The organism is Actinacidiphila bryophytorum, from assembly GCF_016916835.1.
Taxonomy (GTDB): Bacteria; Actinomycetota; Actinomycetes; order Streptomycetales; family Streptomycetaceae; genus Actinacidiphila; species Actinacidiphila bryophytorum.
Genome location: NZ_JAFFIX010000021.1, coordinates 1 through 56,236 on the forward strand (window position 1 = coordinate 1; position 56,236 = coordinate 56,236).

Sequence of the window (56,236 nt, forward strand, 5' to 3'; positions counted from 1 at the left end):
CGTGCCAACCTACTGGATTCCCATGCGGGGAGCAAATCGGGGGTAGGGATCCGGACGGCTGTGCGACGAGTACGCCTCGGGCGGAATCCCCACTTGGCATGACTTAGGCTGCTCTCGCGGCTCGCCGTCCCGTGACAGGCAGTGACGGCGTTGTGATCTCCGCATCGAGGAGGCTTCCCCTATGACGACCGTTTCGTCTCCCCTGACCGGCCGGGTCATCGGGCTCGCGGCTGTGCCCGACCCGGTGTTCTCCGGGGCGATGGTGGGTCCAGGTACCGCGATCGACCCGGTGCGCGAGCCCGGTGAGGCGGTGTCTCCGGTCGACGGGGTGATCGTCTCCCTGCACCCTCACGCGTTCGTGGTCGTGGACGACGCCGGCCACGGTGTGCTGACCCATCTTGGCATCGACACCGTCCAGCTCAACGGCGAGGGTTTCGAGCTGCTGGTCGCCAAGGGCGACACGGTGGCCCGCGGGCAGGCGGTGGTGCGGTGGGATCCGGCGGGTGTGGAGGCTGCGGGCAAGTCCCCGATCTGCCCGGTGGTCGCGCTTGAGGCCACGGCCGAGGCGCTGGGCGGTCTTGTCGAGTCCGCCGACGTGGCGGCGGGCGACACCCTTTTCAGCTGGAAGTAGGGCGGGGACCGATGGAGACAACGCTGCAGGGTGTCGGTGTCAGCCACGGTGTGGCGATCGGCGAGGTCCGGCACATGGGTACGGCCGTCCTCGAACCGCCGGCCAAGCAGATCGCGTCCGGTGACACCGCTCGTGAGCAGGGTCGTGCCCGGCAGGCGGTGGAAGCGGTGGCCGCGGACCTCCAGGCGCGGGGCCACCTGGCCGGCGGTGAGGCGCAGGCGGTGCTCGAAGCGCAGGCGCTGATGGCGCTCGACCCGGAGCTGATGGGCGACGTCGAGCGCAGGGTCGCCGTGGGGAGCACGGCGGAGCGGGCGGTGTACGACGCCTTCGCCTCCTACCGCGCCCTGCTCGCGGGTGCCGGTGAGTATCTGGCGGGCCGGGTCGCGGACCTGGACGACGTACGGAACCGCATCGTGGCGCGGCTGCTGGGTGTGCCGATGCCCGGTGTGCCGGACAGCGACGAGCCGTATGTACTGATCGCCCGGGACCTGGCTCCCGCGGACACCGCGCTGCTCGACCCCGCGCTGGTACTCGGGTTCGTCACCGAGGAGGGCGGGCCGACCAGTCACAGCGCGATCCTCGCGCGTGCGCTGGGGGTGCCCGCGGTGGTGGCGTTGCCGGGGGCGGGCGAACTGGCCGAGGGCATCGTGATCGCGGTGGACGGCAGCACGGGCGAGGTCTTCGTGCATCCGAGCGCGGACAAGCAGGCCGCGCTGACCGAGGCTGCCGCCGAGCGCAAGGCGGCGCTCGACGCGGCCTCGGGTCCGGGTGCGACGTCCGACGGTCACAAGGTGCCGCTGCTGGCGAACGTCGGCGGTCCCGCTGACGTGCCGGCCGCGGTGGCGGCGGGTGCGGAGGGCGTGGGCCTCTTCCGTACCGAGTTCCTCTTCCTCGACGACTCCGCCAAGGCCCCGTCGGAGGAGAAGCAGGTCGAGGCCTACCGCCAGGTGCTGGAGGCCTTCCCCGGCGGCCGGGTCGTGGTGCGGGTGCTGGACGCGGGGGCGGACAAGCCGCTGGACTTCCTGACGCCCGCGGACGAGCCGAACCCGGCGCTCGGGGTGCGGGGCCTGCGCTCGCTGCTGGACCACCCGGAGGTGCTGGCGTCCCAGCTGCGCGCGCTGGCTGCGGCGTCGGCCGGGCTGCCGGTGTACCTGGAGGTCATGGCGCCGATGGTGGCGGACCGGCAGGACGCGAAGGCGTTCGCCGACGCCTGCCGTGCGGCGGGGCTCGCCGCGAAGTTCGGCGCGATGGTGGAGATCCCGTCGGCGGCCCTGCGGGCCAGGTCGATCCTGCAGGAGGTCGAGTTCCTGTCGCTGGGCACGAACGACCTGGCGCAGTACACCTTCGCTGCCGACCGGCAGGTGGGTGCGGTGGCTCGGCTGCAGGACCCGTGGCAGCCGGCACTGCTCGACCTGGTGGCGCTGGCCGCCGAGGCGGCGAAGGCCGAGGGGAAGAGCTGCGGCGTGTGCGGGGAGGCGGCGGCCGATCCGCTGCTGGCGTGTGTGCTGACGGGTCTCGGTGTCACCAGCCTTTCGATGGGTGCGGCGTCGATTCCGTATGTGCGGGCGACGCTGGCGAAGTACACGCTGGCGCAGTGCGAGCGTGCGGCGGCTGCCGCACGGGCGACCGACAGTGCCGACGAGGCGCGGCGTGCCGTGCAGGGAGTGCTGTCCGGCGAGTAGCCGGCCGGCCGCCGCAGGCGGTTCCTGGAGGGGCGTCCCACCGCAGGGTGGGACGCCCTTCCTCGCTCCCCCGGGTCATCTGCTGCCCGGTCCGTCGCCCGGCAGGGAGGGTGGCAGGGGAAGGCCGGCCCGGTAGCGGACACCGGCTTCCGGTGGCACGGGGTCGCCGGTGTCGGGGTCGGTGCAGTAGGCGTTGAAGACCTCGGCCTCGGTGAGCGGGCGCGGGCCTTCCGGGTGCAGGGACCAGCCGTAGACGGTGTCCTTGCCCTGGTCGTCGGTGGTGCGCAGGACCAGGCCGCCGGGGCGGACGCTGACGCGGGCGGCGGCCATGACGGTGCACAGCACGAGCGCTTCGCCGTCGGACAGGTGGAGTTCGCCGTCGGGGTCCGCGGTGATGTGGGCGGTGGCGAGCAGCGAGTCGCCGGCGTCGGTGGGGAGGCTGCAGACGAGATGGTGGCTGCCGGTCCCGGCGGCTTCGACGATGCGCAGCAGGGTGTGCGAGGCGAGGTCGAAGGCGCAGTGGGCGACGGCTTCCTCGCAGTCGGGGCACTGGCCCGCCGCGGTGAGGATGTCGCTCGCGCGGTCCCAGGTGGCGCGGCGGTCGGCCTCGTGGGCGAGTTGGGTGCGCAGCAGCGCGAGCGGCTGGCGGGTGTAGCGGACGGCGGGCCCTGCGGTGGTGACCGCGGCCGTGTAGTGGATGCGGGAGTCGGGGGTGTCGGGCGCCCTGAGGGTGTCGGCGCAGTGGTCGGCGTAGTGCTCGGGGTCGAAGAGGGTGACGGTGATGCTGGTGCCCTGGGCGTGCAGGGAGCGCAGCAGTCCGTCCAGGTGTTGCAGATACAGTCCGTAGTCGCGGAAGGGGAAGCTCGGATAGCGGGTCATGGTCGCGAAGTCGTGGTCGTCGAGCAGCAGTCCGACCACGGTGGGTGCCTCGCGGCGCAGGGCGCGGCGGTAGGCGGTGCGGCCGGGCGGGCGGTGCCGACGGCTCCAAGGTGCCGTTTTCCGCGCGCGGTTGCGGTTCCGGTCGCGCTTCCTCGTGTGCTTCCCGGCGCTTTGCGGCCTGCGGTCGCCGGTCTGGTCGGTCCTGCCGTTACGACGGGTGCTGCTGGTGCGTGACATCTTTCCCCCTGTGAGCCGGATGCGGTGATCCCTACTGCTCACTGACTGTAACCGGCACCACTGACAACGGGGTATCCGCGGGCTCCGGCCGGGCTTCGGCGAGGCGGCGCAGGACCAGGCGCCGCTGGAGAAGACCGGCTGCGGCCAGGACCGCCCCGAAGGCGAGCCAGCCGGCCGGCCCGGCGGCCATGACGCCGGCGGTGAGCAGCAGCGGGCCGACGCAGCGGGCGGTGGACTGCGCGAGGCCGTGGACGCCGACGTAGCTGCCCTGGGCCTGTGCGGGGGCGAGGCTGACGGACAGCTCCCAGGAGATCGCGGACTGGATCATCTCCACCACGGTGAAGGCGACCGCTGCGGTCACGACGGCGAGGGTCGCCGCCCACCGGGCGTCGAGGACCGCGAAGGCGGTGGTGGCGCAGGCCAGGACGAACCAGGCGGCGACCTGCCGCAGGGAGTCGGCGGCGACCCGCGAGGAGCTGCCGTATCGGGCGAGGCGGACCTGCAGCAGGACGACCAGGACGGTGTTGACGACGAAGACCGCGGCGGCCAGGCCGTGCGGTGCGGTGGTTCGGGTGACGATCCACAGCGGGAGGCCCACGGTGAGGGCGCAGCCGTAGAGGAACATCACCGAGTCCAATGCGGCGTAGGCCAGGTAGCCGGTGTCGCGCCAGGGGTTGGCCGCGCGGACAGGCGCGCAGGGTCCTGCCTTGCCCGCGCCTCTGTCTCCGTCTCCGTCTCCGGATCCGTCTCCGGATCCGGCCCCCGGGGCAGCCGCCGCGGGCGTGCGGGCCATGACCGTCCTGGTCGCGGAGGGCGGTTCCGCGCAGCGGGCGACCATCAGGGCGACGAGGACGAACGACAGGCCGTCGCCGAGGAGCAGCAGCCGGTAGACGGCGGTGGTGCCCAGGGCCAGGGCGGCGGAGGCGGCGAGGCCGCCGATGGTGTAGCCGAGGTTGACGACGGTGCGCTGGACGGCCTGGTAGCGGGGGCGGTCCTGGCCGGCGACGCGGGCGGCGAAGAGCTTGGTGAGGACCGCGGCGGCGCGTTCGCCGAGGCTGCCGAGGGCGACGAGCGGCAGGAGCTGCCAGAAGCCGTGGGCGACCAGCAGGAGCAGCCCCGATGCGGCGCGCAGGACCTGGACGGCGTGCAGGACGCGGGTGAGGGGTATGCGGTCGGCGAGGCGGCCGGCGAGCGGTGCGCCGGCGATGCCCGCGACGCCGCCGAGGCCGAGCAGGATTCCCGTACTGCCGGTGTCCAGGCCCGCGACGACCACGAAGTAGAGGGCGGTGACCGACAGCCACAGGCCCGAGCCGATCTTGTCGACGAGGTTGATCCACAGCATCCGGCGCCCGTCGGCGCCGCCGGGTATGTCGGGGATCCGCAGCGCCCGTTGTGCCCGCTCGACCATCGGTGCCCCCTGCACGGCATCACGTCCTCGGCTCGGCGGCGGCGCCCGGCCTGGTGAAATGACTTGCCACCGCTTTTGTATTGATACATAATCTGCTCTGTGCCGACACAATATGCGATCCAGGGTGCGACGGCCAGGGAGATTTCCGCCTCGGCTGAACAGGCCGTCACCGACGGCAGGTTGCGGCCGGGTGAGGCGCTGCCCCCGGTGCGCGCCCTCGCCGACCGGCTCGGGGTGAGCCCGGGGACGGTGGCGACGGCGTACAAGGAGCTGCGGCGGCGCGGCATCGTGGTGACCAAGGGCCGGGGCGGGACGGTGGTGGCGCCGGCGCCGGTGGTGACGTCGCGGCGCCCGCCGCGGGTGCCGGAGGGGCTGCGCGACCTGGCGGGCGGGCACCCCGACCCGGCCTTCCTGCCCGACCTGGTGCCGCCCGGCCGGCTCTCGCCCGGCGCCCGCTCGCACCGGGCGTCGCCGCGGCTGCCGGAGCTGGAGGAGGCCTCCCGTGCGTGGTTCGCGCGGGACGGGGTGCCGCACAGCCATGTGACCTTCGCGCACGGGGCGCTGGACTGCATCGCGCGGCTGCTGTCGGTGGAGCTGCGGCCGGGTGACACGGTCGCGACCGAGGACCCGGGCTTCCACCATCTGCTGGACCTCGTACCGGCGTTGGGGCTGCGGACGGCGGCGGTGCCGGTGGACGACGAGGGGCTGCGTCCCGAGGGGCTGCGGTCGGCGCTGCGGGCCGGGGCGCGGGCGGTGGTGCTGTGTCCGCGGGCGCAGAACCCGTACGGGTCGCGGATGTCGGCGGCCCGCAGGGACGAGCTGCTCGCGGTGCTGGCCGAAGCGCCCGACGTGCTGGTCGTCGAGGACGACCACAGCGCGGACACCGCGGGCGGCCCGCTGCACTCGCTGGTGACCGCGGGCGACGAGGGGCCGGCCCGCTGGGCGCACATCCGCACCGTCTCCAAGCACCTGGGCACCGACCTGCGGTGGACGGCGCTGGCCTGCGACGCCACGACTCTGGCCCGGCACGACGGGCGGCTGCTGCTGACCTCCGGCTGGATCAGCCATGTGCTGCAGGAGACGGTGGTGCGGCTGATGGCCGACCCGGCCACCGGCGCGCTGGTGGCGAGCGCGGCGGTGGCGTACCGGGAGCGGCGGGAGGCGCTGGTCGGTGCGCTCGCCGGGTACGGGATCGGGGCGCACGCGGTGAGCGGGCTGAACGTCTGGGTGCCGGTGCGGGACGAGTCCGCGGTGGTCAACGGGCTGCGGTCGCACGGCTGGTGGGTGGCGGGCGGCGCCCGCTTCCGCACCTCCACCCCGCCGGGGGTGCGGATCACCACGGCGGATCTGGAGGTGCCGGACGCGGCGCGGCTGGCCGGGGACTTCGCGGGTGTGCTGGCCGAGACCCTGCACACCTACGGGGGGTGAGCGGACGTCAGGGGCGCCCCGCGGCCCGGTCGGCGCCCAGCCGCTCGTAGAAGCGCAGCACGTCCAGGTCGTCCACCGATCCGGGGTTGACGGCCTTGTCCAGGTCGGCGCCCTGCAGCAGCCGTTTGACGGGGACCTCGATGCGCTTGCCGGTCAGGGTGTGCGGGACGCCGGGGACCGCGATGATCTCGTCGGGCACGTGGCGCGGCGACAGCTGGGCGCGGATCGCGCCGTTGACCCGGGCGCGCAGGTCGTCGGTCAGCTCCGCGCCCTCCGCGAGCTGCACGAACAGCGGCATCCAGTAGCCGCCGTCCGGTTCCTCGATGCCGATGACCAGGGACTCGCGGATCTCCGGGAGGCGTTCGACGACCTCGTAGATGTCGGCGGAACCCATGCGGACGCCCTGCCGGTTGAGGGTGGAGTCCGACCTGCCGTGGATGACGACGGTGCCGCGTGAGGTGAGGGTGATCCAGTCGCCGTGCCGCCACACGCCGGGGAACATCTCGAAGTAGCTCTCGCGGTAGCGGGCGCCGTCCGGGTCGTTCCAGAAGCGCACCGGCATCGACGGCATGGGGTTGGTGACGACGAGTTCGCCGACCTCGTCCACGACCGGGCGGCCCTGGGCGTCCCAGGCCTGCAGGTCGGTGCCCAGGCACGCGGCCTGCAGCTCGCCGATGTGGACCGGCAGCGTCGGTACGCCGCCGGCGAAGCAGCTGCACACGTCGGTGCCGCCGCTGACCGAGGCGATCCACAGGTCCTCGGCGACCTCGTCGTGCAGCCAGCGGAAGCCGTCGGGCGGCAGCGGCGAGCCGGTCGTGGCCACGCAGCCGACCCGGGACAGGTCGAAGTCGCGGCCGGGGTGCACACCGGCCTTGCGGCAGGCGATGACGTACGCGGCCGAGGTGCCGAAGACGGTGGTGCCGGTCTGCTCCGCGACCCGCCACTGGGCCTCGATCGAGGGGTGGCCGGGGCTTCCGTCGTAGAGGACCACGGTGGCGCCGACCAGGAGGCCCGACACCAGGAAGTTCCACATCATCCAGCCGGTGGAGGTGTACCAGAAGAAGCGGTCGTCGGGGCCGAGGTCGAGGTGCAGCCCGGTCTGCTTGAGGTGTTCGAGCAGGATGCCGCCCTGGGACTGGACGATCGCCTTGGGCAGCCCGGTGGTTCCCGAGGAGTACAGCACCCACAGCGGGTGGTCGAACGGCACCTGCTCGTAGACCGGTTGCGGGTCGTCGGCGACCAGGTCCCGCCATTCAAGGGCGCCTTCGGGGGCCGCCGTGCCCAGCAGCGGGATGTGCACGGTCGCGCGCAGCGAGGGCAGCCCGGCGCGGGTCTCGGCGACGACGGCTGTCCTGTCGTGCTCCTTGCCGCCGTAGCGGTAGCCGTCGACGGTGAACAGCACGACCGGCTCGACCTGCTGGAAGCGGTCGAGGACGCTGCGGGCGCCGAAGTCGGGGGCGCAGGAGGTCCACACGCCGCCGACGGCCGCGGTGGCCAGCAGCGCGACGGCGGCCTGCGGGATGTTGGGCAGGTAGCCGCTGACCCGGTCGCCGGGGGTGACGCCGAGCCGGCGCAGCGCGGCGGCGAGCGAGGCGACCTGCCGGGACAGCTCGGCCCAGCTCAGGACGCCGGTCTCCATGCGCTCGTCGACGTACAGGACGGCGGGCAGTTCCGCGCGTGCGGCGTCCAGGGCGGGCCGCAGCGCGTGCTCGGCGTAGTTGACGGTCGCGCCGGGGAACCAGCGGGCGCCGGGCATCGAGGCGTCGGCCAGCACCGTGTCGGAGGGGGTGCCGAAGCGCACGTCGTACCACTGCGTGAGCGCCCGCCAGAAGGTGCCGGTCTCGCGCACCGACCAGGCGTGCAGTGCCGCATAGCCGGCCTGCGGATCGTCGTCGGTGACGGCGGGGGCGCCGTGGTGCTCGTGCGCCCAGCTCTGGAAGCGGGTCACCGCCGCCCGGGCGACACGCTCGGGCCCCGGGGTCCACAGGGCTTCCGGCGCACGGTCGGCTTCGGTCTTACTGGTCATGGGGCGGCTCCAGGACGGTCCACGGCACGGCTGGTCAGGACGATGCCATGTGATCGTCCGGCGCGCCAGGGCGGTCGGCCACAGGTGCGCGGACCCCGGTGTGTGGGTACGAACCGCACCCAAGGTGAACACCGGCTGAACGATCGGCGTGGCGGGCGCACGGAGTGGAAAGGTGGGGGTCATGGATGCTCGGGACCTGCTGCGGTCGGTACGGATGGCGAGTTCCGCCCAGGGGTGGCGTTCGGCCAGGTCGGCCTGGCGCAGGCAGCGCATCGACGCGCGGGACCTGCCGGACGCGGCACGCGGCGGGGAGCGGGCGCGGGTGCCGGGGGCGGCGCTGGAGGCCGAGCCGATGCCGGGCGGCGGCACGGTCCGCTTCGCCCGTTCCGTGCTGCGGGTGCGGGTCGGGGTGGGCGGCGCGGTCTTCTGCGGCTGGGACGGTGCGGAGCCGGAGCCGTCGTACGCGGTGGCGGGCACCCCGAAGTGGGGTTCGCCGCGGGAGCGCACGACCGGGGGGTGCCCGGAGGCCGATCCGCGGGCGGTGCTCGAACCCGACCCTGACGGCTGGCGGGTGGTCTCCGAGCGGGTGACGGTGCGTGTCTCGCGGCACGGCGCGGTGGAGATCCGCACACCCGGCGGCAAGCTGCTGCGCCGCGAGCTGCCGCCGCGCTGGTGGGACCCGGTCGGCGCGGAGGAGGGCGGGGCGGGGGCGCGCTGGGTGCAGCGCTCGGAGACGCCGGCCGACGCCCGCGTGTACGGCCTGGGCGGCCGGGCGGCGGGGCCGCGGCTCGCGGCGGGCAGCTACCGGCTGTGGAACACCGACCCCGGCGGCTCGTTCGAGCCGGGCGACGACCCCCTCTACATCACGATGCCGGTGCAGCTGGTGGTCGCCGACGCCGGCTGCCACCTGGTCTTCCACGACAACACCTGGGACGGCCGGGTCACCCTGCGGGACGGCGAGGAGGGCGCGGGCTCCGGCCACGACCGGCAGGGCGGCTGCGAGGTCCGGATGGACGGCGGCCCGCTGCGCTACTGGGTGATCACCGGGACGCCGTCGCGCGTGATGGCCGGCTGGACCGCGCTGACCGGGCGCCCCGCGGTGCCGCCGCGCTGGGCTCTCGGGCCGCACCACTCGCGGTGGGGGTTCGGCAGCACGCAGGAGGTGCGCAGGGTGGTCGCCGGCTACCGCGAGCGGGACCTGCCGCTGTCGGCGGTGCACCTGGACATCGACCACTTCGACGGCCACCGGATCTTCACCGCCGACCCGCGGCGCTTCCCCGACCTGCCGGGCCTGGCACGGGAGTTGGCCGACCAGGGGGTGCGCCTGGTGTCGATCGTGGACCCCGCGGTGAAGGCCGAGCCGGGCCTTGCCGCCTACGACGGCGGGCGGGCGGTGGACGCCTTCGTACGGGACGCCCGCGGCCAGGAGGTGCGGGGCGTGGTGTGGCCGGGCGAGGCGGTCTTCCCCGACTTCACCGACCCCCGGGTGCGCAGCTGGTGGGGCACCCTGTACGCGGAGCGGCTCGCGCAGGGCTTCGCCGGGGTGTGGCACGACATGAACGAGCCGGTGTCCTTCGCGGCCTTCGGCGACGCCACCTTGCCGCGCTCGGCCCGGCACGCGCTGGAGGGCCGCGGCGGCGACCACCGCGAGGCGCACAACGTCTACGCCCTGGCCATGGCCCGCGCCGGCTACGAGGGCCTGTGCGACCTGCGGCCCGCGCAGCGGCCCTTCCTCTTCTCCCGGTCGGGCTGGGCGGGGATGCAGCGCTACGGCGGCAGCTGGTCGGGCGACGTGACGACCGGCTGGGCGGGGCTGCGGGCGTCGCTGTCGCTGGTGCTGGGGCTCGGCCTGTGCGGGGTGCCGTACTCGGGTCCCGACGTGGGCGGTTTCACCGGGTCGCCGTCGCCCGAGCTGTATCTGCGCTGGTTCCAGCTGGGCGCGTATCTGCCCTTCTTCCGCACGCACTCGGCGATCGACGCGGGGCGCCGCGAGCCGTGGGAGTTCGGCGAGCAGGTGCTGGAGCACGCCAGGGCTGCGCTCACCGAGCGGGCCAGGCTGCTGCCGTACCTGGTCACCCTGGCGCATGTCGCGCACCGCACGGGGGCGCCCTATGTGCGGCCGCTGTGGTGGAACTCGCCCGGCGACCGAACGCTGCGGGAGTGCGGCGACGCCTTCCTGCTGGGCGATTCGCTGCTGGTCGCGCCGGTGCTCGAACCGGGTGCGACCAGCCGGGCGGTACGGCTGCCGCGCGGGCTCTGGTACGACACCGCGACGGGTGAGCCGCACCGCGGGCGCGCCCAGGTGCTGCTGGACGCGCCGCTCGGGCGGATACCGGTGCTGGCCAGGGCCGGGGCGGTGCTGCCGGTGGCGGGCGCGGACGGCACGACGGAGCTGGAGGTGTGGGCACCGCGCAAGGGGCGTACCGGCGGCGGCGTGGTCATCACCGGCGACCCCGAGGGGTGGGCCAAGCCGCGGCTGGAGCGCTTCGTGACGCGCTGGGAGGACGGCGAGGTGGTCGTGGAGCGGGACGGCGGTGCGGCGCCCGCCTACACCGTACGGGCGCGCGGCACGTCGTAGCGGCCCGCGAACCAGCGGCCGGCCGCCAGGGTGTGCAGCGGGAAGCCGAGCTCCTGCGGCCCCTGCAGCAACTGGTGGCCCTCTGTCTCGTCGGTCGCGGCCGAGGGCGGGAGCTCTGCTGCGTCGCGCTGCGGCAGCAGCCCGAACAGCAGCAGGTAGCCGCCTGCTTCGTCGGTGAGGGCGTCGGCGAGGACGACGTCGGAGGCGGCGGCTGCGATGCCGGTCTCCTCGGCAAGTTCGCGGACCACCGCCTGCTCCCAGCTCTCGCCGTGGTCGATGAAGCCGCCGGGCAGGGCCAGTTCGCCGCGGCTCGGCTCGATGGTGCGGCGGATGACGACCAGTCCGGTGCCCTGCGGTCCGCGGACCGGCAGCAGGGCGACGGCGACGGGCAGCGGATTGCGGTAGGCGACGGTTCCGCAGGCCGGGCAGCGGCGCGGCCATCCGGCGCCGTCCGGGTAGCGGTTGCCGCACGCGGAGCAGTGCGAGTTCCTGGCGGGATGCGCCGTCTGAGGGGTCGCGGGGGGCGTCGTCGGGGGTTCGGGAGCGGCAGCGGACACGCCGGGACTGTATCCGATCATCTGTCGCGGCAGGCCCGGGAACTGATAGGTCAGGGGGATGCCGAAACTCACCTCTCTACTGCGAGCACTCGTCCTGCCTCTCGCCACACTGGTCGCGGTCGCGGCGGGCGGCCCGGCGCAGGCGGGCACGGCACGCCCCGCGCACCCCGAGCCCAAGGCGCCCGCGCAGTTCGTCGCGCTGCGGGACGTCGACCCGACGATCATCCAGGAGATCCGGTACTTCACCCCGCACAACTTCACCGGGGCGCCGGTCGACGGCTACGTCAAGCCGATGTGCATCCTGACCCGGGCCGCCGCCGAGGGCCTGCACCAGGTGCAGCTGCGGCTGCTGCGCACCGGCTACTCGCTGAAGGTCTACGACTGCTACCGGCCGCAGCGTGCCGTCGACAACTTCGTCAGATGGGCGGAGGACCTGGACGACACCACGATGAAGGCGGAGTTCTACCCGCAGGTCGACAAGACCCGCTTGTTCGCGGACGGTTACATCGCCGCGAAGTCCGGGCACAGTCGCGGCAGCACCATGGACCTGACGGTCGTCCCGCTGCCGGCCAGGCCCACCCGCCCCTACCGGCCGGGTGAGCCGCTGACGCCCTGCTACGGGCCGCAGGACCAGCGCTTCCCCGACAACTCGCTGGACATGGGCACCGGTTACGACTGCTTCGACACCCTCGCCCACACCCTCGACCCGCGGATCCAGGGCGTGCAGCACGACAACCGGATGCTGCTGCTGAACGCCATGCAGGCGCAGGGCTTCACCAACCTGCCGGAGGAGTGGTGGCACTACACGCTCAACGCCGAGCCCTTCCCCGACAGGTACTTCGACTTCCCCATCGACCGCAGGTCGTTGACCCGCTGACGGGCGGGGCCTGAGGACTCCAGCAGGACCGGCGCCCCGAGCAGTGACCCGATCGCCTCGCTCCAGCGGCGCGGGTCGCGGCCCGGGGTGTCCCACAGCGCGGGCGCCGCGCGCAGCAGCCGCCCGGTCAGTTCGGCCTGCCGCACCAGGTCGCCGGGCGGGCCGGCCGGCAGCCTCTCCACCAGGGCGCCGTCGATGCCGTAGGCGCGGCAGATCCGCAGGCCCCGGCAGCGGCGGGGCGCGTCCAGGTGCGTGACGGCCAGTGCGTCCACTCCCCCGCAGACCTCCGCCGCGTAGGAGTGCGCGACCGCGTCGAAGTGGCCGATGCGGAAGGCGCCCTGCCAGCGGCCGTGCCCGTTGTGCGGTTCCGGCAGGGCCGCGGACAGCTCGGGGTCCTCGGTGACGAGCGGGCCAGGGCCGTGCCGGGTGGTGTACGTGCGCACCACGCCGAGACGCAGTCCCTCGCCGGCCGCGCCCGCCTCGGCGAGCAGCGTCTCGGCGTTGCCGAAGGTGGTGGTCGACCAGGTCGTGTACGGGTGGAAGCCGTGCCATTCGTCGAGCAGGACGCCCTGGGCGCCCTCGAAGACCAGCCCTCCCCGGGTGGCCAGTTCGCGCAGCCGCGTACCGTCGGTGAGCCGTACGGCCCGGGCGAAGGCCGTGTAGGCCTCCGCGCACGCCTCGACCGGCGGGGCGCCCAGCGGCCCCAGCTCGTCCGTGAGCCGGTCCCGCAGCAGCCGCAGCCGGCGCAGCAGCCGGGGGCGGGCGGAGCAGTCGCCCGCGGTCGGCTGGTCGCCGGGGTGGGCCAGGGCGTACCGCGTGGTCTCCCCCACGCCCATCCCGCACGACCCGTGCCGGGCCGCGCCCCTGGCCAGCTCCCGCAGCCGCCCGGCGGCGGCGTGGTAAGGCGTGGTCAGCGGCGCGTCCCGGTCGACGCCGAGCAGCGCGTACGGGTCGGGCACCCCCACGGAGCGCAGGTGGTCGGCCTCGGCGGCCAGCGCGAGCGGGTCGACGGCGGTGAAGCGCGACAGGTGGGTGGGCACCCCGTGCAGGGTGCCGGAGCCGAACTGGGCGAAGGTGTGGTGGCGGCCGTCGGGGGTGACGACGTTGTGGGCGGCCTGCGCGCCCCCGTTGAAGCGGACGACGGCGGCGACACCGCCGGACCGGCAGAGCCGGTCGACGGTGGCGCCCTTGCCCGCGTCACCGAACCCGAGGTCGGCGACGAGGATGTGCCGCTGCCCCTGCGGGCCGTGGACGGCGCCCATCACCGGCCCGACAGCGCCCGCGCGACGGTGTCCACCGCGGTGGATCCGACGTCGGCCAGGTCGGCGAGCCCGGTGGCCAGGTCGATGGCCTCCTCGCCGAGGCCGACGGTCAGCGCGATGGTCTCGCACACGGCGTCCAGGTCGTCCAGCTCGATCACGTTCTGGCCGAGCAGCCGGCGCCACAGGGTGAGGACCTCGGGGTTGCCGGCGTAGGAGGCGCCGGCCGGGAGGATGTAGTGGACGTGGTATTTGCGCTTGAGCTCGGCGAGGATGTCCTGGACGGGGATGTCGTGGCGGATCGTCTCGCCGAGTACGGCCTTCACCTCGCGTGCCTTGACCTTGCCGTAGGGCATCTCGTCCCCGATGAGGAAGAGGTAGCCGCGCCGGCCGCGCTTGGTGTGGCAGTCGATGTCGGTGTGCCGGGCCATGGCGTAGAGGGCGAGTTCGTACGACTCGGTCATCTGGCCGCCGCCTCCGCCCTCCAGCAGGATGTTGCCGAGGTCGTCGTCCATGCGGTTGTCGGACTCGAACTGGCCGAGCTGGAGCGGAACCCGGTCGCAGGTGGCGTCGCCGACCGCGCCGAAGAGGATCTGCGGGTCGCGGACGTAGCCCTTGCGCAGCAGCAGGCCGAACAGATCGGGCAGTTTGGTCTGCAGGGTGCGCGGGACGCCGCCCATGGAGCCGGTGACGTCGAAGAGGACCGCGATGGCCAGCGAGTCGGGGTGCTCGGCGGAGTCCCTGCTCTCCCGCACCGTCAGGCCGTGCGGGTCGAGGGACTGGTGGGCGCGCCAGGTGTGCCGGGGCGCGCTGTGCCTGACGTGGTCGCTGTACGCGAACGCGTCGGCGCCGGAGGCCGCGCGGTAGCGCGCGGCGGCGTCGTAGACGTTGGTGGACCAGCTTCCGCTGCCCATGGTTCCCCCTTGTGACGGTGTGCTGTGCGGTGGTGTGCCGTGCTGTGCGGTGGTGCAGATGGTCGGGTGTGATGGTCGGGTGCGGCAGGTCAGGCCGGAGGCGCGGTGGGCATGGTGAACGGCCGGAAGGTGCGCGGCCCGTAGAGCCGCTCCAGCAGGTCGTCCAGCTCCGCGAGCAGCAGCCAGGCGTCCTGCGGGCGGCGGCGCTGCTCGGGCAGGGTGCAGCCGCGCAGGAAGGCACGCATCTGCGGCGGTGTCCGGTCGCCGATCAGCTGTGCCATGCACAGCGAGGCGAGGTGGATGTCGGTGGCCGGGGTCGCCGGCAGGTGCGCCGTCACCTCGGGCGGGTAGCTGCCGGCGTACCGGGGCAGCAGGACCGGGATGTCGGTGCCGGCCGCGGTGGCGTAGCACCAGTCGACGAGCACCAGGCCGTGCAGCTGCGGGTGGATCAGCACGTGCTCGGGGAAGACGGCGCCGTGCACGAGCCGGGCGCGGTGCGCCCAGCCCAGCGCGGTCAGCAGCCGGCGCCACATCCAGGCCGCGTCCCTGGGGTCGAGCCCGCCGGGGTGGGCCGCGGCGACCTCGGCGAGGGTGTGGAAGCCGGTGAGCGGGGCGAAGGCGTTGACCACGTGCTCGGTGCCGTCGTCGTGCCGCTGCCGGAAGCTCTCGATCAAGGTGGGTGCGTAGGCGCGGTGCCGCACCTCGCCGACCGTGCGCAGCCGGGCCAGCACGTCGGCCTCGTGCTCCATCAGGTCGTTGTCCCGCGGCATGCGGGGGATCTTCAGTACGGCCTCGGGGCTCTCGCCGCGGGCGTCGTAGCGGGCGCTGCGTACGGTCGCGAGGTCGCATTGCGCGAGCACCGGGCCGAGGACGTAGGTGTGCAGGCCGCCGGTGACCGTCTCGCGCCCGGGCTGTCGCGCCTGCCAGGCCTCCCAGGCGGCGGTGAGCCGGGCGAAGGCCGCGGGCGCCGCCTCCGTACGGCCGGCCGGTGCCGTGTCGGGGTGCAGCAGCCGGGCGAGCCTGCGGTAGTATCCGGCGGCTTCCCGCGGGTCTGCGGGAAAGCCGCCGGTCAGTGCGGCGAGGGCGTCGTCGAAGTCGGCTGCGCCGGCGCGGCCGGCATCGGAACCGGGTATCGCGGCGCCCGCCGCTGCGGCGGTCACCGTACTCCCGCTTCACGGTCGGGTCGGAGCAGCGCCGGGTGCAGCAGCCGGGCGTCACCGGCCCGGTAGAGGCGGGCGCGGGGGCCGCCGCGGCTGCCGGGCCGGGTGTCGGTCTCGCCGGTGGACTCCACGAAGCCGGGCACGGACAGCACCTTGCGGTGGAAGTTCCCGGCGTGCAGCGCCGCGCCCCACACCGTCTCGTAGACCTCGCGCAACTCGGTGATGGTGAAGGTCTCGCCGAGGAAGGCGGTCGCCAGCGGGGTGTACTCGATTTTGGCCCTGGCCCGCTCCAGGCCGTCGGCGAGGATGCGGCCGTGGTCGAAGGCGAGCCCGCCGGCTCCGCCCTGACCGGGCCGGCGGCCGGCACCACCCCCGTAGGTCCCGGTCCGCCGACCCTGTTCGAAGGGACGCGGACGCACCTGGTCCGGTTGCCCCTCGGGCGATATTGCCTCCACCGGCAGCCAGCCGGCGCCGGCGGCGTCACCGCCGGGGTGCGCGTCGGGCAGTCCCGGGGCGAAGGCGAGGTAGGCGACCGACACGACGTGCATACGCGGGTCGCGGTCGGGGCCGCCGTACGAGCCGAGCTGTTCGAGGTGGACCCGGCCGAGAGCGGCGGCGTCAAGACCGGTCTCCTCGGCCAGCTCCCGGGCGGCCGCCTCGGCCAGCGACTCGCGGCCGGCCCTGACGAAACCGCCGGGCAGCGCCCAGCAGCCGGCGAAGGGCGGCCCGCCGCGCTCGACGGCCAGTACGTGCAGCCGTCCCGCGCGCAGCGTCAGCGCCACCACGTCCACGGTGACCGCGATCGGGTCGAAGGCGCGCGGGTCGTACTGCGCCAGGAAGTCCCGCTCCGTCTGCGCGCCGTCCGGCTGCGTCATGGCCGCGCCCCCTCCCTTCATCTTCTCAAACTGAGTCTTTCTCCTTACGAGAAGAACATAGCACGGCACTCGGACACCGGCCACGCCGTTGCCGGGACGATCCGCGCCCGGACATTCCGCGGCGCACGACCGCTTGACGCTCCGTCACCGCGGGGCAACACTTCCGGCAGCGCGACGCCGGTGGGCGGGAGGGGGGTTGCGCACACCGGGCATCCGCGCGCCCATTCCCGACACGGTCCTCACCGACCGGGCAAGGGAGCGTGACATGAGCCAGACCGTCCCGGTCCATGTGGCCGCGATCGACCAGGGCACCACCTCCACCCGCTGCCTGATCTTCGACGCGGCGGGCCGGATCGTCGCGTCGGACCGGCGCGAGCACCGGCAGATCCTCCCCAGGCCCGGCTGGGTCGAGCACGACGCCACCGAGATCTGGGCGAAGGTCCAGGCCGTGGCATCGGGCGCGCTGGCCAGGGCGGGGCTGCGCCCCGACCAGCTCACCGCGCTGGGCATCGCCAACCAGCGCGAGACGGTGGTGCTGTGGGACCGCGGCACCGGCCGCCCGGTCCACAACGCCGTGGTCTGGCAGGACACCAGAACCGCCGCCCTGTGCACGGAGATCGGCGGCGTCTACGGCCAGGACCGCTTCCGCGACACCACGGGGCTGCCGCTGGCCCCCTACTTCTCCGGGCCGAAGATCGCCTGGCTGCTCGACCACGTACCGGGGCTGCGGCACCGGGCCGAGCACGGCGAGATCGCCTTCGGCACCGTCGACTCCTGGCTGATCTGGAACCTCACCGGCGGCACCGCGGGCGGCGTCCACGTCACCGACGTCAGCAATGCCTCACGCACGCTGCTGATGGACCTGCACACCCTGGACTGGGATCCGGCGATCCTGGCTGCGATGGACATCCCCGAGGCGGTGCTGCCGAGCATCCGCCCCTCGGCCGAGGTCTACGGCCTGGCCACCGGCCGGCTCGCCGGCGTCCCCGTCGCCGCCGCGCTCGGCGACCAGCAGGCCGCGCTCTTCGGGCAGACCTGCTTCGACCTCGGCGAGGCCAAGAACACCTACGGGCCCGGGAGCTTCCTGCTGCTCAACACCGGCGGGCGGCCGGTCCCCTCGAAGAGCGGCCTGCTCACCACGGTCGCCCACCAGCTGGGCGGCGAGCGGCCGGTGTACTGCCTCGAGGGCTCCATCGCGATCACCGGGGCGCTGGTGGAGTGGCTGCGCGACCGGCTCGGGGTGATCCGCACCGTCGAGGAGATCGAACCGCTGGCGGCCAGCGTCCCCGACAACGGCGGCGCGTACGTCGTCCCCGCCTTCTCCGGCCTCTTCGCGCCCTACTGGCGGTCCGACGCGCGGGGCGTGGTCACCGGCCTGACCGCGTACGTCACCAGGGCGCACCTGGCCAGGGCCGTCCTGGAGGCGACCAGCTGGCAGACCCGCGAGGTCGTGGACGCGATGCAGCAGGACTCCGGGGTGCGGATCGGCGCGCTGCGGGTGGACGGCGGCATGACCGTCAACGGGCTGCTGATGCAGCACCAGGCGGACGTGCTGGGCGTCCCGGTGATCCGGCCCGTGGTCGCCGAGACCACCAGCCTGGGCGCCGCCTACGCGGCGGGGCTGGCCACCGGCGTGTGGGACGGACCCGACGCGCTCAGGGCGCAGTGGCGCGAGGACACCCGGTGGAAGCCGGCGATGGCCGATGAGGTGCGCGGCGTCGAATACCGGCGCTGGAAGAAGGCGGTGCAGCGCAGCCTCGGCTGGCTGGACGAGGAGTCCCCGGTGCCCGCGGGCCGGAGCAGGTGACGCGTGCGGCGGTGCCGCAGGGCTCAGGTCGCCGCGGGCGCCCTGCGGCCCGCCGCCATCGCGGCCGCGTGCTCGACCACGGTGATCAGCACCTGCTTGGCCGACTCGCGCTCGCGTGCGTCGCACAGCACCACCGGCACCCCCGGGTCGAGGTCCAGCGCCTCGGTGACCATCTCGGGGGCGTGCAGCTGCACACCGTCGAAGCAGTTGACCGCGACGGTGAAGGGGATGCCGCGCCGCTCGAAGTAGTCGACCGCGGCGAAGCAGTCCTGCAGCCGCCGGGTGTCGGCCAGCACCACGGCGCCCAGCGCGCCCTGCGCCAGCTCGTCCCACAGGAACCAGAAGCGGTCCTGGCCCGGGGTGCCGAAGAGGTACAGCACCAGGTCCTCGCGCAGCGTGATCCGGCCGAAGTCCATCGCCACGGTGGTGGTGCGCTTGCCCTCGACGCCCGCGAGGTCGTCGACCGGGCGGCCCACCTCGCTCAGCGCCTCCTCGGTCCGCAGCGGCCTGATCTCGCTGACCGTGCCGACCAGGGTCGTCTTGCCGACCCCGAAGCCGCCGGCGACCAGCAGCTTGAGCGCGACCGGCTCCGCGGCGGACGGCTGACGGCGGCGGTCGGCGTGGGCGATGGCCATGGTGTCTTCTACTTCCCTGCTCTGATGCGGACTTGGGGATGGCGCGGCGGTTACGGGCAGCCTAGCGGGCACTACAGCGCGCGCAGGCCGTTGATGACCTCGCGCAGGATGCTCTCGTCGGGCAGTTCGGCCGGCGGCACCGGCTGGTGGATCATGACGTGCCCGGCTTCCAGCAGGTCGCCGATGAGCACCCGGACCACGCCGACCGGGAGGTCGAGGTCGGCGGCGAGTTCCGCCACCGACACCGACTGCAGCCGGCAGTGCTCCACGATGTCGAGATGCTCGGGCGACAGGGTGCTGTCCTCGTCGACGCCCGCGTCCTCGTCCTCGCGCTGCGCCATCACCAGGGCGATCAGGTCGAGCTTCGCCTCGGCCGCATGGCTGGTCCGCCCGCGGGTCATCGCGTAAGGCCGCACCACCGGCCCTGCCGCGTCGTCGTACCAGCGGTCCGATTCAGACGTCATGTCGCCCCGTCACCCCGTCATCCCAAGTCCGCCCCGGCGGTCAGCCGCTGAGCGCCGTACCGCCGCCGTGCCGCGGCTCGGCGCCCAGGTGGACGCCGACCCGCTTGACCAGCAGCGCCATCTCGTACGCCACCTGGCCGACGTCGGAGTCCGCGTCGGCCAGCACCGCCAGGCAGCTGCCGTCGCCGGCGGCGGTGACGAACAGGAACGCGTCGTCCAGCTCCACGATGGTCTGCCGGACCCGGCCGGCGTCGAAGTGCCGGCCGACGCCCTTGGCGAGGCTGTGGAATCCGGAGGCGACCGCCGCCAGATGCTCCGAGTCCTCTCGCGTCAGTCCGTCGGATGCGCCGGTGGCCAGGCCGTCCCCGGAGAGCACCAAGGCCTTGCGGATGCTGGCGACCCGCGTGACCAGGTCGTCCAGGAGCCAGCTCAGCTCACGTGTCGGGCTCGATGCTGCAGTCATCGACCGTTCCCCTCAGGTGTCGTTCTCGGTGCTGTCGTCGATGCGTCCTCGCCGGCCGCTGTCGCGCCGTCCGGCTCGGCCTCCGCTGCCCTGCGGCCGCGCTGCCAGCCGGCCTGGATCGCGGACATCCGGTCGCGTACCTCGTCGGCCGACCGCTCCCGGCCGCCGTCGTGCTCTGCTTCCGCGGAGGCGGCCCGTGCCGCGTCGGCCCGCAACTGCGGTGCCAGACTGGCCTGCCTGACCCGCTTGGGCAGTACGATGCCGCCGCCCTCGGCCGGCTCCGCTGCCGCCGCCGCGGGCGCCGCAGGCGCCGCCTCCTGCCGCGGGCGCGGCAGCGACGGTACGGCCGCCACCGCCCGCGGAACCTGCTGGGCCGCCGCACGCGGCCTGCGGCGGGGCAGCGGCACAGGGGCCGCGGGCCCCGGCTCGCCGCCGCCCGCGGTCTGCTCCGGGTCGTCGTCCAGCGCGTCGAGCCCCCGGCTGAAGGCCGCGGTCAGCGGCTCCTCCTGGTGCGGGGCGTGCTCCTTGTGCCGCTCGCCGCCGATGTCGTCCACGCCTTCGAGACCCCACTGCCGGAACGTGTGCTCGGTCTCCCCGGACGCGTCCAGGCCCAGCGGCCGCGCGGCACCGGGCAGTTGCGTGCCGCCGGTGTCCTCGCCGCTGTCGTTCAGCAGCGACTCGGGGATCATCACGACCGCAGTGGTGCCGCCGTAGGGCGACTGCCGCAGCGAGACCCGCACGTTCTGCCGCCGGGCGAGCCGGCTGACCACGAACAGGCCGAGCCTGTCGGTGTCGGACAGCTCGAACTCGGGCGTCTCCGCCAGCCGCAGGTTCGCCTCCAGCAGCGCGTCGGGGGTCAGCCCGAGACCGCGGTCGTCGATCTCCAGGACGAAGCCGTTGGCCACCGGCTCGCCGTGCAGCTTCACCGTGGTGTGCGGCGGCGAGAACACCGCCGCGTTCTCGATGAGTTCGGCGAGCAGGTGGGTGAGGTCGGCGACCGCGGCGCCGGCGACGGCAAGACGCGGCAGCCGGCGTACCTCGATCCGCTCGTAGTCCTCGACCTCGGCGATGGCGGCGCGGACCACGTCCATCAGCTGCACGGGCTTGCGCCACTGCCGGGAGGGGGCCGCGCCGGAGAGGATGACCAGGCCTTCCGCGTGCCGCCGCATACGGGTCGTCATGTGGTCGAGCCGGAAGAGGTCGGCCAGCTCCTCGCTGTCCTCGGCGCGGCGCTCCATCGCGTCCAGCAGGGTCAGCTGGCGGTGCAGCAGCACCTGGCTGCGGCGGGCCAGGTTGACGAAGACCTCGGAGACGCCCTTGCGCAGGTCGTTCTGCCGGACGGTGGCCTCGACCACGGCCCGCTGGAGGGTGTTGAGCGCCTTGCCGACGTGGCCGATCTCGTCGTCGGCGTACTCCAGGCGCGGCACCTCGGTCCCGACGTCGATCTGCTCGCCGGCCGCCAGCCGCCGCATGACGCGCGGCAGCCGGGTGCCGGAGACCTCCTGCGCCTCGCGGCGCAGTCCGGTCAGGTCCCTGATCAGGCCGCGGCCGATGCGCACCGAGACGAACAGCGAGGCGACCACCGCGATCAGGCCGACGCCGCCGACGAAGGCCGCCTCCACGATCGCGGTCGTCGCGATCGGCTGGTTGCGGTCGGTGACCTGGCTGTCGGACGCGGCGCCGAGCCGGCCGAGGTCGTCCAGGGTGGTCGAGGCGAGGCCGGGCCAGGACAGGTGCGCGGCGACGATCGGGGCGTCGTCGACACCGCCGGCGATCACCGCGTCCTCGGCGGCGCGCAGCGCCTTGCCGTTGCTGTCCTTCCAGTACGCGTCGTAGGGCGCGCGCTCCTCGTCGGTCAGCTGCCACAGGCTGCTGTCGTAGTAGTTGCGCTGCTCGGCCACGGCGAAGGTGAAGGAGCGCAGTTCCGCCTGGCTCATGTGCCCGGTGCTGATGGCGGCCGCCATCAGGGCGTCCTCGCGGCTCACCTCGTCGCGGGCGCGGCCGAGTTGGACGACCGAGCGGTGCTCGTCGTCCAGCTTCACGTCGTTGTGCGGGTTGAGGGCGTCGAAGAGCTGGAAGGCCGGCTCGGTCATCGCGTTGTACGCCTGGAAGACGTCGTTGCGGCTGATCCGGCCGTCGTCGGCGCGCTTGCGCAGCGAGGTGAGGCCCTCGACCGTGCTGAGGAACGTGTCGAGCCGGGTGCGGGCGGTGCTGCCGATCGAGCCGCGCACACCCGACGCGGCGATCCTGGTCCGCATCTTGGCGATCGACGCGTCGGTGACCTGCTGCTGCTTGTTGTAGCCGATCCTGGCCTGCGAGTCCCGCGTGTTGGCCACGTAGATCATGGCTGCCCTGCGCTCCTGCTGGAGGCTCTGTACGGCGTCCTGGCCGGGATAGCCGACGTTGTCCACGACCCGCTGGACATCCGGCCGGTCCAGCAGCGCGCGACCGGTCACCATGGCGGCGAAGGCCCAGATGACCGTCAGTGACACCAGAGGGATCAGCAGCAGCGCCACGATCTTCCGGCGGATCGTCGTACCGCGAAAGCTCATGGCCTCCCCAACGTCTCCCCCGCGAAGGGGGCGTCTGTCTCGTTTAAACGGCGTGAGCCTACTACCGCCTCAGCGGTAACTCGAAAGTATGTCTGTGGGTTGGGCAGGTCTGCGACGAAACGTACCCCGGAATGCACCTGACGGATTCGGGGCAGCCACTCTTCATGGAGTTCCAACGGCGGACCGTGTGGGTGGAAGAGAGCGTCGGCAGACCGCGGATGGCCGATCCGGTGCGCGCCGCGGCGGTGCGTGCGGTGCTGATAACGGCCGTCGCCCTGGTACAGGCTGTAACCGACGCGGTGCTCGCGATGGGGCACTCCTGGCTGTCCGCGCCGCTGCTGCTGACCACGGTGCTGACGTCGGTCATCGCCACCTGGGCGGTGCTCGACGTGTGGGTGACCCGGCAGGTGTGGAACCAGCGCAACGGCGTCGTGTCCAGCCCGAGCAGCGCCGCCAGGACCCTGCGCCGGGAGCGGCGCAGGGCGCGGCGGGCGGCCCGCAGGGCCGGGCCGCGGACAGCCGCCCCCAGACGGCGGCACGAGCCACGGCACCTGGGGGTCTGAGGGTCAGCGGGCCGCGGGACCGGACGCTTGCGACGGTACGGCTGCCGGCCCGGCCTCCGCGGTCTCCCGCGCCGGGTCGGCGGCCTGGTCGGGCTCCTCGGTCCGGTCGGTCATCTCCGGCTGGTCGGGCTCTTCGGGCGGGCGGCGGAACATCCTGGTGGCGGTGATCTCGCCGTGCACCTGCTCGCCCTGCGGGTCCTGCACCGGCAGCCCGGGCCGCAGGTGTTCCTCGACGCTGATGTATTTCAGGCCGGCCCGCAGATCCGCGTCATTGCGCAGCCTGACCACGAGCGGGAATTCGGCCAGCGCGGTCGTGTCGAATAGGCCGGTGGTGTAGATGAGCTGCACCCCGAGGGCGTCGGCGACGGCCCGCTGCAGCTCCAGCAGATAGGTCGCATTCGCACGCCCGATCGGATTGTCGAGGAAGAGCGTTCCCGCGTGCCGCTGGCGGTCCCGGCCGCGGTCGTTGCTGCGCAATGCGGCCATCGTGCAGTACAGCGCAATGGCGGCGGTCAGGAGCTGCCCGCCGGAGAAGACGTCGCCCATCTGGCCGACGGGCACCCTTTCCGCCCGCAGCACCGCATCCGGCTTGAGGATCTCCACGGCGATGCCGCGCGGCTGCAGCGCCGCGCCGACCCCGCGCAGCAGCAGCGACATGCCGTCGCGCCGCAGGTCGGAGTTCTTGCGCACCGCCGACCTCGTGGCCTCGTCGATGACCTCGCCCAGGCGTTCGGTCAGCACCGCCTGGTCGGGGTCCTCGAAGCGGATGCGGAGGAACTCCTGCCCCGACCACTCGCCGAGGCCCTCCGGCAGCCGGGACAGCCGCTGGGCCGAGCGCAGGGTGGCGAGCGCGGACTCCGCCAGGCCGCGCAGCCGGTCCACGATGATGTCGCGGTTGCGCTCCAACTGGTCCAGCTCGTCGGTCAGCACCCGCAGCCGCGGAGCGAAGGCCGCCGCCCAGGCCGCTGCGTGCTCGGGCAGCGCGACCGCGGGCAGCTCCCTGATCTGCTGCCTGGCCGGTGTCCTGACCTGCTCGAAGCGGACCGCGTTGGCATGCCGGACCAGGACGTCCGCGGATTCGCGCAGCTGGGTCTCGGCGGCCGACAGGTCGGCGGCGCAGCCGCGCAGGCTGCGCCGGGCCTCCGCCGCGGCCTGCCGGGCCGCCTCCTGGCTGCCCGCGTACGGCTGCGGCTCCTCCTCGTCCTGCGGCTGCGGCCCGCCGTCCCGCAGCAGGTCGCGCAGCAGCGCGGCGGTCTCGTCGAAGCCGCCTGCCGCGTCCTCCGCGGCCCGGTGCGCGGCGACCAGGCCGGCGTGGGCCGCGTTGGCCTGCTCCAGCGCCTCGGTGCGGGCGGCGACCTCCGTGGTGGCAACCCGCAGCAGCTCCTGCGCGTGCTCGGCGTCGCGCGGCTGGAGTGCCTCGGGCAGCTCGGTGTGGTGCGGGGCGCCGCCGGGCGGCGCGAGGCGCTCGGCCTCGCCGCGGAGCCGTCCCAGCTGCTCGCTCGCCGCCGACGCGCGGGACTCCAGGGTCTGGACGAGCGCTTCCGCGCGGCCCGCCGCTGCCTGCCGCGAGGGGCCGTCGGAGCCGTCGGGGCCTTCCAGCAGCCCGGCCGCGCGGCTGCGGACCTTGTTGGTGAGCCGGTCCAGTTCGACCAGCGCGGCATTCTCCGTGCTCTCCGCGCGGGCCTGCTCGGCGCGCAGGTCTGCCCCGACGCCCACCTTCTCGTAGACCTCGGAGGCCGCACGGTAGGCCTCGCGCAGCGCGGGCAGGTTCGTGGCGGTGCCGGACTCCGCGGGCTCCGCCGTGCCGTCGTCGGGGGCGCCGGCGATCTCGGCCCGCTCGGCGCGCAGGACGCGGGCGGTGCGGCGGGCGTCGTCCGAGGCGCGCTGGGCCGCCCTGCGGTCCTCGTCGGCGGCGCGGGCCAGCGCCAGGCAGGCCTCGGCGCGGGCCTCGGCCTCCGCCGCGTCGGCGGTCAACTCCCGTGCCCGGCGCTGCCAGTTGGCCCGCTCCCGCAGCCGGTGGGCGAGTCCCGCCAGGGCGTCGGCGCTGCGCCGGGCCTGCTCGGCGGCGGCCCTGCGGGTGTCGCTGTCCTGCGCGGCCTCTGCGGCGACGGTGTCAGCCTCGCTGCGGGCCGCGCGCGCGGCGGCCAGTTCGGCCCGGGTGCGCTCGACGGTGTCGCGGGCGGCGGCGGTCTCGGCGGCCAGCTCCGCGAGCCGCCCCTGCGGGCACGCGGCACGCCAGGAGGCGAGCCGTGCCGCGAGGTTGCGGTCGTGCGCGAGGCGGGCGGCCAGCGCCCTGATCTCCTCCTCGCGGGCGGTCGCCCTGGCCCGCAGCGACCGGCGCTCGCCGTCGGCGGCGAACTCGTCGTGCATCGCCGGGTTCGGCGGTACGAGGAAGACGTCCGGCTCGGTGCCGGACGCCGGCGGCGGGGCCAGCAGCGCGGCGGCGGTGCCGACGGCCACGGTGGAGCGCGGCAGCAGGGCCGCCTGCGCCAGCACCTCCCTGGCCCGCTGGTAGGTGCCAGGGTCGGTGACGACGACGCCGTCGACCAGCTCGGGGCGGGCCGCGAGCACCACGGCGTGGTCGGCCGGGTCCACGGCCTGGGCGAGGTAGCGCCACCCGGGCAGCGCGGGAATGCCGTGCTCGCCCAGATACTCGACCGTGGCCAGCACATCGGGTCCCGGCGGCAGCAGCCCCCCGTCGCCGAGCGCCCCGAGGATCCGCGCGTCGTCCGCTGCGGCGGTCCGCAGCTCGAACATCTGCCGCTCGGCGGCGCTCACCGCGCCGTCCAGCAACTCCCGCAGCGGCTCGGCGAATTCGTCGAGCATGGCGGGGGTGAGCCCGTCGCCGACGGCGCTGTCCCGGCCGTCGGCAGCAGCACCCCCGACGGCTCGCGAACCCGACAGCCCCGAACTCGACCCGCGGACAGCCGACTCCTGCCCCTCGGCAACGCCACCACCCGCGGCCCGCACACCGGCACCGCGCGAACCCGACAGCCCCGAACTCGACCCGCGGACAGCCGACTCCTGGCCGTCGGCAGCGGCACCGTCGGCGGGTCGGGCGGCCGGGTCAGGGGCGTCGGCGGCGGCGCCCGCGGGATGCGCGCCGCGGGTGCCCAGGGCTGCGGCGGGGCCGTCCTGGGCCGGCCCGGCGCCCGCCGAGGTGCGGGGGGCGGGGAGGCTGAGGAGGGCGGTCAGGCGGGCGTCGGTGGTCAGGGAGGCGGCCGCCAGCGTGGCCGCGGACAGGGCGGACTCGGCCGTGGACAGGGCGTCGGCGGCGCGGGCCGCGGCCAGTTCCGCGCGGGATTCGGCCGCGGCGGCGTCCCGCGCGCGGGCGCTCTCGGTGCGGGCGGTCTCCGCGGCGGCGCGGGACAGCGCGGCGGCGGACTCCTCCGCGTCGGCGGCGGCGAGCGCCGCCCGTGCGGGGTCCGAGTTCGGCGCGGAGTCGTCGAGCCAGCCGGACCGTACGGCCTCTGCCGTCTCCTGCTCGACCTCGGCCAGGCGCTGGGCGAGGTGCCCGGTCTCGCTGCGGGCGCGCTGCGCCTCGGTGGCGGCTGCGGTCGCGTCGCGGTGCGCGGTCTCCGACCTGGCCTGGAGTTCCGCCGAGCGCTCCTCCTCCTCGTCGGCCTGCTCTTCCGCCCGGGCGGCAGCGCCGTGCAGGGCGCGTACCAGTGCGGCGGCCGCCGAGGTGCGGGCGGCCAGGGCGGGGGCGGCGTCCCGCTCGGCCTCGCGGATCGCGGCGCTGACCCGCTGCAGCCTGTCCCCCGCAGCCCGGTGGCGCAGGACGGTCTCGGCCGCCTGCCAGGCGGCGTGCAGGGTGCGGGCGTCGCCCAGTTCGCGGCGCAGGGCCGCCGCACCCTTGTCGGCCGCGGCCAGCGCGAGCGACGCGTGCCGGTAGGCGATCTCCGCGGCGGTGAGGGCGCTGCCGGCGCGGGCCTGCTCGGCGTCGGTGACCGCGTGCGCGGCCTGCGCCATGTCCTGGGCGATCTCGCCGGTCCTGGCCCGCTCCTGCTGGGCGCGGGCCGACAGCCGCCGGGCCAGCGCCCGGGTGCGGCGCTCGGACTGGGCGTGGACGGCCCTGGCCCGGTCGCGGGCCTCGGCGCCCTCGGCGATGCGCTCCAGCAGGTCGAGCGAACCGGCGGTGAAGTCGCGCTCTGCGGTCAGTTCGGCGCGGCGGCCGAGCTTTCCTGCGAACCCGTGGACGAGGTCGGCCAGGCCGTCGGTGTCACGGGTGTCGGTGACCGCGCGCAGCAGCAGGTCGGTGAAGTCGGAGTCCTTCTTGACCGCGAAGAGGCCCGCCGCCTCGCCCTCGTCGGCATTCATCTCCCGCTGGTAGCGGAAGAGTTCGGGGTCCAGGCCGAGGTCGCCGAGGTGTTCGTTCCACCGGTCGTGGATCTCCTCCCACACCACGTCGAGGTTCGGGTAGGCCTTGCCCGCCTCGGTGAGCGCGTCCCTGAACCCCTTCATGGTGCGGCGCCTGCCGCGTGCCCCCGAGGCGCCCTCGGCCAGGGGGCGCACCGCCGTGGACTCGGCGACCGGCAGCGAGTCCAGGTTCATGCCGGGTCCCGGCCGGAAGGAGTACCAGGCCTCGGCGAACTTGCGCGGGTCCGCGGACACCTGGCGGCCGCGCCACTCGCTGACCTTGCCGACCACGACCAGCTCGCCGGTCACCGTGTGCTGCCACTCCAGCGCCACGTGCCCGCAGTCCTCGGCGAGCAGGAACTTGCGCAGCACACCGGAGCTGGCGCCGCCGAGGGTGTTGCGGTGGCCCGGCAGCATCACCGAGAAGATCAGCTTGAGCAGGACGGACTTCCCGCCGCCGTTCTCCAGGAAGAGCACTCCCGCGGGTGCCGGGCGGCGCGGCGGCCCGGCCGGCTCGTCCGCGAAGAAGTCGCCCTGCGCCGGTGCGGGCTGCGGCACGGGCTCGCCGACGCCGCGCAGGTCGAGCACGGTGTCGGCGTAGCGCGCACCGGCGGGCCCGATGGAGTAGAGGCGGAGTCGGGAAAGCTCGTACATGCGGCGGACTCTCGTGGCTGGGGCAGGTGGCGGGCGGGCTGGGGCGGCGGCGGGCGGTCAGGCGGGGGCCGCGGAGGTGTGGAAGGGCAGGCCCGCGTCTGCGACCAGGTCGCTGCCGTCGTCGGCGGCTGCGGGCAGCAGGCTGGCGCTGCCGTCGGTGACGGGCACTATGCCAAGGTCGAGCAGTTCGGCCATCGCCGCGCTTCCTGCCATGTCGCGCACCTGGAGCTGGTAGCGGGCGGTGGTGCGGTATGTGCCGCCCGACTCGTCGCCGGTGCGCTGCAGGAAGCCGGAGTCGACCAGGAAGGCGACGGCCTTGCCGATGATGCCGGTGGTGGAGCCGGCCAGCCGCCTGGCGTCCTTGGTCGCGCCGGTGGCGGTGCGCCGGGCGTAGACCCGCCAGGCCGCTTCGAGTCCTGGCGCCTCGCTTGCGGGGTCGGTGTTCTCGCCGGTCTCGTCGGCGCGCTCCTCCAGCCGGCGGCAGGCCTGGCGGACGAAGGCGTCCACCCCGTTGACGGTGATCCGGCCGATGTAGCCGTCGTCGGCGAGGTCCTCGGGGCGCGGGAAGGCCAGTGCGGCGGCGGCCAGGTGTGCCAGGCCGTGCAGGAAGCGGTCGCCGGCGTCGGAGGCGGCCCTGCGGGCGTAGTCGCCCATGCGGACGGCGAAGACCGAGTCCTCGCCGGCCGCGACGGCCATGCCCGCCCGCGGGGACACCTCCAGGACGACCAGGCCGAGCCCTGCGGCGACCGCGTCGGCGATCCTGGCGAAGCCCGGGTCCTCGCGGTGCCGCCTGACCAGCTCGGCATACTCCGCGTCCCGCGCGGGCAGCAGCTTGGGCTGCAGGCCGAAGCCGACGAGCCGCGCGGCGTCCGCGACGTCGCCGGGGGTCAGGGCGGCGGCCGGCCCATGGGTGTCGCGGGCACCCTCCCGGGCTTCCGCGTCGTCGTCGCGGTGGTCGCTCACGGCGTCCTCTCCTTCGGGTCTTCCGGGTCTTTCCGGTCCGCGGGCCGGGCGGTGAGGCGGGCGGTGCCCAGCACCAGGTCGGCGCCGCCGAAGTCGGGGTCGTCCAGTTCGGTGCCGTCGTCCACCGCGAAGAGCACCTGCGGCTCGCCCTGGCGCACCGCGGTGCCGACCGGCGGCGAGGCCGCGTGCAGCGCCAGCAGGGCGACCAGGTAGGGCAGGTCGGGATCACGGCGGCGGGCCTCGGCGAGCAGCCCGGACAACCGGCGAGGCGCGTCGTGCGGCAGGTCGAGCAGGTCCAGGGCGGACTCCAGCTGCTCGTCGGAGAAGCGGCTGTCGTCGGGGGTGGCCACCAGGTCGGGCTCGGGCATCTCGGCGCCCAGGTGGTCGCGTTCGACCGGCGGGGTCAGCAGCAGGTCGACCAGGTCGGTGACACGGACCGCGGCGGGGGTGCGCAGCCCGGCGCCGCGGGCGAAGAAGGCGTCGGTCACCCGCGAGGCCTGCTCGACCGGGAGCGGCAGCAGCGGGGCGACCAGCTGCCCGTACAGGTCGAGTCCCGCGCGGGCGGGCGGCGTGGCGAAGGCCTGCCGGTCCTGCTCGGCGCGGAAGAGCGGCCCGGCCTCCAGCAGCCGGGACTGCAGCTGGGTGTGCCGCCTGATGCAGTCCTTGACGATGTCGACCAGTTCGGCGGCCCGCCGCTTGTGCTCGGAGTCCTCGGCCTCGTCGCGCGCCTTGCGGATGTTGGTGAGGATCGCGTTCTCGTGCCGGTAGCGGTCGGCGACGTGGTCGAGGGCCTCGGCGATCATGTCGGGGACCTGGCGCAGCCAGTCGACGGCCCGGACGTTGCGCCGGGTCGCCTCCAGGGTGCGGCGCAGCGTCTCCGCATACTGCACGGTGCGGTAGCGGGCCTGCTCGGCGGCGAGTTGGGCGTCGGCGAGCCTGCCGCGGCTGATCAGCACCTCGAGCTTGACCTCGGCGGCGATCTGGGCGCTGGTGACGTCGGTGTCGAGGGCGCCCACCAGGACGTTGACCGCCTCGTCCGTGGTGCGCAGGTAGACGCTGCCGCCCGGCCCCGGCACCTCCTCGATCAGCTTGAAGTCGTAGTCGCGCCGCACATAGGCGCCGTCCGCGCCGAACGTGCCGTAGACGGCGCGGAATCCGCGGTCGGCGCTGCCGACGTTGATCAGGTTCTCCAGCACCCAGCGGGCGACCCGCTCGTGCTCGGCATGGCTGCGCGCCGGGGCCTGGGCGGCGACCCGGGGCAGCAGTCTGGTCACTATCTGGTCGTGGTCGGCACCGGTGTCGAAGTCCATGTTCAGCGTGACCAGGTCGATCGCGGCGAGCGCGACCTCCGCCATCGCGTACACCGAGTACTCACCGGCCAGGTTGGCCTTGCGGGCGTCGAGGTCGTGCAGCGGCGCGGTGCAGGCGAGCGCCTTGAGCCGGCGGGCCAGGCCCTCGTCCGCGGCGGGGCCCGGGGCCGGCCGGGCGGCGCCCGGCAGGGGGTACGGGACTGTGGTGGTCACGCCCCACACATTAGGCGGTGGCACCGACATCAGCCCAAACGGCACGGATCGCCACGGGGCGGGCACCTGTTGCCGGCACGGATGCCATGATCGGACCCGGGCATCTTACGGCGGCGGGACACGACGGGCGGACCACGATGGCGGACACGGACATAGGCGCGGGCATACGCCCGGGCGTTGGCGCGGGCATCGGCGCGCAGATCCGTGCGGACGGCGCCGGGGGCGGCGGCACCGGCGGCGGCCGGACCGTGGACCTCAACGCCGATCTCGGCGAGGGCTTCGGGCGCTGGCAGCTGACCGACGACGACGCACTGCTGTCGGTGGTCACCAGCGCCAACGTCGCCTGCGGCTTCCACGCGGGCGACCCCGCGACGATGCGGCGGGTGTGCGATCAGGCCGCAGCCCGAGGGGTGCGCATCGGGGCGCAGGTCTCTTACCGCGACCTGGCGGGCTTCGGGCGCCGCGCGATGGACGTGCCGCCCGCGGAGTTGGCTGCGGAGGTCGCCTACCAGATCGGCGCGCTCGACGTCTTCGCGCGCGCGGCAGGCACGGCGGTGGCGTACGTCAAGCCGCACGGCGCGCTGTACAACCGGGCGGTGCACGACGCCGAGCAGGCCGCCGCCGTCGTGGAGGGCGTCCTGCTCGCCGGCCGGCTGCCCGTACTGGGCCTGCCCGGCTCGCAGTTGCTGGCCGCCGCCACCGGCGCGGGGCTCGACGCGGTGGCCGAGGCCTTCGCCGACCGCGCGTACACCTCGCAGGGCACGCTGGTGCCGCGCCGCGAGCCGGGTGCGGTCGTCGGCGAACCCGACGAGGTCGTCAGAAGAGCGGTGGGCATCGCCTCGGGCGGCGGGGTGACCTCGGCGGACGGCACGCAGGTGCCGGTCGCGGCGCGCTCGCTGTGCGTGCACGGCGACACCCCGGGCGCCGCACAACTCGCCGTCCGGGTACGGCAGGCGCTGGCGGCCGCGGGGCTGCGCGTGGCGGCCTTCGCATGAGGGCGGGGTGACGGGCCGTGAAGTGCAGGGTGCTGGCGATGGGCCGCGCGGCCGTGCTCGTCGAGACGGAGGACGGCGAGCAGGCGCAGGCGCTGCACGCGGAACTGCTGCGGCGGCGCGCGTCAGGCGAATTCCCCGAGGTGCGGGAGATCGTGCCGGCCGCGCGGACCGTCCTGGTCGGCGGCCTCACCGACCCGCGCGCCTTCGCCGCTGCCGTGGCCCGCTGGGACGTGCCCCCGGTCGCGGCCGGCGGCGGTGGCCTGCGGGAGGTGCCGGTGCGCTTCGACGGCCCGGACGTCGCCGAGGTCGCCGCGCTGTGGACGGTGACCCGCGAGGAGTTGATACGCATCGTCACGGCGACGCCCTTCCGCGTCGCCTTCTGCGGTTTCGCCCCGGGCTTCGCCTACCTGACGGGCCTGCCGCCCGGCCTGCACGTCCCGCGCCGCCCGACCCCGCGCACCGCGGTCGCCGCGGGCTCCCTGGGCCTGGCCGGCCCCTACGCGGGCCTGTACCCGCGCTCGTCGCCCGGCGGCTGGCAGCTCGTCGGTACGACGCGGGCGCCGCTGTGGGACCCGGCCCGGGACGCGGCGGCGCTGCTCTCCCCCGGCACCGAGGTCCGCTTCACGGAGGTGCCCGGGTGAGCGGGGCCGTGCTGCACGTGGTGCGAGCCGGGGCGCTGACGACCGTGCAGGACGCGGGGCGGACCGGGTTCGCGCATCTGGGGGTGCCGCGGTCCGGCGCGCTGGACCTGCCCGCGCACCGGCTGGCCAACCGGCTGGTGGGCAACCCCGAGGAGGCCGCCGGTCTTGAGACCACGGTCTCCGGCTGCGCGCTGCGGCCCTCGCACGCCGTGGTCGTCGCCGTCACCGGGGCCGGCTGCCCGGTGCGTGTCGACGGGCGCCCCGCCGCCTGGGGCGCACCGTTCGTGGTGCCCGGCGGCTCCCTGCTCGACGTCGGGCAGGCGACGGTCGGGCTGCGTTCTTACGTCGCGGTGGGGGGCGGGCTCGCCGTCGACGCGGTGCTGGGCAGCCGGGCCACCGACCTGCTGTCCGGGCTCGGCCCTGCGCCGCTCACCGACGGGGACCGGCTGCCTGTCGGGACACAGCGGGGCCGCGGCGCCGCCGCGGACGTCCTGCCGTACGGCTGCGTCGGCGCGGAACTGGTGCTGCCGTTCCTGCCGGGGCCGCGCGACGACTGGTTCGCACCCGGCTCGCTGCGGACCCTGGTCACCGGGCATTACACCGTCTCCCCCGCCTCCAACCGGATCGGCCTGCGCGTCCTCGGCCCGGCGCTGCGCAGAGCCGGGGGGCGGGAGGGCGAACTGCCCAGCGAGGGCATGGTGCCCGGCGCCGTCCAGGTCCCGCCCGACGGCCTCCCCGTCGTCTTCCTCGCCGACCACCCGACCACCGGCGGCTACCCGGTGATCGGCGTCGTACCGGAGGAGTCGCTGGCCGCTGCCGCCCAGTCCGCGCCCGGCACCAGGATCCGCTTCGTGGCGCTGCGCTCCGGGCGGCCCGCGCTGTGAAGCGGCGCCGGTACGGTCGGCGGTACGTGCGCCCTTGCGGCGCTCAGGCCCAGTGACTCCAGGGCCGCCGCCGTCGCCTCCCGGGCCGCGTGGTCCAGCAGCGGTGCGGTGCCGCGGGCGGTGTGCCGGTACTCCTCGGCCGCCAGCCGCAGCAGGTCGGGCAGCAGATCGGTGCACCGGTCCGCGATCCACTTCGTGCCGCGCGTCGCCATCCAGCACACCGACGCGGCACGCCCCGGCGGCGGGCCGTCCGGCTCCAGCCGCGGCGGCGCACCGACCGGCATGCCCGAGCCGGCCAGCAGCGCGTGGAAATCCGCGGCCAGCATGCGGTGTCCCGCCTCGCTCGGGTGCAGCCGGTCCGCGCTCAGCGCCCCCGGGCTCGTCGCCCAGGGGCGCTCGGCCGCATGCAGGTGCAGTGCGCCGTGGTGCGCGGACAACGCGTGAACGGTGTCGTTCAGCGCGGTCATCCGGCGGCCCAGCGGCCGGGCCAGCGGCCAGGGCAGGCCGAGGACGGTGCCGGGGTCGGGCAGGCAGGCGGTGAGCACGGTCGCGCCGGTCGCGCGCAGGGCGCCCAGCGCGGTGTGCAACTCCGTTGCCACGGTGGGGATGTCGAATCCGCCGCGCAAGGTGTCGTTGCCGCCGACCAGCACGGAGGCGATGGTCGGGCGCCAGCTCAGGGCTGCGCTGAGCTGGCGCCCGGCCACGTCGCCCGTGCGGGCGCCGCTGCGGGCGAGGTTGAGGATGTCGGCGCCGGGCTGCAAGCCCTCTGCCAGGAGGGCGGCCCATCCGCGCCACTCGCCTCCCGGCGTGGGGTCGCCGACGCCCTCGCTCAGCGAGTCGCCGAGTACCGCGAACCGGGCGCGCGGGGTGCCACTTGCTGTGGCGTCAGCCACGTCCCGGCGTCGGGGCTGGGCGCGCAGTTCCCCGCGCCCCTGGAGAGTGCCACTTGCTGCCAGCTCGGCCCTCTCCCGACGTCGGGGCTGAGCGCGCAGTTCCCCGCGCCCCTGGAGAGTGCCGCTTGCTGTGACGGGGCCGGTTTCGCACCGTGGGGGCTGAGCGCGCAGTTCCCCGCGCCCCTGGGGGGTGTCGCTTGCTGTTGGGGTGGCTGTTTCCCGGCGGCCGGGCTGGGGGGGCTCGGGGTGGGCGGGGGTCATTGGGGGGCTCCGGCCGGGGTGGGGGTGGGGGCCTTGTGGGCTGTCAGGAAGGCGGTCACTGCGGCCGGCCAGGTGTAGAGCTCGGCGCGGGTGCGGGCGCGGGTGCGGCGTTCCTGGGGGGGCACCGTGAGGAGGCGGCGGACCGCGGCGGCGTACTCGGCGGGGGTGGTGGCCGAGGCGCCGGCCGGGCCGATGAGGTCGGGGAGGGCCGAGCGGGTGCTGGCCACCACCGGGGTGCCGCAGGCGAGGGCCTCCAGGGCGGCGAGGCCGAAGGTCTCGACGGGGCCGGGGGCGAGCGCCACGTCCGCGGTGGCGAGCAGTGCCGCGAGGTCGTCGCGGCGGGCGACGTGGCCGAGGAAGGTCACCGGCAGGCGGTGGGTCCTGGCGTGGGTGGTGAGCCGGGTGCGCAGGGGGCCGTCGCCCGCGACGACCAGGGCGGCGTCGACGCCGGCGGCCCGCAGTCTGGCCAGTGCTTCGAGTGCGTCGTCCGGGCGCTTCTCGGGGCTCAGCCGGGAGCAGAGGACGAGCATGACCGCGGCGCCGTGGGCGTACCGTTCGCGCAGGGCGGCGTCGTGGTGGCCGGGGTGCAGCCCGGCGAGGTCGACGCCGAGCGGGGCGCGGACGACGTTGCGCGCCCCGATGCGTTCGAACTCGGCCGCCGCCCAGGCGGTCGTGCACACCACCCGGGTGTAGGCGTGCGCGGTGCGCCGGTTGAGGGCGTCGGCGGCGCGGCGGGCGGCTCCCGCCGGGAGGCCCCACGTGCCGAGGACGCCGTCGGCACTCTCGTGGGAGACCATGACCGCGGGCACCCGGTGGCGCCTGGCCCATTCGCCGGTCCAGCGCAGTGTCGTGCGGTCGGAGACCTCCAGGCGGTCGGGCGCGAGCTTTTCGAGGAGTTCGGCGACCGGGGTGCGGCGGGCGAGGACGCGGTAGCCGCCGGTGCCGGGGATCTCGGGTCCCGGGAGGGTGATGACCCGGCCTTGTGCGGTGTGCTCGTCGGCCGCCTCGGGTCCCGGGATGACCAGGACGGGTTCGTGGCCTGCGGCCGCGTACCCCTCGCCGAGGTGGCGCAGCGCGGTGCGCAGGCCGCCGGAGACGGGCGTGACGAAGTTCGCCACCCGGACGATGCGCAGGCCGGCGGCGGTCATGCGGCGGCCACCGCTCGCTCGCCGAGCACCTGGGCGTAGTGGCCGAGCAGCTGGTCGCCGACGGCTTCCCAGCTGCGTTCCGCGACGGCGGCGCGGGCGGCGGAGCCGAAGCGGACCCGCAGCCGCGGGTCGGCGTGCAGCATGCGTACCGCGGTCTTCACCGCGAGGTCGTCGCCGGGCGGTACGAGCAGGCCGGTCCTGCCGTGGTCGACCAGGTCGAGCGGGCCGCCGGCGGCGGGAGCGACGACCGGGATGCCGCTGGCCATGGCCTCCTGGACGGTCTGGCAGAAGGTCTCGAAGGGGCCGGTGTGGCAGAAGACGTCGAGCGAGGCGTAGATGCGGGCGAGGTCGCCCCCGGTTCTGCGGCCGAGGAAGACCGCGCGCGGCAGCGCCTGGCGCAGCGCGGGCATGCTGGGGCCGTCGCCGACCACGACGACCCGCACGCCGGGCAGTTCGCAGGTGCCGGCCAGCAGCTCCACCTGCTTCTCCGCGGCGAGCCGGCCGACGTAGCCGACGATCAGCTCGCCGCGCGGGGCGAGTTCGCGGCGCAGTGCCTCGTCGCGGCGGGCGGGGTGGAAGCGGACCGAGTCGACGCCGCGCGGCCACAGGTGGACCCGCGGGACTCCCTGGCCTTCGAGGGCGGCGGCCGACGCGGTGGAGGGCGCGAGGGTGCGGGCGGCGGCGCTGTGCACGGCGCGGATGCGGCGCCAGGCGGCGGCCTCGCCGGCGTTCAGATAGGTCTTGGCGTAGCCGGCCAGGTCGGTCTGGTAGACGGCGACCGCCGGTATCCGCAGCCGGGTGGCGGCGGCCAGGCCGCGTACCCCGAGGACGAAGGGGCTGGCGAGGTGGACGATGTCGGCGCGGTGCGCGGCGATGGCGGCGGCGGTGCGGCGGCCGGGGATGGCGACGCGCACCTGGGGGTAGCCGGGCAGCGGGAGCGAGGGGACGCGGACGACGGGGCAGGGATCGTCGGCCTCCTGGTCGTGCGGCCCCGCGGGGGCGACGACCATCGGCTCGTGGCCGCGCCGTGCAAGGTGTTCGGCCGTGCGCAGCGCGCAGTGGGCCACTCCGTTGACGTCGGGTGGGAAGGACTCGGTGACGATGGCGACTCTCATACCGACGTTGTCGCCGCGTCGGACGTTGTCAGGGCCACGAGGATCTTTCCCGAAGGGGAACGCCCCGTGAGCGTTGGCCTGCGGACGTGCCCCGCGGCCTGGACATCCACGACGGAACGCCCTCTTCCGCCCCGCCGGGCCGCATGACCCGGCGGGGGCCGTTTTACGCCGGGTTCAGCGGGCGGTGCCGCCGGAACTGAGGCGGCCGCGTACGGCCGTCTGGACCTCGGCCTCCTCCGCGGGGTCGGCGGCCAGCCGGCGCAACTGGGTCAGCACGCGGACGTCGCCGGAGGCGGCGCGGTGCGCGGCCAGTTCCCTGGTGGCCTCCTCGCAGTCCCACAGGCACTCGACGGCGAAGCCGGCCGCGAAGCCGGGGTCGGCGACGGCCAAGGCGCGGGCCGCGGTGCCCCGCAGCTGGGAGGAGGACGTCTCGCGGTAGAGGTGCCGCAGCAGGGGTGCGGCCCGGCAGGCGGCGAGCCTGCCTGCGCCTTCGACGAGTGCGTCGATGCCCTCGGCGTCGGCGCCGCCGGACTGGACGGTGCGGCGCAGGGCGGCGAGGACGAGGTCGGCGTCCGCGGGGCCGCCGTGCCGGGCGAGCATCCGGGCGGCGGCGGCGCCGAGCGGCCCGGTCCGTGCGGCCCAGCCGCGTGCGCGGGCCATGGCGTCGTCGTCGCGCATGCGCTCGAAGGACTCGACGGCGGCGCGTACGACCCGCTCGTCGACGGCTTCCGCCGCGGTCTCGATCAGGTCCAGGCACTGCGGGTCGCGGCGGTCGCCGAGATGGCGCAGGGCCGCGGCGCGGGCGGCGGAGGGGCCGCGCAGGGCGGCGTCGAGCAGGGCGGTGCGGTCCTCGGGACTCGCGACCGCGGCCAGGCAGCGGGCGGCGGGCTGGTCCCGCTCGACGGCGGGGTGGGCGTCGAGGCCGGCCTGCGCCCATTCCAGGACGGCGGCGACGCTCCAGCCGGGGGTGGGTCCCGCCGAGCGCATCTGGCGCTGCCAGCGGTCGAAGCTGACCTGTTCCGTGGCCTGCCTGACGCGCTCCGCGGTGTCGGGGTGCACGGTGTCCTCGGCCCACAGCTGCCAGGGGCGGGGTTCGTAGGCCTCGCGGACGGCGGTGGCGAGGGCGGCGTCGCCTTCCGGGGTGCGCGGGAAGCGGGCGACGACGGCGGGGCCGAGGGAGCGCAGTCCGGCTTCCCCGTCGCGTACCGCCAGCTCGTCCAGTGCCCATTCCCAGCAGCCGCCGGTGGCGGCGTAGCGGCGCAGCAGCCGCAGGGCGTCCCGCCGGCCGTAGCCGGCCAGGTGGCCGAGGACGGAGAGGGCCAGCCCGCAGCGGTGCTCGTCGGGGGCGACGAGGTCGTCGGGGTGGAAGAGGTGCTGTTCGATCCCGTCGAGCGGGCCTTCCAGGTCGGAGTAGAGCCGCGCGTAATACAGGGAGCGCGACTCGACCCGCCAGTCCAGCCGGGGGTCGCGCAGCACGCAGTGCTCCAGGGCGGCGAGTGCCTCGGTCCGCGGCGCCGCGAGGGCGTGCAGGGGGCCGTCTCCGCGCCCCCGCTGGAGGAGGCCGAGAAGGGTGCCGCTGGGCGCTATGTCTGGGTCGAACATGAGGTCAGCATCCGGTGCGGGGGGTTCCATGGCAACGGGATTTCCGCTGCTGATGCCCGGCATCCTTACCGGCCACCGGGCGTTTCACACCTGGCGGCCGGGGCGGACCCCGTGGGGACGGGCGGCGGCAGCCTACCGACTCGGGGGCGCGATGTCGCTTCCGCGGTGCCCGCCGCCGGGGGCAGGGTGGCTCCCCGGTGTCCTGCGGGCGACCTGCGGAAGGCGGTTCCGCGGCGGCTCGGCGGCCCAACTCCCGCTGGGCGCATGACATATGCCAGAAGCACCACCGGATCGGGTATCGCTGAAACCCTTACGACCCATCGCTCCCTGTGCAACAGTCGTTACCGGCCCCTTCCGTCCGCCATGGCCGTAGAGAGCCTGCCAGCAGACACGTTCGGAGTGCGTCATGCCGTCCCCAACGCATGCGGATCACACCGCCGCGCAACCGCCGGACATCGGTGCGGTGGACGCGCTGATCTCCCAGGCGCGCCAGCTCAGGACCCGGGTCGACGCCGTGCTGCGGGACGGTGACACAGCCGGCGACCCGCAACTGCGGTGGCAGCGCGCGCTGTGCGACCTGGCCGTGCACCAGCTGGACGACCTGGGCACCCACCTCGGGCAGCTCAGGGACGGCCTGGACCCCGCGGACCTGCCGCCGGACAGCCTGCTGCTGCTCGACGTGCCGCTGCAGCCTACCGGGCCCGACGCGGCCGCGGTCGGCGCGCTCGGCCGGGCCGGCAGCGCCCAGTGGGACCTGCTCACCGACGGAGCGCAGTGGTCGGACGAGCTGTACCGGATCTTCGGCCGCTCCCCCGCGGACGGCCCGCTGACGCTGGACGAGCTGCCGTCGTGGCTGTTCGCCGAGGACCAGGCGGTGCTCACCGAGATGGTGACCGGCTGCCTCGTGGACGGGCGGCCGATCGACGGCGAGTTCCGCATCGTGCGGGCCGACGGCTCGGTGCGGACCGTGCACATGGTCGGCGAGCCGGTGCTGGGCGCCGACGGCGGCACCGAGTCGATGTGGGCGGTGCTGCGGGACGTGAGCGACCTGCGGCGCAGCCAGCGGACGCTGCGGGAGACCAGGGAGTCGCTGCAGCGGCAGCGGCAGATCGCGCAGACCGAGCGGCGTATGGCGGTGGAGCTGCAGGAGGCCGTACTGCCGCCCTGGCGTGGCGCGCAGCGCTTCCCGCTGGACGGGGGGCCGACCACGATGGACCTGGCGGCACATTATCTGCCGTCCGCGACCAGCGCCCTGATCGGCGGCGACTGGTACGACGCCATGCAGCTGCCGGACGGCGCCTCCTTACTCACCGTCGGCGACCTCACCGGCCACGGGGTGACCGCCACCTCGGGCATGGCGATGCTGCTGGGCGCCCTGCGCGGCATGGCCGTCGCGGGCCTGCAGCCGGGGCCGCTGATGGGCTGCCTCAACGAACTGCTCGACACCTCCCCGCAGCCCGCCCTGGGCAGCGCCCTGTGCTGCCGCTACGACCCGGCCACCCGCGAGCTGCACTGGTCGCAGGCGGGCCACCCCGCCCCGCTGCTCTTCCGCAACGGGACGGGGCGGTCCCTGGATCCGCCGGACGGCGTCCTGCTCGGCGCAACCTCGGGCGCGCAGTACGCCCAGGCACGCGAGCAGCTGGTGCCCGGCGACCTGCTGGTGCTGCACACCGACGGGCTGGCGCCGCGCCGCTCGGTCGTGGACATGCCGGACACCGAGGGGGGAGGGCACCGCCTGCTGGCGATGGCCCCGCTCTTCGCCGCCGCCGGCACCGCACAGGACTGCGTGCGGCTGGTGGCGGAGGAGTTCGGCACGCCCGACCGCGAGGACGACGCGTGCGTGCTGATCGCCAGGATCCTCTGAGCCCTCGGCTTGCCTGACCGCGGCGCTGCGCACACCTGTGCTGTGTCCGGCCCGTTCGGCGGCGGGACGGCGGCACGGCGTACTCCCGGCGGCCCGCGGGGTCAGACCTCTCGGTAGCGGGAGCCTCCGCTCTTCGTACGGGACGGCATGGTCGACTCGATCTCCGTGCGCAGGTCCTGGATGCGGCTGTAGTCGCAGTAGCGCCCGGTGAGGCGGTACATCTCGCGCAGCCGGTCCCAGGTGCGGTGCGAGGAGGTCTGGCCGATGGTCAGCAGCGCCATCCTGGCGTAGCGGTCGGCCTGCTCGGGGTCGTCGGCGATGAAGCACGCCGACGCCAGCGACAGGTAGTCGAAGATCATCGACCGCTCGTGGCCCGAGGTTCGCAGCGTGATCGCCTGCTTGGCGTGCAGCTGCGCCTGCGCGGCGGCCGACGGTTCGTGCTCGGCCAGCGTGCGGTAGGCCAGCGCCTGCATGCCGTGCAGGTCCGCCTCGTCGAAGTTCTGCATCCAGCTCGGCGGCGGCACGTCCCCGCTGTCGGAGACGAACAGCTCCTCCGCCTCGCCGAGGGTGCGCCGCATGGCCTGCCCGCGCCCCATGGACGCCTGCGCCCACGCCTCGATGGTGTGCAGCATCGCCCGGGTGCGGGGCAGCGTGTCCTCCCCCGAGCCGGACGTGGCCAGCTGCATCAGGTCCAGGGCCTGTTCCGGCTTGCCCAGGTGGACCATCTGCCGGGCGGCCCGGGACAGCGCCTCCCCGGCGCGCGGGCGGTCGCCGCCCTCGCGGGCCGCGTGCGCGGCGATCAGGAAGTACTTCTGCGCGGTGGGTTCGAGCCCGATGTCGTGCGACATCCAGCCCGCCAGGACCGCGAGGTTGGCCGCCACCCCCCACAGCCGGCGCTGCAGATGCGCCGGGTGCCGGTAGGAGAGCATGCCGCCCACCTCGTTGAGCTGGCCGACGACCGCCTTGCGCTGCAGGCCGCCGCCGCGGGCGGCGTCCCAGGCGCGGAAGACCTCGACCGAGCGCTCCAGCGACTCGATCTCCTGGGAGCCGACCGGGACCGCCTCGTAGCGGTCGTAGTCGGCCTGGTCCGCGTGCAGCGGGTCGGCCAGTCTCGGTGCGTCGGCCGCGAGGGCCGGGTCGGTGTGCAGCCAGTCGTGCATGGCGCTGCTGATTACGGTGCCGGAGGCGAGCGCGGCGCCCGCGCCCACCAGACCGCGTCGGTTGAGCATGAGGTCCATTCCCGTGAATTCGGTGAGGACCGCGGCTGTTCTTTCCGGCGGCCACGGGAGGCCGTCTCCGGTCTGTCTGTTCCCCGTCTGCCGGCGCCGGTCGAACCCGAGATCCTCGATGGTCACGACACGGCCGAGACGCTCGGTGAACAGCGCTGCCAGCACCTTCGGCACGGGTTCGCGCGGCGACTCACCGGTGTCGATCCAGCGGCGCACCCGCGACGTGTCGGTCGCCAGCTGGGGGTGGCCCATGGCCGCCGCCTGCCGGTTGACCAGCCGCGCGAGTTCGCCCTTGGACCATCCGGTGAGACCGAACAGGTCCGCGAGTCGGGTGTTGGCCTCATTGCCCACGTCAAGCCCCCAGGTTCCTCGGCGCTGTTGACACTATTCCCCCCGACAATCGCCCCGCGACTATTCGCCAGGGTTCGCCAGGGTCCGCCAGATGGTCTGCCAGGGCCTGCCGGGTGTCAGGTAGGAACGCGCCACCCCGCCCCGGCGCCGCATTCCCCAGGGTGCGACGCCGGGGCGGGGCCGGCGCCCCTGACCCGCAGGCACACGAAGGGATCTGCTTTCCCCATGTATTCGGCATCGTCCTCCGTGTCCGCCCCGCCCCGCCCCGCGTACCCCGCAGTCGCGGAGCCCCCCGTCAGACCCCGCCCGGCAGCAGGCCTGCGGCGCGGGACGCTCGGCGGCGCCCATCCGCTCAGCGGGAGACTCGACTTGACCGGCCCGCAGGGGACCCAGCTTCGCACCGCGGTCGCGGCGGTGCAGCGGATCTGTCCCGAGTTCACCCCCGTGCAGCTGCTGCGCCGCGGCGGCAGGACGGCGCTGCTTATCGGCACCTCGGGGCGTTCGCCGGCCGTCGCGAAGTGCCTGCTGGACCACTCGCCCGCGTGGGCGGATCGTTTCCGCCACGAGATAGCGGCCTACCGGACCTTCGTCCGGCACCGTCCGCCGGTGCGGGTGCCGCGGCTGATCGCCGCCGACCCGGAGAGCTGCGTGCTGGTGATGGAGCGGATGCCCGGACGGGTCGTCTCGCCGCAGCGGCACCCCTCGCACCCGCCGACGCGGGGCGACGTGCGGGCCGCCCTGTCGGCCTTTGCGCGGATCAACATGTGGCGCCCGCCGCCGGGCTCCTTCGACGCGCCGATCGACTACCCGGCCAGGATCAGCCGCTACCACGAGCTGGGCCTGCTCACCGACCGCGACATGGGCGACCTGCAGAAGCTGCTGCACGGACTGGCGCATGCGCAGGGCCAGTTCTGCCACGGCGACGCCCTACTGTCCAATGTGCTGCTCTCGCCCGCCGGCCCCTCGCTGGTCGACTGGGAGCACGCGGGCTGGTATCTGCCGGGCTACGACATGGCGGTGCTGTGGTCGGTGCTCGGCGACGACGAGGCGGCCCGCCGGCAGATCAGCCAGCAGGCCCAGGCCCCGGGGCCCGCCGCACGGGACGCCTTCCTGGTCAACCTGATGCTGGTGCTGACCCGGGAGATCCGGACCTATGAGACGGCCGTCCAGCGCACCATGCGGTCGACCGCGCCTGCGGCACCGGGCGCCGCGGAGACCGGCGAGGAGCAGCGGCTGCTGCTGCGCAGGCTGCACGACGACTGCGGGCTGGCCCGCAGGGCGGTGCGCGCCGCGGTGGGCACCCGCTGAGCGGCGGCGGGCTGAGTGCGGGGGCTCAGCCGGCCGGGACCCGGCGCCGCAGTGCGATGCGGTGCGCCCTCCGTGCCGCCGGCGTCAGCCGGCCTGGAACATGGCCGCGGGCAGCGGCTTGAGCAGCTGGTAGAGGTCGTCGGTGATCGGCCGGTCCCAGGTGGCGATGGTCACCTGCACACCGTCGCTGCGGTCGAACTGCGCGCAGGCGACCCGCGACTCGGAGATCTTGATCCGCCGCACGATCAGCAGGCCGTCGCCCTGCCACACCGGGGTGTCCTCGACCTCGGTGACCTCGGCGGGCTCGTCGTTGCCGAGCGCGGCCAGCAGCTGCGCGACCTCGAAGGGCACCTGCCCCTCGCTCAGCTCGCGGGCGGGCGAGCCCTCCGGCAGGTTGCCGATGAGCATCGCGGGACCGCGGCCGCCGAAGAGGTCGTAGCGCAGGTAGATCCCCTCGCACCGCCCGTCGGGACCCGGCAGCAGCCCGGCTCCGAGGTCGCCCGGCCAGTCCCCCGGGTCCATCGCGAGTACGTCGAAGTCCGGCCCGGTGGGCGTGGCTGCGCTGCGGCGGCGGAGGAAGGACATGCGGCCATGGTAAAGGCTGGTCTGCGCGGCGGGGACCCGCCGACCACCAGGTGGTCGGCCGCGGAAACGTCGCGGGAAAGCCGCAGGAAGGCCGCGGGAGCCGTCAGGTGGCGGCGGCGCCGGGGGCCGCGGGCCGGACCCCGCACCGGGCGATCTCCGTACGGGCCTGCGCCGCGGTGCCGTCGGCGGCGCACCGCAGGGCGGTCTCCAGGCCCCGGTCGAGAAGCTCCGCGGCCTGCTCGATGCGGCCGTCCTCGCGCAGGGCGGCGCCGCGGGCGACCAGCGCCTGCGCCAGCAGGTGCTCTGCGGGCGAGGCCGCCAGCAGGTCGACGGCCTCGGTGAGCAGCGTCAGCCTTTCGGGGCCGCCGCAGACCTCGGCGGCGACCAGCAGGGCGTGCCCGATCGCGGACCTGGCGCCGTACTGCCGCGCCCTGGCGACCGCGTCGAGCACGGTGTCCCTGGCCTGCCGGGGTGCGTCGCGGGACTCGGCGAGCGCGAGGTGCAGCTGCCAGGGGCACCAGGCGGGGTTGCGCATGCCGCGGGCGTCGAGCCGGCGGCCGACCGCGGCCAGCTCGTCGGCTGCCTGCTGGTGCAGGCCGCGGGCCAGCAGCAGTTCGCCGTGAACTGCCTGGGCGTCGGGGAAGGTCACGGCGGCGGGGAAGGGCTCGCGGAAGGCGTACTCGGCTGCCAGTGCGGTCGCCTCGGCGACGCGGCCGCGGGCCAGCAGGACGTCGGTCAGTACGGCCACGGCGTACCACTGCACGGGGGTGCCACGGCCGACCCGCTCGGCCAGCCGCAGCCCGTCGCGTGCCAGGTCCTCGGCGTCGGCGAGCCGGCCCTGCCGGTAGCGGACGTAGCCGAGCAGCAGCAGCCCGAAGGACAGGTGGGCGCCGCGCCAGCCGTGGCGTTCGAAGTCGGCGATCCCTGCGGCGAACAGCTCCTCGGCGCGCTCGGGCCGGTCGGCGTACGCGTAGGTCATCGCGACGAGCACCGGCACCTCGAAGCCGCGGTCCTCGTCGGCCCACGGCAGCCCGCCCTCCAGGGCGCGGCCGGCGTGCCGCAGCACGGTCGAGGTGTGCTCACCGCGCAGGGTGGCGTCCCAGGCGCGCAGCCCGATGATGTACCGCTCGGTGAGGTCGCGCCCGGTGAGCCGGTCGGCGAGCCGGGTCAGCCGCCGGGAGCGGCCCGGTGAGTCGGCCTCGTCGGCGCGGAAGGCGTCCCACATGAACTGCTCGGACTGCATGCGCAGCCGGGTCCTGGCGCTGGTGGCGGTGCGGGCGGCCTGTGCGACGACCTCGGCTGCCTCGCTGAGCCGGTCGCTGTGGGCCAGTGACTGCGACAGCTTGAAGACGATGCCGTCGCGCAGCGCGGGGTCGCTGATCGGCTCCTCCAGCGCGGCCCGCAGGTGGTTGACGGTGACCGACGGCTCCAGCAGCTGGGAGGCGCAGCCGAGTTCGTAGAGCACCGCGGCGCGGTCCTCGTCCTGCGGGGGTTCGCGCAGGGCGCGGCCGAGGTAGCTGCGGGCGGTCTCGGGGGCGCCGGCCCGCAGCGTCTCCCGGGCGGCGGCGCGCAGCCGGCCGACCACCCAGGGGTCGCCCTCGGGGTGGGTCTCCAGCAGGTGGCGTGCGGCGGCGGACGCGCCGAGGCCGGCGTCCACGACGGACTGGGCGGCCTGGCCGTGCAGGGCGACCCGCATGGCGTCGGGTATGGCGTGGTAGACGGCGGTGGCTATCAGCGGGTGGGCGAACTCCAGGGTGCGGCTGCTGGTGAGGATGCGGGCCTGGCGCAGGCGTTCGGCGCAGTCGGCGGCCTCCTCCCTGCCGAGCCCGGCGACATCGGCGGCCAGGTCGGGCGGCACCTGGGTGCCCAGCACCGCGGCGGACCAGGCGAGCCTGACGGTGGAAGGGCCGAGCCGTTCGAGCCGGCTGACCAGGCCGCGGCCCTTGGTGGCGGCGGCCAGGTCGCGCAGCAGGTGGGTGCTCGACCCGTCGGGGGTGACGCCGCGGTCGCGGAGCTTGGCGGTCAGTTCGACGGCCTCGAAGGGGTTTCCCGCGGTGACCGCCCAGCACTCGCGGCAGAAGGCGTCGTCCGCGTGTTCGCCGACCTCGTCGCGCACCAGGCGCCCGACGGCGTCCGCGGTGAGCGGTTCCAGGCCCAGCGGGCGGTGTCCCGCCCTGCCGGGCAGGCCGCGGAAGGCCTCGGCGCCCGCGGGGAGTTCGTCGGGCCGGTAGGCGACGACGATGAGCAGGGCGAGGTCGTCGGCCCGCGGCGCGAAGGCGGCCAGCCAGTTGAGGGACTGCGGGTCGGCCCAGTGGGCGTCGTCCAGGACCAGGACGGCGGGTGCGCGCTGCACCGCGAGGTGGGTGAGCACCCAGTCGAGGCCGTCGCGGATGCCCTGCGGGTCGGGGGCGGTGCCCTCGGCGGCGCACAGGCCGAGCGCGGGGCCGACGATGCCGTACCAACTGCCCAGTGTGGCCCGGATCTCCGCCTCGGCCGCGCCGGCCAGCTGGGGCTGCAGCAGCTGGCGTGCCACGTGGAAGGCGACCTGCTGCTCCTGGTCGCCGCCGCGTGCCGACAGCACGGTGCAGCCGTGGTCGGCGGCGCGCCTGCGCACCTCGGCGAGCAGCGTGGTCTTGCCGAGCCCCGCGGAGCCGGCGAAGGCGAGCAGGCCGCCGCGGCGGCGGGCGCCCGGGATGCCGGTGCCGTCGGGGAGCCGGCCGCTGACGTCGCCCAGCGCGTCGTCGACGGCGAGCAGTTCGGCCTCGCGTTCGAGCAGCGCGCGCCGGTTGCGCGTCTGGCGCTGCGGCATGGTGCACCCCCTGGCGGCCGGACGGCGCACGCCCGGCGCACGCCGTTCCGTACGGACATCCGTCCGATGGCCTCACAGCGTACGCCGTCCGCTGCGGTGTGTAAGCATGAACGGCCGTGCCGGTCGGCCACTGGCAGGGGACTCGGCCGGCACGGCGCTGGGGCGGCGGCCTGCGGGAGGCATCTGCACGGCCGGCCTGTGGGGAGCCTGCCACGGCGGTCGCCGACCGGCCAGCGCCCGTGGGTCACGCGCCATGCCTGTTCCCCCGTGCGCCCCGGATGCGCCCCCGTTACCGCGCGTATCGCCCGTACCGCGGCGGGCGGGCCGCCACCGGGCCGGTGGGCGCGGTATCCCGGGCGCCGCCCAGGCGTCAGCGCGGGTCGCCGCCCGCGGCGGCGCGGTGCTTGGCGTGATGCCGGGCCACCCGGGCGCGGTTGCCGCAGGAGGGCTTGCACCACTCCTGGCGGGCGTGCTCCTTGACGAAGTAGCGCACGCAGCGCGGTGCCGGGCAGGCGCGCAGCAACTCCCGTTCTGGGCCTGCGAGGAAGCCGATGGCGTGCCGGGCGAGTGCGGCGGCCAGCAGGTCGGCGGCCGCGGGTGCGCCCGCGACGGTGCGGCGCTCGGCGGGGAACCCGTCCTGCGGCCAGTCGAGCTGCGGGGTGACCGGGACCAGGGCGGCCGCGGCGTTGAGCCGGTCCAGGGCCTGCGCGGCGGACGGCAGCCGGCCCGCGTCGGCGGAGCTGGGCGGCCCGGGCAGCACGGCACGGGCGAAGAGCGCGCGGACCGCGGTGCGCACCTCGACGGCCGCGGTGAGCGCGGCGGCGTCCGCGGTGAAGCCGGCGGCGGTGTGCGGCCCGGCCGCGAGGTCGGCCTGCAGCTCCGCGGCGTGCGCGCGGACCCAGCGGGTCAGCCCTGCGGGCTCCGCGAGGTCGTCGGCGACTCCGCCGTGGCCGTCGTGCCGGATCGTGACGGCGAGATCCAGCGCGAGATGATCAGCAGGCATGGGCTAATGCTAACATCGCCAGCAACCATTACATGGGAGGGGGCAGTGTGTCCGACATCCGCGAACTGCTGCGCGGCCTCGATGTGTTCTCCGGCGAACTGCCGGACTTCGACACCGGCGCGGCACCGGCCGACCCGCGCGAGCTGTTCACCGACTGGCTGCTCGACGCCGTACGCGCCGGGGTGCGCGAACCGCACGCGATGACGCTGTCCACCACGGGAACCGACGGCGACCCGTCGGCCCGGGTGCTGATCCTCAAGGACCTCTCGCCCGACGGCTGGCACTTCGCCGCCGACGCCGGCAGCCGCAAGGGGCGGGAGCTGGCCGGGCGCCCGGCCGCCGCGCTCACCTTCTACTGGTCGCCACTGGCCCGGCAGGTCCGGATCCGCGGCCGGGTCACCGCGGGCGGCGCCGAGGCGAGCGCGGCGGACTTCCTGGCCCGCTCCCCCGCCGCCCGCGCCGAGGCGCTGCTCGGCCGGCAGAGCACACCGCTCGCGGACCTCGCCGCAAGGGATGCGGCCGTACGGGATTCCGCCGCACGCATCGAGGGCGAGCCGGGGCTGGTCGCCCCCGGCTGGACCCTGTACACCCTGCGTCCCGACAGCGTGGAGTTCTGGCAGGGCGACCGCGACCGCCGGCACACCAGGCTCGACTACACACGCACCGACGACGGATGGAAGCGGGGACTGCTGTGGCCGTGACGGACAAGGCGTCTTCCCAGGAGCCGGGCGAGGTTGCAGGACCCGGCCTGCAGGCCGCGCTGGGCGCAGGTGCGCTCCGGCTGCGCGGGCTGCTCGACGGGCTCACCGACGACGCGGCCCGCGCGCCGAGCGCCCTGCCGGGCTGGACCCGCGGGCATGTGCTGAGCCATGTCGAGGGCGTCGCGCAGGCACTCGCCCGGCAGGCGCGGTACGCGCTGCGCGGCAGGACCGTCGAGGTCTACGACGGCGGCCGGCCCGCCCGTGACGCGGCGATCGAGGCCGGACACGGGCGCGGCGCGGCCGAGTTGGCCGCGGCGGTCGGGGACGCACTGGACGAGGCGGAGGCGTCGTGGGGCGCGGTCGGCGCCGGCGACTGGCAGCGGCCGGTGTCCTACCGCGACGGCACGGTGCTCACCGCGGGGCTGGCCTGGTGGCGGGAGCTGGAGATCCACACCGCGGACGCCCTGCTCGGCAGCGGGCCCGACCGCTGGCCGCCGCAACTGTGCGTCCACCTGGTCGACTTCCTCACGGTGCGGGTGCCGCACGGGACCGAGTTGCGGCTGACGGCGGTGGACGCGGACCGGTCCTGGACGCTGGGCCGCGGCGAGCCGGTCGCGGTCGGCGGGCGGCTCACCGACCTGGCGGCATGGCTGGCGGGGCGGTCGCCGCAGCAGCCGCTGACCGGCGATCCGCTGCCGGAGCTGGGCAGTTGGCCGTGATCTGCCGTGCGGCTGCCGGGCGTGCGGGACTGCCGTACGCCCGGCTGACGTACCGTCAGGTGAGGTCGAACTCACCGTCGCGCGCGCCGAGAACGAACGCACGCCACTCGGCGGGGGTGAAGATCAGCGAAGGGCCGTCGGGGTGCCGACCGTCCCGCATCGCGATGTAGCCCTCGACGAAGGCGATCTGCACGTCGCCGCTGCCCTGGCTGCTGGACAGCCACTCCGCATCCGTCAGATCGAGTTGCGGCTTCTTCCCGTTGGCCAACGGCTGTCCTGTGGTGCTTTCCGCCACGTCCGCTCTCCTCCCGCATCGTCCTTCCCGTCCAGCCTATCGGCCGTGGCGCACGCCGACACAAGATGACGGAAGCCGCCCGCCGCGCGACCTTACGCGACCGGCAGGCGGCCGGGTCCGCGGCGGTCCGCGAGCGGGCCTGCACCCTTGTGAACACCCGGCGGGCGGCCGGATGCTGCGGGTAGGGTCCGCTCATGACCGCACATGATCACGAACAGGGGGCCGGGCCTGTCGCCGGTCCGCGCCCCGCGGCGGACGGCAGAGCCGCCCGCGAGTCCCCGCTTCTCCCCGGCCTCGACCCGGCGCGCACCGCACTGGTCACGATCGACCTCATGGACCGGATACTCGCCTTACCGCTCGCACCGCTGCCAGGCCCCGCGGTGCTCGCCGCCGCACTGGACCTGGCGGCCGTCTTCCGCAAGGCGGGCGCCCCGGTGGTGGCCGTGCGCGCACAGCGCCCGGGGGCGGCCGAGCAGCCCGCCGGCAGCGACCTGGCCGAGGGCGTCGTCCAGGACGGCGACCTCGTGGTCGTCAAGCACACGGTCGGCGCCTTCCAGGACACCGGCCTGCACGAGCGGCTGCGGGAACTGGGCGTCGACACCCTGGTGATGGCCGGTGTCGCCACCAACCTGGGCGTGGAGTCCACCGCCCGGGCCGCCGCCGACCTCGGCTACCGGCTGGTCTTCGCCGAGGACGCCATGTCCGGTCTGACGGCCGCCGAGCACCGGGCCGCGGTCTCCCTCGACTTCCCGCGGTTCGGGACCGTGGTGACGGCCGCCGAGGTGGAGTTCGCCTCGGGGTGACGCCTGCGCGGTGTGCGGGCGGGCCGCGGCCACGGGGGCGCCGCACACCGCACGGTCAGCAGCGGGCCGGTGCGCGCAGCGGGAAGACCGCGCGCAGCCTGGCACCGGGGCCGGCGCCCGGCACGACCCGGAGGGTGGCGTGGTGGGCGAGCGCGATGTCGCGGGCGATGGAGAGGCCCAGGCCCGAGCCGCCGGTGTCGCGGGTCCTGGCGTGGTCGAGCCGGGTGAAGCGGTCGAAGACGGTGGCCTGGTGCTCGGGCGGTATGCCGGGCCCGTCGTCGGCGACGTCCAGGCGGGCCTGCCCTGAGCCGGCCTCCTCGGTGAGCGCGACGGTCACCGAGCCCGCCGCGTGCCGCACCGCGTTGTCGACCAGGTTGGCCACCAGGCGCCGCAGGTGGTCGGGCGAGCCGTCGACCAGCAGGTCGGGGGTGAGCCGCAGGGCCACCTGGACGTCGGTGCGCGGGCGGGCGCGGGCCGCCTCCTCCGCGACGATCTGCGCCAGGTCCGTCTCCCGGGTGCGGATCGGCTCGCGCGCGTCGAGCCTGGCGAGCAGCAGCAGGTCGGCGGTGAGGCTCTGCAGGCGCTGTACGTCGTCGAGCGCGTCAGCCGCGAGCCGCCGCTCCGCGGGGCGGGCGAGTTCCAGGCGGGTCCGCAGCACCGCCATGGGGCTGCGCAGCTCGTGCGCGGCGTCCGCGACGAACTGCCGGTGCGCGCCGACGGCGGTCTGCAGCCGGTCCAGGGTGGCGTTGACGGTACGCGCCAGGGCACCGATCTCGTCCCGCGAGGCCGGTTCCGGCACCCTTTCGTGCAGGTCGCGGGCGGTGATGTCGGCGACCTTCGCCCGGATCGCGGACACCGGCCGCAGCGCCCGGCCGACGGCCAGCCAGGTCAGCGCGGCGACCAGGGCGAGCAGCGCGGGGATGCCGGGCACCAGCACGGCGGTCAGGGTGCGCATCGCGGCCCGGGCCGGGGCGAGCGAGGCGGTGCCCTTGACGGTGACGGTGCCGGAGCCGGTGGTGACCTGGCGGCTGATGACCACCAGAGCGCCGCCTTCCGCCGGACCGCCCGGCGGCGGCACCGGCAAACCCCCCGCGGCGTCCTGCGGCGCCCCCGGGGATGCCGGGAGTCCGCTGACCGTGCCCCTCTCGCCGGGTCCCTGCTGCTCCATCTGGACGACGGCCGCCTTGCGGTCGGCGTCCTGTGCGGCCAGGGCGTTGGCCGAGTCGGTCAGGCTGGCGTGCAGCGCGCTGAAGAGCGCGACCGCCGCCAGTGCCAGGGCGGCGGCCACGACGGCGGTCGCGGCCAGTGTGGTCCGCAGGCGTACCCCCATCTCAGGCCTCCAGCCGGTATCCGGCGCCGCGCACCGTGCTCAGCGTCGTACGGCCGAAGGGCTTGTCGATCTTGCGGCGCAGGGCGCTGATGTAGACCTCGACCACGTTGGAGTCGCCGTCGTAGGCGAAGTCCCAGGCCCTGGCGAGCAGTTCCGACTTGGGCACCACCTCGCCGGCGCGCCGGGCCAGGCAGTGCAGGATCGCGAACTCCTTGGGGGTGAGCGCGATCAGCACGTCGCCCCTGCTGCACCGCAGGCCCGCGGGGTCCACCCGCAGGTCGCCCACCGTCAGCACCGTGGGCCGCTCCCGCAGCCCGCGCCTGACCAGCGCCCGCAGCCGGGCCAGGAGCACGACGTAGGAGAAGGGCTTGGTCAGGTAGTCGTCGGCGCCGGTGTCCAGGGCCTCGGCCTCGTCGTACTCGCCGTCCATCGCGGTGAGCATCAGGATCGGCGTCCACACGCCGGCCTCCCGCAGCCGGGCGCAGACCTCGTAGCCGTTCAGCTCGGGCAGCATCACGTCGAGGACGACCACGTCGTAGGGCTGCTCGGTGGCCATCCACAGCCCCTCGCGCCCGTCGTGGGCGAGGTCGACCGCGAAGCCCTCCCTGGTCAGGCCGTCGCTGAGCAGTTCGGCCAGCCGGCGTTCGTCTTCCACCACGAGTATCCGCACCCGGTCAGCGTGCAGGGCCGCACCTAAGGCGAACATGAAGATCATCTGCCGGGTCCTCAGGTCCGCTTCAGCCGCCCGCGGCGAGTCTGCTCGGTGCCGGGGATCGACCGATCCCGGCGAATCTCCCTCAGGAGTGACCAGACCATGGAGAAGAAGAGGATCCTCGCGGGGATCGCACTCACGGCCGGGCTCGGCCTGACCGGTGTGGCGACCGCGCCGGTCAGCGGGGCGGCGACCCCGCAGTCGGCGTCCGCCGGCGCGGCCCATGCCAAGCCCGCGAAGGCGGCGCCCGGGCACAATGGCGGTGGGCCGGAGTTCGTGTGCGTGATCCGGATCGGCGGCCCCGGCGGCAAGGGCGGCGGCCCGGTCGAACTGCCGCCGCTGCCGCCGCTGAACGGGAAGCCGGGCAAGGCCGGTCAGCCCGGCAAGGGCAGGGCGGGCAAGATCACCACCGTGAAGGTCGTGAACGGCAAGGTCTACATCAACGGCAAGCCCGCGCCCAAGGGCAGCGTCGGCACGGGCAAGGACTGCCCGCTGCCTCCGCTGCCCCCCAAGGGCGGCAAGGGCGGCAAGCACGGCACGGGCGTCGTGATCGTCCAGCGCGGTGAGGGCGGCACCGTCTCCAAGGGCGCCCCCGGCGGGGCGGCCGGCGAGGCGGGCCTGACCACGTCGGGCGCGCCGTCCACCTCGGCCGTGCTCGGCTGACCTGGAACGACCCCGAGGAGCGGCCCGCTGGTGCACGGCACGGGGAGCGGGCCGCTCCACCCGGTGGTTTCTGTACCTACCAGTATGTACACTGCTGCCGTGGAGACGTCGGAACGCCTCATCGACAGCGCAGCGGAACTGCTCTGGGAGCGCGGCTACGTGGGCACCAGCCCCCGGGCCATCCAGGAGCGCGCGGGCGCCGGGCAGGGCAGCATGTACCACCACTTCCGCGGCAAGTCCGACCTCGCGGAGGCTGCGATGCGGCGCAGCGCCGAGCAGTTGCGCGCCCAGGCGGAGGCGCAGCTGGCCACCGGGCGGACCGCGCAGGAGAAGGCCGCCGCCTACCTGCTGCGGGAGCGTGACGCGCTGCGCGGCTGCCGGGTCGGGCGGATGGCGATGGACCCCGACGTCATCGCCAGCGAGCAGTTGCGGGCGCCGGTGCGGGAGACCTTCGACTGGCTGACCGGCCGGCTCGCGGCGATCGTCGCCGAGGGCGTCGCGTCCGGCGAGCTGCGCGAGGGCCTCGACCCGGACGACACCGCAGCCGCGATCGTCGCCGTCGTCCAGGGCGGTTACGTGCTGGCCCGCGCCGCCGGGTCGCAGGAGCCCTTCGACCGGGCGGTGCGCGGCGCGGTGGCGCTGCTCGCCGCGCAGGCCGCACCCGGGCGGTGAGTCCCGTCCCGCAGCCCAGGCCGTACACCCGTCACCTTCCCGTGGGGAGCACGCACCCGTGCACGCGATGAACTACCGGATCACCCTGCCCGCCGACTACGACATGGAGATCATCCGCCGCCGGGTGGCCGCCAAGGGCCATCTGCTGGACGACTTCCCCGGCCTCGGCCTGAAGGCGTACCTGACCCGGGAGCGGGGCGTGGACGGCTCGCCCGTCAACGAGTACGCGCCCTTCTACCTGTGGAATTCCGCCGCGGGCATGAACAGCTTCCTGTGGGGACCCGGATTCCGCGGCCTCGTGGCCGACTTCGGGCGCCCCGCCGTGCAGCACTGGACGGGTCTCGGCTTCTTCCGCGGCCCGTCCTTCGGCGCCGCCCCGCGGGCCGCCGCCCGCCGCTCCGAGCCGGTCGCGCCGGGCGAGGACCCGGCCGTGGTGATCTCCCGCGCGCTGGGCGACCTCGCGGACGGCGCGGGCCGCCCCGGCCTGCACAGCGCCGCGCTGCTGGTCGACCCGCGGCACTGGGAGCTGCTGCGCTTCACGCTGTGGCAGGACGCGGCGCCCGAGGCGGCGGGCGAGGAGCGCTTCGAGGTGCTGCACCTGTCGGAGCCGGGGCTCGGCGACATCAGGACGGGACGGCACTGGTGACGCGCGCGGCAGTGCGGTCCGTGCGTACGGTGCTCGGCGACGTCGAGCCGTCCGCGCTCGGGGTGTGCGACGCCCACGACCACCTCTTCCTGACCAGCCCGGCGCTGCCCGGGCCGCAGCTCGACGACCCGGCGGAGGCCACCGACCGCATCGCGGCCTTCCGGGCGCTCGGCGGCGGGGCGGTGGCGCAGTGGACGCCGTTCGGGATGGGGCGCAGGCCGCAGGAGGCCGTCGCGGTCTCACGTGCCACGGGGGTGCACGTGATCGCCGCAACCGGCCTCCACCAGGCCGTGCACTACGACCCCGAGGTCCTACGGCGGCTCGGCGGCACCGACGCTCTGGCCGCCTTCTTCACCGCAGAGCTGACCGAGGGCATGGTCGCGGGCGACGACCCCGGCGGGGCGCGGAGCACCGCCGTGGCGGGGATGGTCAAGGTCGCGGGCCTCTTCCACGGCCTGGACGGCCACGCCCGCCGGGTCATGGCGGCCGCGGCTGGGGCGCACCACGCCACCGGGGCGCCGATCGGCGTCCACCACGAGATGGGTACGGCCGCGGCCGACGTCATCGGGCTGCTGCACGGCGAGTTGGGGGTGCCGGCCCGCAGTGTGCTGCTGGGCCACCTCAACCGCTTCCCCGACGCGGGGTTGCACCGGGAGCTGGCCGCCACCGGCGCCTACCTCGGCTTCGACGGCCCGAGCCGGGCGCACCACGCCACGGACGCGTGGCTGGTCGACAGCCTCGTCGCCCTCGCGGCGGCGGGCCACACCGACCAGTTGCTGCTCGGCGCGGACACCACCTCGCCCGGCGCGGGTCCCGGCGCCGCCTACCTGCTGCGCACCCTGCGCCCCCGGCTGGAACGCGAGCTCGGGCAGGAGGCGGCCGACGCCGTCTTCCGTACCAACCCGGCCAGGGCGCTGGCCGCGCCCTGGCCCGAGCGCCCGGCCTAGCGGATGTTGCGGGTGTGGGCGGCCACCCCCGCGAGGTAGGCGGGGAGGGTGACCGGGCGGCCCTTGACGCCCGGGCGGGTCTGCCAGGGGTGCGGGCCCGCGGCCGGGCGGTACTCCACGCCGATCGCGTCGAGCCTGGCCAGGTGGGCGGGCAGACGGGCGGTGAAGGCGGCGAAGTCGCGCGGCCCGGTGCACCAGACCGTCTCGGCGAAGGCGCTGAGCCGGGGGAAGGCCTGGTAGTCGATGACCCGCGCGGAGTCCATCGCCTCGGTCCACAGGGCGCACTGCGCACCGATCACCCGGTCCTGTGCGGGGGTCCCGGCCAGCTCCTCGGGCACCGGTTCGAAGGCGTGCACCTCGGACAGCGGAAGCACGGTGCCCACCGGGACGGGTTCGCGCGGGTCGTCCGACTGCCGGTAGTCGAGGTAGACCGAGCGCGCCGGGCTGGTCACGACGTCGTGTCCCGCGCCGGCCGCCTTGACCGCCCCGTGGTGGTCGCGCCAGGACACCACGGTCGCCCCGGGCGGCAGCCCGCCCTCCAGGATCTCGTCCCAGCCGAGCAGCCGCCGCCCGCGGGCGGTGATCTGCGCGGAGAACCGCCCGACGAACCAGCTCTGCAGGCCGTCCTCGTCGCCGAGGCCCGACGCGGCGATGCGCGCCTGGGCGACGGGGCTTTCCCGCCACTGCTGCTTGGGGCACTCGTCGCCGCCGACACTGACGTACGGGCCGGGGAAGAGGTCCATCACCTCGTCGAAGACGTGGTGGAAGAACTCCAGCGTCGCCTCCTCGACGTTGAGGATGTCGGTGCCGACGCCCCAGCGGGTGCCGACCTCCAGCGGGTCGCCGCCGTGGCCGAGTTCGGGGTAGGCGGCGATGGCGGCCCGGGTGTGCCCGGGGATGTCGACCTCGGGGACGACGGTGACGTGCCGGGCGGCGGCGAAGGCGACGATCTCGCGGATGTCGTCCTGGGTGTAGTAGCCGCCGTGCGGGCGCCCGTCGCCCTGCGGGTTCCAGCCGGGTGTGCTCTCCCGGCGCCAGGCGCCCACCTCGGTCAGCCGCGGGTAGCGGCGTATCTGCAGCCGCCAGCCCTGGTCGTCGGTCAGGTGCAGGTGCAGCACGTTGAGTTTGTGCAGCGCCAGCAGGTCGATGAGCCGCAGCACGTCGGCCTTGGGCACGAAATGCCGTGCCACGTCCAGCAGGCAGCCGCGCCAGCCGAACCGCGGGCGGTCCTCGATCTCGGCGCAGGGGATCTCCCAGCCGGGCTGCCGGTGCACCGCCGCCCGCCGGAAGACGGACGGCGGCAGCAGCTGGCGCAGGGTCTGCACCCCGTAGAAGGCGCCCGCCGCGTCCCCTGCCGTGATCCGCACCCCGCCGGGGGTCACGGACAGCCGGTACTCCTCCGCTGCCAGCGCCCCGTCCAGGCCGAGGGCGATGCCGCCCGGCCCTTCGGGGAAGGCGCAGCCGGTCGGCGGGGCCAGTTGCTCGCGCAGGACGGCGGCGACGGCGGCGAGGCCGGGGTCCGCGGTGAGCGGGGTGTCCCGGGTGAGGACGTACGTGCCGGGCCGC

46 protein-coding genes (1 of these 46 cut by a window edge) are annotated in these 56,236 nt (G+C 75.0%); 19 read left to right on the forward strand and 27 right to left on the reverse strand.

Going from position 1 to position 56,236, the window contains the following annotated elements; translation table 11 throughout:
* The first annotated feature begins 181 nt into the window (after window positions 1–181).
* Together JT723_RS25680 and ptsP are read left to right on the forward strand one after the other, a co-directional pair.
* A complete protein-coding gene (locus tag JT723_RS25680) occupies window positions 182–631 on the forward strand; it encodes a PTS sugar transporter subunit IIA (protein WP_205047165.1) in 450 nt (149 codons plus the stop codon).
* An 11-nt stretch (window positions 632–642) separates the two neighbouring features.
* Entirely contained in the window at window positions 643–2,313 is a 1,671-nt protein-coding gene (ptsP, locus tag JT723_RS25685) for a phosphoenolpyruvate--protein phosphotransferase (protein ID WP_205047166.1), read from the forward strand.
* 75 nt (window positions 2,314–2,388) lie between these two features.
* Here the strand turns inward: ptsP and JT723_RS25690 are convergent, their stop codons facing one another.
* Window positions 2,389–3,429 (reverse strand): DUF8829 domain-containing protein, encoded by a 1,041-nt coding sequence (locus JT723_RS25690; RefSeq protein WP_240166190.1) that lies wholly within the window; start codon window positions 3,427–3,429, stop codon window positions 2,389–2,391.
* Window positions 3,430–3,460: 31 nt separating this feature from the next.
* The gene (locus JT723_RS25695) at window positions 3,461–4,852 is read right to left on the reverse strand and encodes an MFS transporter (protein ID WP_307794013.1); all 1,392 of its coding nucleotides are present in this window, start codon (window positions 4,850–4,852) and stop codon (window positions 3,461–3,463) included.
* A gap of 84 nt (window positions 4,853–4,936) precedes the next feature.
* On the opposite strand from JT723_RS25695, the gene JT723_RS25700 reads away from it, so the two are divergent.
* On the forward strand, window positions 4,937–6,265 hold the full coding sequence (locus JT723_RS25700; protein WP_205047167.1) for an aminotransferase class I/II-fold pyridoxal phosphate-dependent enzyme: 1,329 nt from the start codon (window positions 4,937–4,939) through the stop codon (window positions 6,263–6,265).
* A 7-nt stretch (window positions 6,266–6,272) separates the two neighbouring features.
* Here JT723_RS25700 and JT723_RS25705 read toward each other — a convergent pair whose 3' ends face one another.
* Complete coding sequence (locus tag JT723_RS25705) at window positions 6,273–8,291, reverse strand: acetoacetate--CoA ligase (protein ID WP_205047168.1); 2,019 nt, start codon at window positions 8,289–8,291, stop codon at window positions 6,273–6,275.
* A gap of 181 nt (window positions 8,292–8,472) precedes the next feature.
* Between JT723_RS25705 and JT723_RS25710 the strand changes: the two genes are divergently transcribed.
* The gene (locus tag JT723_RS25710) at window positions 8,473–10,869 is read left to right on the forward strand and encodes a glycoside hydrolase family 31 protein (protein ID WP_205047169.1); all 2,397 of its coding nucleotides are present in this window, start codon (window positions 8,473–8,475) and stop codon (window positions 10,867–10,869) included.
* On the opposite strand, the gene JT723_RS25715 is transcribed toward JT723_RS25710, so the two are convergent.
* Window positions 10,839–11,447, reverse strand: a complete 609-nt coding sequence (locus JT723_RS25715) for an NUDIX domain-containing protein (protein WP_205047170.1) — start codon at window positions 11,445–11,447, stop codon at window positions 10,839–10,841. The two genes, JT723_RS25710 and JT723_RS25715, sit on opposite strands and share 31 nt — an antisense overlap.
* A 37-nt stretch (window positions 11,448–11,484) precedes the next feature.
* Between JT723_RS25715 and JT723_RS25720 the strand changes: the two genes are divergently transcribed.
* A complete protein-coding gene (locus JT723_RS25720) occupies window positions 11,485–12,303 on the forward strand; it encodes a M15 family metallopeptidase (RefSeq protein WP_205047171.1) in 819 nt (272 codons plus the stop codon).
* Here the strand turns inward: JT723_RS25720 and JT723_RS25725 are convergent.
* From JT723_RS25725 to JT723_RS25740, 4 genes are all read right to left on the reverse strand, one after another.
* Window positions 12,228–13,565 carry an adenylosuccinate synthetase gene (locus tag JT723_RS25725; RefSeq protein ID WP_205047172.1) on the reverse strand — a complete coding sequence of 446 codons (1,338 nt, stop codon included), beginning with the start codon at window positions 13,563–13,565 and terminating at the stop codon, window positions 12,228–12,230. The two genes, JT723_RS25720 and JT723_RS25725, sit on opposite strands and share 76 nt — an antisense overlap.
* On the reverse strand, window positions 13,565–14,476 hold the full coding sequence (locus JT723_RS25730) for a hypothetical protein (RefSeq protein ID WP_240166191.1): 912 nt from the start codon (window positions 14,474–14,476) through the stop codon (window positions 13,565–13,567). The genes JT723_RS25725 and JT723_RS25730 overlap by 1 nt, the downstream gene beginning before the upstream one ends.
* A gap of 89 nt (window positions 14,477–14,565) precedes the next feature.
* Window positions 14,566–15,636 carry a molecular chaperone DnaJ gene (locus JT723_RS25735; RefSeq protein WP_240166192.1) on the reverse strand — a complete coding sequence of 357 codons (1,071 nt, stop codon included), beginning with the start codon at window positions 15,634–15,636 and terminating at the stop codon, window positions 14,566–14,568.
* Window positions 15,633–16,511, reverse strand: a complete 879-nt coding sequence (locus JT723_RS25740) for an NUDIX hydrolase (protein ID WP_205047173.1) — start codon at window positions 16,509–16,511, stop codon at window positions 15,633–15,635. The genes JT723_RS25735 and JT723_RS25740 overlap by 4 nt, the downstream gene beginning before the upstream one ends.
* Before the next feature lie 265 nt (window positions 16,512–16,776).
* Here JT723_RS25740 and glpK point away from each other — a divergent pair, with 265 nt between their 5' ends.
* Complete coding sequence (glpK, locus tag JT723_RS25745; protein WP_205047174.1) at window positions 16,777–18,318, forward strand: glycerol kinase GlpK; 1,542 nt, start codon at window positions 16,777–16,779, stop codon at window positions 18,316–18,318.
* 23 nt (window positions 18,319–18,341) lie between these two features.
* On the opposite strand, the gene JT723_RS25750 is transcribed toward glpK, so the two are convergent.
* The 4 genes from JT723_RS25750 to JT723_RS25765 all read right to left on the reverse strand — a co-directional run bounded on the left by JT723_RS25750 (window position 18,342) and on the right by JT723_RS25765 (window position 22,432).
* A complete protein-coding gene (locus tag JT723_RS25750; RefSeq protein ID WP_205047175.1) occupies window positions 18,342–18,953 on the reverse strand; it encodes a GTP-binding protein in 612 nt (203 codons plus the stop codon).
* Window positions 18,954–19,024: 71 nt separating this feature from the next.
* Window positions 19,025–19,417: a DUF742 domain-containing protein gene (locus tag JT723_RS25755; protein WP_205047176.1), complete on the reverse strand. Its 393-nt coding sequence runs from the start codon at window positions 19,415–19,417 to the stop codon at window positions 19,025–19,027.
* 40 nt (window positions 19,418–19,457) lie between these two features.
* Window positions 19,458–19,880, reverse strand: a complete 423-nt coding sequence (locus tag JT723_RS25760; protein ID WP_033175950.1) for a roadblock/LC7 domain-containing protein — start codon at window positions 19,878–19,880, stop codon at window positions 19,458–19,460.
* Window positions 19,877–22,432 (reverse strand): sensor histidine kinase, encoded by a 2,556-nt coding sequence (locus JT723_RS25765; RefSeq protein ID WP_205047177.1) that lies wholly within the window; start codon window positions 22,430–22,432, stop codon window positions 19,877–19,879. Before JT723_RS25765 ends, JT723_RS25760 begins: the two co-directional genes overlap by 4 nt.
* A gap of 164 nt (window positions 22,433–22,596) precedes the next feature.
* On the opposite strand from JT723_RS25765, the gene JT723_RS25770 reads away from it, so the two are divergent.
* Entirely contained in the window at window positions 22,597–22,995 is a 399-nt protein-coding gene (locus JT723_RS25770) for a hypothetical protein (protein ID WP_307794014.1), read from the forward strand.
* 3 nt (window positions 22,996–22,998) lie between these two features.
* Here the strand turns inward: JT723_RS25770 and JT723_RS25775 are convergent, their stop codons facing one another.
* From JT723_RS25775 to JT723_RS25785, 3 genes are read right to left on the reverse strand one after another with little or no spacing between them, the layout of a single operon-like run.
* Window positions 22,999–28,008 (reverse strand): hypothetical protein, encoded by a 5,010-nt coding sequence (locus JT723_RS25775; RefSeq protein ID WP_240166193.1) that lies wholly within the window; start codon window positions 28,006–28,008, stop codon window positions 22,999–23,001.
* Window positions 28,009–28,065: 57 nt separating this feature from the next.
* Window positions 28,066–28,971, reverse strand: coding sequence for a hypothetical protein (locus tag JT723_RS25780; RefSeq protein WP_372441381.1), 906 nt, complete (start codon window positions 28,969–28,971; stop codon window positions 28,066–28,068).
* On the reverse strand, window positions 28,968–30,524 hold the full coding sequence (locus tag JT723_RS25785; RefSeq protein WP_240166194.1) for a hypothetical protein: 1,557 nt from the start codon (window positions 30,522–30,524) through the stop codon (window positions 28,968–28,970). The genes JT723_RS25780 and JT723_RS25785 overlap by 4 nt, the downstream gene beginning before the upstream one ends.
* Before the next feature lie 107 nt (window positions 30,525–30,631).
* Here JT723_RS25785 and JT723_RS25790 point away from each other — a divergent pair, with 107 nt between their 5' ends.
* From JT723_RS25790 to JT723_RS25800, 3 genes are read left to right on the forward strand one after another with little or no spacing between them, the layout of a single operon-like run.
* Window positions 30,632–31,489, forward strand: a complete 858-nt coding sequence (locus JT723_RS25790) for a LamB/YcsF family protein (RefSeq protein WP_205047180.1) — start codon at window positions 30,632–30,634, stop codon at window positions 31,487–31,489.
* Window positions 31,490–31,506: 17 nt separating this feature from the next.
* Window positions 31,507–32,130 (forward strand): 5-oxoprolinase subunit B family protein, encoded by a 624-nt coding sequence (locus tag JT723_RS25795; protein ID WP_251512655.1) that lies wholly within the window; start codon window positions 31,507–31,509, stop codon window positions 32,128–32,130.
* On the forward strand, window positions 32,127–33,014 hold the full coding sequence (locus JT723_RS25800; RefSeq protein ID WP_205047181.1) for a 5-oxoprolinase subunit C family protein: 888 nt from the start codon (window positions 32,127–32,129) through the stop codon (window positions 33,012–33,014). The genes JT723_RS25795 and JT723_RS25800 overlap by 4 nt, the downstream gene beginning before the upstream one ends.
* Here the strand turns inward: JT723_RS25800 and JT723_RS25805 are convergent.
* The 4 genes from JT723_RS25805 to JT723_RS25820 all read right to left on the reverse strand — a co-directional run bounded on the left by JT723_RS25805 (window position 32,903) and on the right by JT723_RS25820 (window position 38,033).
* Window positions 32,903–33,907 carry an SGNH/GDSL hydrolase family protein gene (locus JT723_RS25805; RefSeq protein ID WP_206248307.1) on the reverse strand — a complete coding sequence of 335 codons (1,005 nt, stop codon included), beginning with the start codon at window positions 33,905–33,907 and terminating at the stop codon, window positions 32,903–32,905. The two genes, JT723_RS25800 and JT723_RS25805, sit on opposite strands and share 112 nt — an antisense overlap.
* Before the next feature lie 257 nt (window positions 33,908–34,164).
* Window positions 34,165–35,316 carry a glycosyltransferase gene (locus JT723_RS25810; RefSeq protein ID WP_205047183.1) on the reverse strand — a complete coding sequence of 384 codons (1,152 nt, stop codon included), beginning with the start codon at window positions 35,314–35,316 and terminating at the stop codon, window positions 34,165–34,167.
* Window positions 35,313–36,431, reverse strand: coding sequence for a glycosyltransferase family 4 protein (locus JT723_RS25815; RefSeq protein WP_205047184.1), 1,119 nt, complete (start codon window positions 36,429–36,431; stop codon window positions 35,313–35,315). The genes JT723_RS25810 and JT723_RS25815 overlap by 4 nt, the downstream gene beginning before the upstream one ends.
* A gap of 174 nt (window positions 36,432–36,605) precedes the next feature.
* Window positions 36,606–38,033, reverse strand: a complete 1,428-nt coding sequence (locus tag JT723_RS25820; protein WP_205047185.1) for a HEAT repeat domain-containing protein — start codon at window positions 38,031–38,033, stop codon at window positions 36,606–36,608.
* A 406-nt stretch (window positions 38,034–38,439) separates the two neighbouring features.
* Here JT723_RS25820 and JT723_RS25825 point away from each other — a divergent pair, with 406 nt between their 5' ends.
* Complete coding sequence (locus tag JT723_RS25825; RefSeq protein ID WP_205047186.1) at window positions 38,440–39,897, forward strand: PP2C family protein-serine/threonine phosphatase; 1,458 nt, start codon at window positions 38,440–38,442, stop codon at window positions 39,895–39,897.
* A 101-nt stretch (window positions 39,898–39,998) separates the two neighbouring features.
* Here the strand turns inward: JT723_RS25825 and JT723_RS25830 are convergent, their stop codons facing one another.
* Window positions 39,999–41,477 (reverse strand): DNA-binding protein NsdB, encoded by a 1,479-nt coding sequence (locus tag JT723_RS25830; protein WP_205047187.1) that lies wholly within the window; start codon window positions 41,475–41,477, stop codon window positions 39,999–40,001.
* A 225-nt stretch (window positions 41,478–41,702) separates the two neighbouring features.
* On the opposite strand from JT723_RS25830, the gene JT723_RS25835 reads away from it, so the two are divergent.
* Complete coding sequence (locus JT723_RS25835) at window positions 41,703–42,785, forward strand: aminoglycoside phosphotransferase family protein (protein ID WP_205047188.1); 1,083 nt, start codon at window positions 41,703–41,705, stop codon at window positions 42,783–42,785.
* Between the two features lie 84 nt (window positions 42,786–42,869).
* Here JT723_RS25835 and JT723_RS25840 read toward each other — a convergent pair whose 3' ends face one another.
* From JT723_RS25840 to JT723_RS25850, 3 genes are all read right to left on the reverse strand, one after another.
* Window positions 42,870–43,370 (reverse strand): hypothetical protein, encoded by a 501-nt coding sequence (locus JT723_RS25840; protein ID WP_205047189.1) that lies wholly within the window; start codon window positions 43,368–43,370, stop codon window positions 42,870–42,872.
* 103 nt (window positions 43,371–43,473) lie between these two features.
* Complete coding sequence (locus JT723_RS25845) at window positions 43,474–46,179, reverse strand: ATP-binding protein (protein WP_205047190.1); 2,706 nt, start codon at window positions 46,177–46,179, stop codon at window positions 43,474–43,476.
* A gap of 370 nt (window positions 46,180–46,549) precedes the next feature.
* Window positions 46,550–47,182, reverse strand: coding sequence for a CGNR zinc finger domain-containing protein (locus JT723_RS25850; RefSeq protein ID WP_205047191.1), 633 nt, complete (start codon window positions 47,180–47,182; stop codon window positions 46,550–46,552).
* Window positions 47,183–47,214: 32 nt separating this feature from the next.
* Here JT723_RS25850 and JT723_RS25855 point away from each other — a divergent pair, with 32 nt between their 5' ends.
* Both JT723_RS25855 and JT723_RS25860 read left to right on the forward strand, forming a co-directional pair.
* The gene (locus JT723_RS25855; RefSeq protein ID WP_205047192.1) at window positions 47,215–47,883 is read left to right on the forward strand and encodes a pyridoxine/pyridoxamine 5'-phosphate oxidase; all 669 of its coding nucleotides are present in this window, start codon (window positions 47,215–47,217) and stop codon (window positions 47,881–47,883) included.
* Window positions 47,880–48,602 (forward strand): maleylpyruvate isomerase family mycothiol-dependent enzyme, encoded by a 723-nt coding sequence (locus tag JT723_RS25860; protein WP_251512653.1) that lies wholly within the window; start codon window positions 47,880–47,882, stop codon window positions 48,600–48,602. The genes JT723_RS25855 and JT723_RS25860 overlap by 4 nt, the downstream gene beginning before the upstream one ends.
* 55 nt (window positions 48,603–48,657) lie before the next feature.
* Here the strand turns inward: JT723_RS25860 and JT723_RS25865 are convergent, their stop codons facing one another.
* Complete coding sequence (locus tag JT723_RS25865; RefSeq protein WP_205047194.1) at window positions 48,658–48,897, reverse strand: DUF397 domain-containing protein; 240 nt, start codon at window positions 48,895–48,897, stop codon at window positions 48,658–48,660.
* Between the two features lie 194 nt (window positions 48,898–49,091).
* On the opposite strand from JT723_RS25865, the gene JT723_RS25870 reads away from it, so the two are divergent.
* A complete protein-coding gene (locus tag JT723_RS25870) occupies window positions 49,092–49,700 on the forward strand; it encodes an isochorismatase family protein (RefSeq protein WP_205047195.1) in 609 nt (202 codons plus the stop codon).
* 55 nt (window positions 49,701–49,755) lie between these two features.
* On the opposite strand, the gene JT723_RS25875 is transcribed toward JT723_RS25870, so the two are convergent.
* Complete coding sequence (locus JT723_RS25875) at window positions 49,756–51,030, reverse strand: sensor histidine kinase (protein ID WP_205047196.1); 1,275 nt, start codon at window positions 51,028–51,030, stop codon at window positions 49,756–49,758.
* A 1-nt stretch (window position 51,031) separates the two neighbouring features.
* Window positions 51,032–51,700, reverse strand: coding sequence for a response regulator transcription factor (locus tag JT723_RS25880; RefSeq protein ID WP_205047281.1), 669 nt, complete (start codon window positions 51,698–51,700; stop codon window positions 51,032–51,034).
* A 144-nt stretch (window positions 51,701–51,844) separates the two neighbouring features.
* On the opposite strand from JT723_RS25880, the gene JT723_RS25885 reads away from it, so the two are divergent.
* The 4 genes from JT723_RS25885 (at window position 51,845) to JT723_RS25900 (ending at window position 54,670) form a co-directional block, all read left to right on the forward strand.
* Entirely contained in the window at window positions 51,845–52,405 is a 561-nt protein-coding gene (locus tag JT723_RS25885) for a hypothetical protein (RefSeq protein WP_205047197.1), read from the forward strand.
* An 84-nt stretch (window positions 52,406–52,489) separates the two neighbouring features.
* Window positions 52,490–53,077, forward strand: a complete 588-nt coding sequence (locus tag JT723_RS25890) for a TetR family transcriptional regulator (RefSeq protein WP_205047198.1) — start codon at window positions 52,490–52,492, stop codon at window positions 53,075–53,077.
* A 58-nt stretch (window positions 53,078–53,135) separates the two neighbouring features.
* On the forward strand, window positions 53,136–53,723 hold the full coding sequence (locus JT723_RS25895) for a DUF4865 family protein (RefSeq protein ID WP_205047199.1): 588 nt from the start codon (window positions 53,136–53,138) through the stop codon (window positions 53,721–53,723).
* On the forward strand, window positions 53,717–54,670 hold the full coding sequence (locus JT723_RS25900) for a phosphotriesterase family protein (RefSeq protein ID WP_240166206.1): 954 nt from the start codon (window positions 53,717–53,719) through the stop codon (window positions 54,668–54,670). The genes JT723_RS25895 and JT723_RS25900 overlap by 7 nt, the downstream gene beginning before the upstream one ends.
* On the opposite strand, the gene JT723_RS25905 is transcribed toward JT723_RS25900, so the two are convergent.
* Window positions 54,667–56,236: the 3' portion of a beta-N-acetylhexosaminidase gene (locus JT723_RS25905; RefSeq protein WP_251512651.1), read on the reverse strand. 44 nt of this gene lie beyond the right edge of the window; only the last 1,570 of its 1,614 coding nucleotides appear in the window; the start codon falls outside the window, past its right edge — the gene reads right to left on this strand; the stop codon is at window positions 54,667–54,669. The genes JT723_RS25900 and JT723_RS25905 overlap by 4 nt on opposite strands.

What these genes read in the sequence shown, in the direction of transcription:
- JT723_RS25680 (WP_205047165.1), top strand. Translation starts at nt 182, where the DNA reads ATGACGACCGTTTCGTCTCCCCTGACCGGCCGGGTCATCGGGCTCGCG.
- ptsP (WP_205047166.1), top strand. Translation starts at nt 643, where the DNA reads ATGGAGACAACGCTGCAGGGTGTCGGTGTCAGCCACGGTGTGGCGATC.
- JT723_RS25690 (WP_240166190.1), bottom strand. Translation starts at nt 3,429, where the DNA reads ATGTCACGCACCAGCAGCACCCGTCGTAACGGCAGGACCGACCAGACC.
- JT723_RS25705 (WP_205047168.1), bottom strand. Translation starts at nt 8,291, where the DNA reads ATGACCAGTAAGACCGAAGCCGACCGTGCGCCGGAAGCCCTGTGGACC.
- JT723_RS25710 (WP_205047169.1), top strand. Translation starts at nt 8,473, where the DNA reads ATGGATGCTCGGGACCTGCTGCGGTCGGTACGGATGGCGAGTTCCGCC.
- JT723_RS25715 (WP_205047170.1), bottom strand. Translation starts at nt 11,447, where the DNA reads ATGATCGGATACAGTCCCGGCGTGTCCGCTGCCGCTCCCGAACCCCCG.
- JT723_RS25720 (WP_205047171.1), top strand. Translation starts at nt 11,485, where the DNA reads ATGCCGAAACTCACCTCTCTACTGCGAGCACTCGTCCTGCCTCTCGCC.
- JT723_RS25725 (WP_205047172.1), bottom strand. Translation starts at nt 13,565, where the DNA reads ATGGGCGCCGTCCACGGCCCGCAGGGGCAGCGGCACATCCTCGTCGCC.
- JT723_RS25730 (WP_240166191.1), bottom strand. Translation starts at nt 14,476, where the DNA reads ATGGGCAGCGGAAGCTGGTCCACCAACGTCTACGACGCCGCCGCGCGC.
- JT723_RS25740 (WP_205047173.1), bottom strand. Translation starts at nt 16,511, where the DNA reads ATGACGCAGCCGGACGGCGCGCAGACGGAGCGGGACTTCCTGGCGCAG.
- glpK (WP_205047174.1), top strand. Translation starts at nt 16,777, where the DNA reads ATGAGCCAGACCGTCCCGGTCCATGTGGCCGCGATCGACCAGGGCACC.
- JT723_RS25750 (WP_205047175.1), bottom strand. Translation starts at nt 18,953, where the DNA reads ATGGCCATCGCCCACGCCGACCGCCGCCGTCAGCCGTCCGCCGCGGAG.
- JT723_RS25755 (WP_205047176.1), bottom strand. Translation starts at nt 19,417, where the DNA reads ATGACGTCTGAATCGGACCGCTGGTACGACGACGCGGCAGGGCCGGTG.
- JT723_RS25760 (WP_033175950.1), bottom strand. Translation starts at nt 19,880, where the DNA reads ATGACTGCAGCATCGAGCCCGACACGTGAGCTGAGCTGGCTCCTGGAC.
- JT723_RS25765 (WP_205047177.1), bottom strand. Translation starts at nt 22,432, where the DNA reads ATGAGCTTTCGCGGTACGACGATCCGCCGGAAGATCGTGGCGCTGCTG.
- JT723_RS25770 (WP_307794014.1), top strand. Translation starts at nt 22,597, where the DNA reads ATGGAGTTCCAACGGCGGACCGTGTGGGTGGAAGAGAGCGTCGGCAGA.
- JT723_RS25775 (WP_240166193.1), bottom strand. Translation starts at nt 28,008, where the DNA reads ATGTACGAGCTTTCCCGACTCCGCCTCTACTCCATCGGGCCCGCCGGT.
- JT723_RS25785 (WP_240166194.1), bottom strand. Translation starts at nt 30,524, where the DNA reads ATGTCGGTGCCACCGCCTAATGTGTGGGGCGTGACCACCACAGTCCCG.
- JT723_RS25790 (WP_205047180.1), top strand. Translation starts at nt 30,632, where the DNA reads ATGGCGGACACGGACATAGGCGCGGGCATACGCCCGGGCGTTGGCGCG.
- JT723_RS25810 (WP_205047183.1), bottom strand. Translation starts at nt 35,316, where the DNA reads ATGACCGCCGCCGGCCTGCGCATCGTCCGGGTGGCGAACTTCGTCACG.
- JT723_RS25815 (WP_205047184.1), bottom strand. Translation starts at nt 36,431, where the DNA reads ATGAGAGTCGCCATCGTCACCGAGTCCTTCCCACCCGACGTCAACGGA.
- JT723_RS25820 (WP_205047185.1), bottom strand. Translation starts at nt 38,033, where the DNA reads ATGTTCGACCCAGACATAGCGCCCAGCGGCACCCTTCTCGGCCTCCTC.
- JT723_RS25825 (WP_205047186.1), top strand. Translation starts at nt 38,440, where the DNA reads ATGCCGTCCCCAACGCATGCGGATCACACCGCCGCGCAACCGCCGGAC.
- JT723_RS25835 (WP_205047188.1), top strand. Translation starts at nt 41,703, where the DNA reads ATGTATTCGGCATCGTCCTCCGTGTCCGCCCCGCCCCGCCCCGCGTAC.
- JT723_RS25840 (WP_205047189.1), bottom strand. Translation starts at nt 43,370, where the DNA reads ATGTCCTTCCTCCGCCGCCGCAGCGCAGCCACGCCCACCGGGCCGGAC.
- JT723_RS25845 (WP_205047190.1), bottom strand. Translation starts at nt 46,179, where the DNA reads ATGCCGCAGCGCCAGACGCGCAACCGGCGCGCGCTGCTCGAACGCGAG.
- JT723_RS25850 (WP_205047191.1), bottom strand. Translation starts at nt 47,182, where the DNA reads ATGCCTGCTGATCATCTCGCGCTGGATCTCGCCGTCACGATCCGGCAC.
- JT723_RS25855 (WP_205047192.1), top strand. Translation starts at nt 47,215, where the DNA reads ATGGGAGGGGGCAGTGTGTCCGACATCCGCGAACTGCTGCGCGGCCTC.
- JT723_RS25870 (WP_205047195.1), top strand. Translation starts at nt 49,092, where the DNA reads ATGACCGCACATGATCACGAACAGGGGGCCGGGCCTGTCGCCGGTCCG.
- JT723_RS25875 (WP_205047196.1), bottom strand. Translation starts at nt 51,030, where the DNA reads ATGGGGGTACGCCTGCGGACCACACTGGCCGCGACCGCCGTCGTGGCC.
- JT723_RS25885 (WP_205047197.1), top strand. Translation starts at nt 51,845, where the DNA reads ATGGAGAAGAAGAGGATCCTCGCGGGGATCGCACTCACGGCCGGGCTC.
- JT723_RS25890 (WP_205047198.1), top strand. Translation starts at nt 52,490, where the DNA reads ATGTACACTGCTGCCGTGGAGACGTCGGAACGCCTCATCGACAGCGCA.